Origin of the sequence: Vibrio sp. 10N.261.52.C2 (assembly GCF_041471425.1) — a bacterium.
Taxonomy (GTDB): Bacteria; Pseudomonadota; Gammaproteobacteria; order Enterobacterales; family Vibrionaceae; genus Vibrio; species Vibrio crassostreae_C.
Genome location: NZ_JBFROH010000011.1, coordinates 1 through 57,671, shown reverse-complemented (window position 1 = coordinate 57,671; position 57,671 = coordinate 1). Strand labels below are relative to the sequence as shown.

56 protein-coding genes (1 of these 56 running past the window's edge) are annotated in these 57,671 nt (G+C 44.7%); 22 read left to right on the top strand and 34 right to left on the bottom strand.

Annotated elements, in window-relative coordinates; genetic code table 11:
• The 16 genes from dnaE to rpsB all read right to left on the bottom strand — a co-directional run.
• A protein-coding gene (dnaE, locus tag AB4307_RS03920) for a DNA polymerase III subunit alpha (protein WP_372131165.1) crosses the window boundary here: on the bottom strand, positions 1 to 2,482 show its 5' portion. The gene continues 998 nt to the left of window position 1, outside the view; the window shows 2,482 of its 3,480 coding nt (coding positions 1-2,482); its start codon is at positions 2,480 to 2,482; its stop codon lies beyond the left edge, outside the window.
• 113 nt (positions 2,483 to 2,595) lie between these two features.
• Positions 2,596 to 3,216 carry a ribonuclease HII gene (gene rnhB / locus AB4307_RS03915; RefSeq protein ID WP_017069379.1) on the bottom strand — a complete coding sequence of 207 codons (621 nt, stop codon included), beginning with the start codon at positions 3,214 to 3,216 and terminating at the stop codon, positions 2,596 to 2,598.
• A gap of 33 nt (positions 3,217 to 3,249) precedes the next feature.
• Positions 3,250 to 4,446 (bottom strand): lipid-A-disaccharide synthase, encoded by a 1,197-nt coding sequence (gene lpxB / locus AB4307_RS03910; protein ID WP_017069380.1) that lies wholly within the window; start codon positions 4,444 to 4,446, stop codon positions 3,250 to 3,252.
• 129 nt (positions 4,447 to 4,575) lie between these two features.
• Complete coding sequence (gene lpxA / locus AB4307_RS03905; protein WP_017069381.1) at positions 4,576 to 5,364, bottom strand: acyl-ACP--UDP-N-acetylglucosamine O-acyltransferase; 789 nt, start codon at positions 5,362 to 5,364, stop codon at positions 4,576 to 4,578.
• Position 5,365: 1 nt separating this feature from the next.
• Positions 5,366 to 5,818, bottom strand: a complete 453-nt coding sequence (gene fabZ / locus AB4307_RS03900) for a 3-hydroxyacyl-ACP dehydratase FabZ (protein ID WP_009847408.1) — start codon at positions 5,816 to 5,818, stop codon at positions 5,366 to 5,368.
• A gap of 93 nt (positions 5,819 to 5,911) precedes the next feature.
• A complete protein-coding gene (gene lpxD / locus AB4307_RS03895; protein ID WP_171732507.1) occupies positions 5,912 to 6,943 on the bottom strand; it encodes a UDP-3-O-(3-hydroxymyristoyl)glucosamine N-acyltransferase in 1,032 nt (343 codons plus the stop codon).
• Between the two features lie 5 nt (positions 6,944 to 6,948).
• Positions 6,949 to 7,449, bottom strand: coding sequence for an OmpH family outer membrane protein (locus AB4307_RS03890; RefSeq protein ID WP_017056311.1), 501 nt, complete (start codon positions 7,447 to 7,449; stop codon positions 6,949 to 6,951).
• A gap of 27 nt (positions 7,450 to 7,476) precedes the next feature.
• Positions 7,477 to 9,882, bottom strand: a complete 2,406-nt coding sequence (gene bamA, locus AB4307_RS03885) for an outer membrane protein assembly factor BamA (protein ID WP_017069384.1) — start codon at positions 9,880 to 9,882, stop codon at positions 7,477 to 7,479.
• A 48-nt stretch (positions 9,883 to 9,930) separates the two neighbouring features.
• A complete protein-coding gene (gene rseP, locus AB4307_RS03880) occupies positions 9,931 to 11,289 on the bottom strand; it encodes a sigma E protease regulator RseP (protein WP_017060736.1) in 1,359 nt (452 codons plus the stop codon).
• The gene (ispC, locus tag AB4307_RS03875) at positions 11,286 to 12,494 is read right to left on the bottom strand and encodes a 1-deoxy-D-xylulose-5-phosphate reductoisomerase (RefSeq protein WP_017060737.1); all 1,209 of its coding nucleotides are present in this window, start codon (positions 12,492 to 12,494) and stop codon (positions 11,286 to 11,288) included. The genes rseP and ispC overlap by 4 nt, the downstream gene beginning before the upstream one ends.
• A 51-nt stretch (positions 12,495 to 12,545) precedes the next feature.
• The gene (locus AB4307_RS03870) at positions 12,546 to 13,388 is read right to left on the bottom strand and encodes a phosphatidate cytidylyltransferase (RefSeq protein WP_017063365.1); all 843 of its coding nucleotides are present in this window, start codon (positions 13,386 to 13,388) and stop codon (positions 12,546 to 12,548) included.
• A 15-nt stretch (positions 13,389 to 13,403) separates the two neighbouring features.
• On the bottom strand, positions 13,404 to 14,156 hold the full coding sequence (uppS, locus tag AB4307_RS03865; protein ID WP_017063364.1) for an undecaprenyl pyrophosphate synthase: 753 nt from the start codon (positions 14,154 to 14,156) through the stop codon (positions 13,404 to 13,406).
• 98 nt (positions 14,157 to 14,254) lie between these two features.
• Positions 14,255 to 14,812: a ribosome recycling factor gene (gene frr / locus AB4307_RS03860; RefSeq protein WP_017060741.1), complete on the bottom strand. Its 558-nt coding sequence runs from the start codon at positions 14,810 to 14,812 to the stop codon at positions 14,255 to 14,257.
• Between the two features lie 98 nt (positions 14,813 to 14,910).
• Entirely contained in the window at positions 14,911 to 15,642 is a 732-nt protein-coding gene (gene pyrH / locus AB4307_RS03855; protein ID WP_017060742.1) for a UMP kinase, read from the bottom strand.
• 161 nt (positions 15,643 to 15,803) lie between these two features.
• Complete coding sequence (tsf, locus tag AB4307_RS03850; RefSeq protein WP_372131163.1) at positions 15,804 to 16,649, bottom strand: translation elongation factor Ts; 846 nt, start codon at positions 16,647 to 16,649, stop codon at positions 15,804 to 15,806.
• A gap of 138 nt (positions 16,650 to 16,787) precedes the next feature.
• On the bottom strand, positions 16,788 to 17,519 hold the full coding sequence (rpsB, locus tag AB4307_RS03845) for a 30S ribosomal protein S2 (RefSeq protein ID WP_032547152.1): 732 nt from the start codon (positions 17,517 to 17,519) through the stop codon (positions 16,788 to 16,790).
• A gap of 457 nt (positions 17,520 to 17,976) precedes the next feature.
• On the opposite strand from rpsB, the gene map reads away from it, so the two are divergent.
• From map to AB4307_RS03830, 3 genes are all read left to right on the top strand, one after another.
• Positions 17,977 to 18,855, top strand: coding sequence for a type I methionyl aminopeptidase (map, locus tag AB4307_RS03840; protein WP_017060743.1), 879 nt, complete (start codon positions 17,977 to 17,979; stop codon positions 18,853 to 18,855).
• A gap of 138 nt (positions 18,856 to 18,993) precedes the next feature.
• Positions 18,994 to 21,615, top strand: a complete 2,622-nt coding sequence (glnD, locus tag AB4307_RS03835; protein ID WP_372102560.1) for a bifunctional uridylyltransferase/uridylyl-removing protein GlnD — start codon at positions 18,994 to 18,996, stop codon at positions 21,613 to 21,615.
• 181 nt (positions 21,616 to 21,796) lie between these two features.
• The gene (locus AB4307_RS03830) at positions 21,797 to 22,180 is read left to right on the top strand and encodes a DUF3461 family protein (RefSeq protein WP_004734354.1); all 384 of its coding nucleotides are present in this window, start codon (positions 21,797 to 21,799) and stop codon (positions 22,178 to 22,180) included.
• A gap of 153 nt (positions 22,181 to 22,333) precedes the next feature.
• Here AB4307_RS03830 and truC read toward each other — a convergent pair whose 3' ends face one another.
• Positions 22,334 to 23,083 (bottom strand): tRNA pseudouridine(65) synthase TruC, encoded by a 750-nt coding sequence (truC, locus tag AB4307_RS03825; RefSeq protein WP_017060745.1) that lies wholly within the window; start codon positions 23,081 to 23,083, stop codon positions 22,334 to 22,336.
• Positions 23,083 to 23,397 (bottom strand): YqcC family protein, encoded by a 315-nt coding sequence (locus tag AB4307_RS03820; RefSeq protein WP_372131161.1) that lies wholly within the window; start codon positions 23,395 to 23,397, stop codon positions 23,083 to 23,085. Before AB4307_RS03820 ends, truC begins: the two co-directional genes overlap by 1 nt.
• 87 nt (positions 23,398 to 23,484) lie before the next feature.
• On the opposite strand from AB4307_RS03820, the gene AB4307_RS03815 reads away from it, so the two are divergent.
• Complete coding sequence (locus AB4307_RS03815; protein WP_017060747.1) at positions 23,485 to 24,525, top strand: DUF3549 family protein; 1,041 nt, start codon at positions 23,485 to 23,487, stop codon at positions 24,523 to 24,525.
• Between the two features lie 84 nt (positions 24,526 to 24,609).
• Positions 24,610 to 24,918, top strand: coding sequence for a DUF3301 domain-containing protein (locus AB4307_RS03810; RefSeq protein WP_004734358.1), 309 nt, complete (start codon positions 24,610 to 24,612; stop codon positions 24,916 to 24,918).
• Here the strand turns inward: AB4307_RS03810 and AB4307_RS03805 are convergent.
• Positions 24,884 to 25,402, bottom strand: coding sequence for a GNAT family N-acetyltransferase (locus AB4307_RS03805; RefSeq protein ID WP_054547594.1), 519 nt, complete (start codon positions 25,400 to 25,402; stop codon positions 24,884 to 24,886). The two genes, AB4307_RS03810 and AB4307_RS03805, sit on opposite strands and share 35 nt — an antisense overlap.
• A gap of 768 nt (positions 25,403 to 26,170) precedes the next feature.
• Between AB4307_RS03805 and AB4307_RS03800 the strand changes: the two genes are divergently transcribed.
• Both AB4307_RS03800 and AB4307_RS03795 read left to right on the top strand, forming a co-directional pair.
• Positions 26,171 to 26,455, top strand: a complete 285-nt coding sequence (locus tag AB4307_RS03800; protein WP_004734360.1) for a hypothetical protein — start codon at positions 26,171 to 26,173, stop codon at positions 26,453 to 26,455.
• A gap of 105 nt (positions 26,456 to 26,560) precedes the next feature.
• Positions 26,561 to 27,004, top strand: a complete 444-nt coding sequence (locus AB4307_RS03795; RefSeq protein WP_017063355.1) for a YaiI/YqxD family protein — start codon at positions 26,561 to 26,563, stop codon at positions 27,002 to 27,004.
• A gap of 112 nt (positions 27,005 to 27,116) precedes the next feature.
• Here AB4307_RS03795 and AB4307_RS03790 read toward each other — a convergent pair whose 3' ends face one another.
• From AB4307_RS03790 to AB4307_RS03780, 3 genes are all read right to left on the bottom strand, one after another.
• Positions 27,117 to 28,703, bottom strand: a complete 1,587-nt coding sequence (locus AB4307_RS03790) for an AbgT family transporter (protein ID WP_010436458.1) — start codon at positions 28,701 to 28,703, stop codon at positions 27,117 to 27,119.
• Positions 28,704 to 29,091: 388 nt separating this feature from the next.
• The gene (ykgO, locus tag AB4307_RS03785; protein ID WP_010436457.1) at positions 29,092 to 29,217 is read right to left on the bottom strand and encodes a type B 50S ribosomal protein L36; all 126 of its coding nucleotides are present in this window, start codon (positions 29,215 to 29,217) and stop codon (positions 29,092 to 29,094) included.
• Entirely contained in the window at positions 29,217 to 29,477 is a 261-nt protein-coding gene (locus AB4307_RS03780) for a type B 50S ribosomal protein L31 (protein WP_136982694.1), read from the bottom strand. The genes ykgO and AB4307_RS03780 overlap by 1 nt, the downstream gene beginning before the upstream one ends.
• A 124-nt stretch (positions 29,478 to 29,601) precedes the next feature.
• Between AB4307_RS03780 and tsaA the strand changes: the two genes are divergently transcribed.
• From tsaA to AB4307_RS03750, 6 genes are all read left to right on the top strand, one after another.
• The gene (gene tsaA, locus AB4307_RS03775) at positions 29,602 to 30,297 is read left to right on the top strand and encodes a tRNA (N6-threonylcarbamoyladenosine(37)-N6)-methyltransferase TrmO (RefSeq protein ID WP_017063354.1); all 696 of its coding nucleotides are present in this window, start codon (positions 29,602 to 29,604) and stop codon (positions 30,295 to 30,297) included.
• A gap of 101 nt (positions 30,298 to 30,398) precedes the next feature.
• Positions 30,399 to 32,114, top strand: coding sequence for a proline--tRNA ligase (locus AB4307_RS03770; RefSeq protein WP_102428248.1), 1,716 nt, complete (start codon positions 30,399 to 30,401; stop codon positions 32,112 to 32,114).
• Between the two features lie 190 nt (positions 32,115 to 32,304).
• Positions 32,305 to 32,994 (top strand): tellurite resistance TerB family protein, encoded by a 690-nt coding sequence (locus tag AB4307_RS03765; protein WP_372102556.1) that lies wholly within the window; start codon positions 32,305 to 32,307, stop codon positions 32,992 to 32,994.
• Positions 32,995 to 33,158: 164 nt separating this feature from the next.
• Positions 33,159 to 33,362 (top strand): YaeP family protein, encoded by a 204-nt coding sequence (locus tag AB4307_RS03760; protein ID WP_372131158.1) that lies wholly within the window; start codon positions 33,159 to 33,161, stop codon positions 33,360 to 33,362.
• Position 33,363: 1 nt separating this feature from the next.
• Positions 33,364 to 33,555 carry a DUF4250 domain-containing protein gene (locus AB4307_RS03755; RefSeq protein ID WP_102306475.1) on the top strand — a complete coding sequence of 64 codons (192 nt, stop codon included), beginning with the start codon at positions 33,364 to 33,366 and terminating at the stop codon, positions 33,553 to 33,555.
• 241 nt (positions 33,556 to 33,796) lie between these two features.
• Positions 33,797 to 34,123 (top strand): hypothetical protein, encoded by a 327-nt coding sequence (locus tag AB4307_RS03750; protein WP_017072003.1) that lies wholly within the window; start codon positions 33,797 to 33,799, stop codon positions 34,121 to 34,123.
• A 498-nt stretch (positions 34,124 to 34,621) separates the two neighbouring features.
• On the opposite strand, the gene glyA is transcribed toward AB4307_RS03750, so the two are convergent.
• Entirely contained in the window at positions 34,622 to 35,872 is a 1,251-nt protein-coding gene (glyA, locus tag AB4307_RS03745) for a serine hydroxymethyltransferase (protein ID WP_017066387.1), read from the bottom strand.
• Between the two features lie 347 nt (positions 35,873 to 36,219).
• Here glyA and AB4307_RS03740 point away from each other — a divergent pair, with 347 nt between their 5' ends.
• Positions 36,220 to 36,822: a YitT family protein gene (locus AB4307_RS03740; protein WP_017060757.1), complete on the top strand. Its 603-nt coding sequence runs from the start codon at positions 36,220 to 36,222 to the stop codon at positions 36,820 to 36,822.
• A 181-nt stretch (positions 36,823 to 37,003) separates the two neighbouring features.
• On the opposite strand, the gene treC is transcribed toward AB4307_RS03740, so the two are convergent.
• From treC to gmhB, 5 genes are all read right to left on the bottom strand, one after another.
• Positions 37,004 to 38,689 (bottom strand): alpha,alpha-phosphotrehalase, encoded by a 1,686-nt coding sequence (gene treC, locus AB4307_RS03735; protein WP_372102554.1) that lies wholly within the window; start codon positions 38,687 to 38,689, stop codon positions 37,004 to 37,006.
• Positions 38,690 to 38,830: 141 nt separating this feature from the next.
• Positions 38,831 to 40,255 carry a PTS trehalose transporter subunit IIBC gene (gene treB, locus AB4307_RS03730; protein WP_017063347.1) on the bottom strand — a complete coding sequence of 475 codons (1,425 nt, stop codon included), beginning with the start codon at positions 40,253 to 40,255 and terminating at the stop codon, positions 38,831 to 38,833.
• Between the two features lie 204 nt (positions 40,256 to 40,459).
• Entirely contained in the window at positions 40,460 to 41,404 is a 945-nt protein-coding gene (treR, locus tag AB4307_RS03725) for a trehalose operon repressor TreR (RefSeq protein WP_017071999.1), read from the bottom strand.
• Positions 41,405 to 41,495: 91 nt separating this feature from the next.
• The gene (locus tag AB4307_RS03720) at positions 41,496 to 41,837 is read right to left on the bottom strand and encodes an MliC family protein (RefSeq protein WP_017060761.1); all 342 of its coding nucleotides are present in this window, start codon (positions 41,835 to 41,837) and stop codon (positions 41,496 to 41,498) included.
• 112 nt (positions 41,838 to 41,949) lie between these two features.
• Positions 41,950 to 42,534: a D-glycero-beta-D-manno-heptose 1,7-bisphosphate 7-phosphatase gene (gmhB, locus tag AB4307_RS03715; protein ID WP_017060762.1), complete on the bottom strand. Its 585-nt coding sequence runs from the start codon at positions 42,532 to 42,534 to the stop codon at positions 41,950 to 41,952.
• 207 nt (positions 42,535 to 42,741) lie between these two features.
• Here gmhB and metN point away from each other — a divergent pair, with 207 nt between their 5' ends.
• The 3 genes from metN to metQ all read left to right on the top strand — a co-directional run bounded on the left by metN (position 42,742) and on the right by metQ (position 45,325).
• Positions 42,742 to 43,776 carry a methionine ABC transporter ATP-binding protein MetN gene (gene metN / locus AB4307_RS03710; protein WP_017060763.1) on the top strand — a complete coding sequence of 345 codons (1,035 nt, stop codon included), beginning with the start codon at positions 42,742 to 42,744 and terminating at the stop codon, positions 43,774 to 43,776.
• Entirely contained in the window at positions 43,766 to 44,449 is a 684-nt protein-coding gene (locus AB4307_RS03705; protein WP_017060764.1) for a methionine ABC transporter permease, read from the top strand. The genes metN and AB4307_RS03705 overlap by 11 nt, the downstream gene beginning before the upstream one ends.
• Positions 44,450 to 44,515: 66 nt before the next feature.
• Complete coding sequence (gene metQ / locus AB4307_RS03700; RefSeq protein ID WP_017060765.1) at positions 44,516 to 45,325, top strand: MetQ/NlpA family lipoprotein; 810 nt, start codon at positions 44,516 to 44,518, stop codon at positions 45,323 to 45,325.
• 120 nt (positions 45,326 to 45,445) lie between these two features.
• Here metQ and AB4307_RS03695 read toward each other — a convergent pair whose 3' ends face one another.
• Both AB4307_RS03695 and syd read right to left on the bottom strand, forming a co-directional pair.
• Positions 45,446 to 46,222, bottom strand: a complete 777-nt coding sequence (locus tag AB4307_RS03695; RefSeq protein WP_017060766.1) for a Zn-ribbon-containing protein — start codon at positions 46,220 to 46,222, stop codon at positions 45,446 to 45,448.
• A gap of 4 nt (positions 46,223 to 46,226) precedes the next feature.
• Entirely contained in the window at positions 46,227 to 46,772 is a 546-nt protein-coding gene (gene syd, locus AB4307_RS03690; RefSeq protein WP_050633962.1) for a SecY-interacting protein, read from the bottom strand.
• Positions 46,773 to 46,903: 131 nt separating this feature from the next.
• Here syd and queF point away from each other — a divergent pair, with 131 nt between their 5' ends.
• From queF to xni, 5 genes are all read left to right on the top strand, one after another.
• Entirely contained in the window at positions 46,904 to 47,749 is an 846-nt protein-coding gene (gene queF / locus AB4307_RS03685; RefSeq protein WP_017060768.1) for an NADPH-dependent 7-cyano-7-deazaguanine reductase QueF, read from the top strand.
• 58 nt (positions 47,750 to 47,807) lie between these two features.
• Positions 47,808 to 50,066 (top strand): tetratricopeptide repeat protein, encoded by a 2,259-nt coding sequence (locus AB4307_RS03680; RefSeq protein ID WP_372131156.1) that lies wholly within the window; start codon positions 47,808 to 47,810, stop codon positions 50,064 to 50,066.
• 118 nt (positions 50,067 to 50,184) lie between these two features.
• Positions 50,185 to 51,750 (top strand): sensor domain-containing diguanylate cyclase, encoded by a 1,566-nt coding sequence (locus AB4307_RS03675; protein ID WP_081229491.1) that lies wholly within the window; start codon positions 50,185 to 50,187, stop codon positions 51,748 to 51,750.
• A 243-nt stretch (positions 51,751 to 51,993) separates the two neighbouring features.
• Positions 51,994 to 53,358: a nucleotide 5'-monophosphate nucleosidase PpnN gene (gene ppnN / locus AB4307_RS03670; protein WP_372083585.1), complete on the top strand. Its 1,365-nt coding sequence runs from the start codon at positions 51,994 to 51,996 to the stop codon at positions 53,356 to 53,358.
• A 94-nt stretch (positions 53,359 to 53,452) separates the two neighbouring features.
• A complete protein-coding gene (gene xni / locus AB4307_RS03665; protein WP_017069498.1) occupies positions 53,453 to 54,226 on the top strand; it encodes a flap endonuclease Xni in 774 nt (257 codons plus the stop codon).
• A gap of 80 nt (positions 54,227 to 54,306) precedes the next feature.
• Here the strand turns inward: xni and rlmM are convergent, their stop codons facing one another.
• Genes rlmM through gcvA form a run of 4 tightly spaced genes read right to left on the bottom strand, consistent with a single transcriptional unit; the run spans position 54,307 to position 57,307 of the window.
• A complete protein-coding gene (gene rlmM, locus AB4307_RS03660; RefSeq protein ID WP_017070491.1) occupies positions 54,307 to 55,398 on the bottom strand; it encodes a 23S rRNA (cytidine(2498)-2'-O)-methyltransferase RlmM in 1,092 nt (363 codons plus the stop codon).
• Entirely contained in the window at positions 55,395 to 55,793 is a 399-nt protein-coding gene (locus AB4307_RS03655; RefSeq protein ID WP_102319950.1) for a DUF423 domain-containing protein, read from the bottom strand. The genes rlmM and AB4307_RS03655 overlap by 4 nt, the downstream gene beginning before the upstream one ends.
• The gene (locus AB4307_RS03650; RefSeq protein ID WP_102319949.1) at positions 55,783 to 56,406 is read right to left on the bottom strand and encodes an alpha/beta fold hydrolase; all 624 of its coding nucleotides are present in this window, start codon (positions 56,404 to 56,406) and stop codon (positions 55,783 to 55,785) included. The genes AB4307_RS03655 and AB4307_RS03650 overlap by 11 nt, the downstream gene beginning before the upstream one ends.
• Positions 56,399 to 57,307: a transcriptional regulator GcvA gene (gene gcvA, locus AB4307_RS03645; protein ID WP_012604639.1), complete on the bottom strand. Its 909-nt coding sequence runs from the start codon at positions 57,305 to 57,307 to the stop codon at positions 56,399 to 56,401. Before gcvA ends, AB4307_RS03650 begins: the two co-directional genes overlap by 8 nt.
• Between the last annotated feature and the right edge of the window lie 364 nt (positions 57,308 to 57,671).

Genomic DNA, 57,671 nt, shown 5'->3' with positions numbered 1-57,671 from the left:
CTTCATCCACGTTAAAGCGGTACAGACCCGAGTTGATATCTGGTGGTAAAAGCTTGAGCTTCATACGGAAACATTCATCAACAAGGCCAATAACCTTCTCGGTGTTATCCATATCTGCCGTCATTACCGCAGCCATAAATTCCGCTGGGTAGTGCGTTTTCAGCCATAGCGTTTGATAAGAAACCAGTGCATATGCTGCGGAGTGAGATTTGTTAAAGCCGTAGCCCGCAAATTTCTCTACCAAGTCAAAGATCTTCATGGCCAGCTCGCCATCAACACCATTGGCTTCAGCACCCTCTTTAAAGGTACCACGCTGCTTTGCCATCTCTTCTGGCTTTTTCTTACCCATCGCACGACGCAACATATCCGCTCCACCAAGCGTATAGCCAGCAAGGATCTGTGCGATTTGCATTACCTGCTCTTGATACAGGATGATGCCGTACGTAGGTTCTAGCGTCTCTTTCAGCGATTCGTGTTGCCACGTTTCATCAGGGTAAGAAACCGCTTCACGGCCGTGTTTACGGTCGATAAAGTTATCTACCATGCCTGATTGCAGAGGACCCGGACGGAACAGGGCTACCAATGCGATAATATCTTCAAAACAGTCGGGCTGTAGACGTTTGATAAGGTCTTTCATACCACGCGATTCCAGCTGGAATACCGCGGTGGTTTCAGAATTTTGTAATAGGTTAAATGACGCTTGGTCATCAAGAGGAATCGACTCGATACGAACCGGTTCTTTCCCCTCTTTCTTCAAACGTGGATTCACTAGGCCTAACGCCCAGTCGATGATGGTCAGGGTACGCAGCCCCAAGAAGTCGAACTTAACCAAGCCAGCCGTTTCAACGTCATTCTTATCGAACTGCGTTACTGGGAAGTTACCTTCTGCGTCGGCATAGATTGGCGCAAAATCGGTGATCGTGGTGGGTGAGATAACAACACCACCTGCGTGCTTACCGGCATTTCGCGTACAACCTTCAAGGATGCGACACTTATCGATCAGCTCACGAACTTCTTCATCGCCATCGTAAAGCTCTGGCAATGCAGGTTCAGCAAGGAATGCTTTCTCTAGCGTCATACCCGGGTCTGGCGGTACAAGCTTTGAAATTCGATCGACGAAACCAAACGGGTGGCCCAATACACGGCCTACATCGCGGATGACCGCTTTTGCCGCCATGGTACCAAAGGTGATGATCTGAGAAACGGCATCACGACCGTACATTTCAGCCACGTGATCAATAACTTGGTCACGCTTATCCATACAGAAGTCGATATCGAAATCGGGCATGGATACACGTTCTGGGTTCAAGAAACGTTCGAAAAGTAGATCGTATTCAAGTGGATCGAGATCGGTGATATCCAAGGCGTAAGCGACTAGAGAGCCGGCACCAGAACCACGGCCAGGACCTACTGGCACATCGTTGTCTTTTGACCACTGGATGAACTCCATTACGATCAAGAAGTAACCCGGGAACCCCATATTGTTGACAACTTCAAGTTCAATCTTAAGTCGCTCATCGTATTCAGGTCTGCGTTCAGCTCGAATTTTCTCATCAGGGAATAGAAACGCTAAACGACGCTCAAGGCCTTCTTCTGATTTTTTAATCAAGAAGTCTTCAATCGCCAAACCTTCCGTTGGGAAGTTAGGTAAGAAGTATTCGCCCAGTCGAACTGTTACGTTACAACGCTTAGCAATTTCGACACTGTTTTCCAGTGCTTCAGGGATGTCTGAGAACAACTCACACATCTCTTCTTCACTACGCAAGTATTGTTGTGAGCTATAGTTTTTCGGTCGACGTGGATCAACCATTGTAAAACCGTCGTGAATCGCCACACGAATTTCATGGGCATCAAACAAGTCTTCAGAAATGAAAACCACTTCGTTGGTCGCGACAACAGGCAGGTCTTCTTGTTCAGCAAGCTCTAGCGCAAAGTGCAGATAAGACTCTTCATCCGGGCGCCCAGTACGAATCAGCTCAAGGTAAAAACGGTCTGCGAAATGTGTTTTGTAAAACTCAACGCTGCTTGCAACCAACTCTCGATTGCCTTTCAGCAGCGCCTTACCGATCTCACCCTCCTTCGCACCCGATAGAATGATCAGGCCTTCGGCATGTTCAATCAGCCACTCTTTATCAATAACAGGCTGATGTTGAACATGACCACGAAGGTAAGCTTTTGAAATCAATAATGTTAGGTTGTTATAACCTTTATTATTCGTTGCAATAACAGTGAGCTTGGTTAATTCATCGCCAAAATCCGGAGACTGCATCAAGAAGTCAGCACCAATAATAGGTTTAACCCCACACCCATGGGCAGTACCGTAAAACTTCACCAAACCACACAGGTTGGTAAAGTCGGTCAATGCTAGAGCAGGCATACCCATTTCAGCGACTTTTTTAACTAATGGTGGCACCTTGGATAGGCCATCCACCATCGAAAAGTCACTGTGTACGCGTAGGTGAACAAATTTTGGATCTGACATTATTTTTCCTGAGTTCTAGGTTTGAGCCTAGGATTACAACTGTGTGTATTCTATTTTTTTCTAATACAAGTTAGCAACTTTATTCGATGCTAAGCTCTAGTTAACGTAAAGCTCTAGTCTATGCCAAGAATACGTTTTACTGGCTTAAAGCTCTTTCGGTAATGCTCGGTTACACCATGTTTTTCAATCGCTTCGAAATGCGCTTTGGTCGGGTAACCTTTATGCTTAGCAAAACCAAACTCTGGATGCAGTTTGTCGAGTTCTTCCATCTCTTGGTCGCGAACCACTTTAGCGATAATAGACGCCGCACTGATCTCTGCTACTCGTAAATCGCCCTTTACAATAGCCAGACCGTCCATTGGAAGTTGAGGAACACGGTTACCATCGATCAGTGCCATGTCAGGCTGAACGCTCAACCCAGCGATAGCGCGCTGCATGGCGACCATGGTTGCCTGCAGGATGTTCAACTCATCAATTTCTTGTGGTGAACAACGACCAACCGACCACGCCAATGCTTTCTCTTTAATTTCAGGAAGCAGAGCAAGGCGCTTTTTCTCAGACAGTTTTTTTGAATCGTTTAAGCCTTCGATTGGGTTGTTTGGATCGAGGATAACCGCAGCAGTCACCACGTCGCCAACCAAAGGGCCACGTCCTACTTCATCCACGCCAGCAAACAGCTGGTAGCCTTGCGGGTATTCAAATGGAGGAAGCTCTTTTTTCTCTTTTACTGCCATAACTAATCTCTTAATATTCTGTAAGTAAGCGCTTTATGCTTCAACAAAAGGTCGGTCAATCAATTTCAATACTGCGTTAGCGGCTTGTTTGTCTGCGTCTTTACGGATCCAGTGATGCATCTCGGTAAAGCGTTCGATCAAGGCACTGTTATCGGCTGATAGCATTTTATCGACAGACGGGAACAAAAAGTCTGGGTGACACTCTTCAAGAATATGCTCTTTCACGATCTCTTCACCGGCCAAAATATTCGGCAGTGACACAAACTCAGTGATCGCCAACTTCTTAACAATGTAACCCGTCAGCTTATTTACTTTGTAACCAACCACCATAGGGCGTTTAAGCAACATACATTCGAGAGCCACGGTACCTGAAGCCAAAAGCACAGAATCAGCAGCGGTAATCACGTTGGTTGCCGTATCTTCGACTAACGTGAATTCAAGCTCAGGTGCGGTCGATTGCCAGATTTCAGTAAACTGCTTTTTACGTTGCTCGTTAACGAGCGCAACAACAAAGTTGATATCCGGATACTTCTGCTTAATACGCTGGCAAGTTTCGATAAATGGCTGAGCAATCAAACCCATCTCACCGCCACGACTGCCCGGCAGTACGGCTAACCACTGCTTGTCTTGATCAAGACCTAACAGCTCTCGAGCATCTTGTTTACTTGGCTCTAAAGGAATCGCGTCTGCCAACGTGTGACCAACAAACTCACAGGCAACGTTGTATTTATCATAAAACGCTTTCTCAAATGGCAGGAAGGCCAAAACCAAGTCGGTTGCTTTGTCGATTTTAAAGATACGTTTAGGACGCCAAGCCCACACGGAAGGGCTCACGTAATGAACTGTTTTAATGCCGGCGTTCTTAAGATCGAGTTCAAGTCTTAGGTTGAAGTCAGGCGCATCGATACCCACAAACACATCTGGCGGGTTTTGAGTGAAATACTTTACCAGCTCTGCTTTCACTTTTAATAAGCGAGGTAAACGGCCAAGTACTTCAACTAAGCCCATGACAGCCAGCTCTTCCATCTCGAAAAGAGACTCACAACCAAGCGCCTTCATTTTTGGTCCGCCAATACCCACGAATTCAGCGTTCGGGTACTGCGATTTGATTGCTTTGATAAAACCTTCGCCAAGCGTGTCACCAGAGAGTTCTCCGACAACGATACCTACGCGCAGTGGTTCATTCGAAACAAAGTCCGTGCTGTTGGTTGCTGTTTCTTGCTGTGCCATAGTTTTCCAATTCCCTTCTTGCCTAAAACAAAAAAGATCGCCTAATGATTAGCGATCTTTTTGCTATACCAATCTGATTAAGTAATTATTGTCATACTTACGCGGATTGGTACATAACCACATCGAGTATTAACGAATAATACCGCGCTCAGAGTTCTCTAGCATTTCAAGCATAGGAACTACCGAAGTAAACTCTTTTGCCATTTCCACTAAAGCCGCTTTCGCTTCTTCAAGTGTTTTACCTGAACGGTATAGCTCTTTGTACGCTTTCTGTAGTGCACGAATTTCAGGTTTCTCAAATCCGTTACGCTTCAAGCCTACTAGGTTAAGGCCGAATGGAGCCGCGTGGTTACCCTGTGCAAGCACGTACGGCAGTACATCTTGAACAACTGCAGAACAGCCACCAATGTATGCGTAAGCACCAATTGAGCAGAATGGGTGAATCGCAGAAAGTGCCATAACACCAGCGTAGTCGCCAACCGTTACATGACCGCCAAGAATAGCGTTGTTACCAATGTGAGTGTGGTTACCAACAATAACATCGTGCGCTACGTGAGCATTAACACAAAGTAAGTTGTCATCACCAATCACTGTGGTTGCTTTGTCTTGAACCGTACCACGATGGATTTGAACCGCTTCACGAATTACGTTGCGATCACCGATCACAACTGTTGTGTCTTCGCCGCCGTATTTCTTATCTTGGTTTTCTTCACCGATAACAGCGTGTGGGAAGATACGGTTTTCTTTACCAATGGTTGTGTGACCTTTGATCACAACGTGCGACATCACTTCAGTGTCGTCTCCAATGGTCACGTTACCAGCAATGTAAGTGAAAGGCCCAACCGTCACGTTAGCACCGATAGTTACATCACCTTCGATTACTGCTGCCGGGTGAATTTTCGCTGTTTCATGAATCATATTAAAACTCTCTACGAGCACATTTAAGTTCAGCTGAACATACAACTACGCCGTCAACCTTAGCAACACCATTAAACGATGCGATGCCACGACGTTCTTTTAAGAATTCAACTTCGATAACCAGTTGGTCACCAGGTACTACTGGCTTACGGAATTTTGCTTTATCAACACTTGCAAAGTAGTAAAGCTCGTTGCCAGAAGGCGCACCAAAAGATTTAAATGCTAGAAGGCCTGTTGCTTGTGCCATTGCTTCTAAGATCAACACGCCTGGGAATACAGGAAGTTGTGGGAAGTGGCCTGTGAACTGAGGTTCGTTAACAGAGACATTCTTAATCGCAGTCAGTGTTTTTTCTTTTTCAAAGCTAGTCACACGATCAACCATTAAGAATGGGTAGCGATGAGGTAATAGTTCCTGAATTTCAGTAATGTTCATCGTTGTCTGTTCAGTAGTCAAAGTCGTATTCCTATATATATTCTTTATTTAATTAGAAGGATTATAAACGAAAAAGACTCGCTGTACGCGAGCCTTTTATTAGAAATGCTGGAATTATGATTCCGCGCTCTTCTCGATAAGTTTTTCAACGGTTTTCAAACGCTTGTTCATTTCATCAATTCGATGAACACGCGTTGCTGTTTTACGCCAATCTTTATTTGGCTGTAAAGGAATACCTGAAGAGTACATGCCTTTCTCAGTGATGCTGCGCATTACCATCCCCATACCGGTGATTGTAACGCCATCAACGATTTCAATGTGACCATTAATCACACTGCCGCCACCAATAATACAGTACTTACCTATCGTCGTGCTGCCTGCGATGATAGTACCACCCGCAAGAGCAGAACCATATCCGATGTGAACATTGTGAGCAATTTGAAGTTGGTTATCTAAGATAACGTTATCTTCAATGATTGTGTCATCTAATGCACCACGGTCAATGGTAGTACACGCGCCGATTTCTACGCGGTTACCAATGCGAACAGAACCCACTTGCGGGATCTTAACCCACTCACCTTTCTCGTTCGCATAGCCAAAGCCATCAGAGCCAATAACAGTACTTGATTGGATCAGACATCCTTCACCAATCACAACTTCATGGTAAACACTTACGTTAGCCCACAGCTTAGTGCCTGCGCCAATTTTTGCATTTTTACCAATAAAGCAACCAGCACCGATGATCACATCATCACTAAGTACTACACCAGACTCAATCACAGCGTTCGCGCCAATAGACACATTTTGTCCAATGGTTGCTTCGCTAGAGATTGAAGCAGAATCAGCAATAGCCGCTGCGGGAGCAGGAGTAGTATCAAGCGCTTGAGCAACTTTAGCAAAAGCAACATAAGGGTCATTAACCACAATCACGTTAGTCTTGCACAGTTCACGCTCACTCTCTTTAACCATAATAGCGGACGCTTTACAGTCACCTAGGTGCTTGCTGTACTTCACGTTAGAAAGGAACGTAATGTTACCTTCTTGCGCTTTATCCATCGGAGCGACTGCTGAAACGGTAATTGTACCATCTCCGTGTAGCTCTCCCCCGGTAATCGTTGCCAATTCGGCTAAAGTCAGATTCTTCATAAAACTTATTTCAGTGCTTTAATTACTTTCTCAGAGATGTTGTATTCTGGCTTGCCGTATTGCAGAGCTTGAATATCAACGATCATGTCGTAGCCTTCTTTCTCTGCAACTTTCGTTACAGCATCTTGAATCACTTTGAATAGCTTCTGCTTCTCTTGTGCTTCACGACGTTGGCTTGCTTTTTCTAGTGCTTGAGCTTTGATTTTGTACTTGCTGTCTAGTTGGCCTACTTCGATACGTAGCTTCTCAACTTCGTCAGGACCTAGTAGCTCGCCATCACGCTTAAGCTTTTCAATCTTCGTTTTAGCTTCAGCTTGAATGCTCTGTAGCTCAGCTGCTTTGTCTTTGAACTCTTCCTGCATTTTTTGAAGAACAACTTCACGCTGAGGTAGAGCCTGGAATACTTGTGCAGTGTTTACATAACCCACTTTTTGCGCAGCTTCAGCAGCTGTTGCAAAGAAAGAAGAGCTAAGAACTACAAGGCCTAAACCTGCTGCTTTAATCATATTTTTCAAAATATTGTCCTTTAAATATTAGAAAGTTCTACCAATGGTGAATGTGAAGAATTCCTCATCATCACCTTCGTAAACTTTAATTGGTTTCGCTAGAGAGAAAACCAGTGGGCCCATCGGTGACATCCATTGAAGGGCTGCACCATAAGATGAACGGTAATTTGTTGGATCAGAGTAATCGTAGTAGTACTGGCCGCCACTGTTAGGTGCGCCACGGTCTACGAACTCGGTATCCCATACACTTGCCATATCGAAGAAGACACTGGTACGAATTTGGCTGCGCGCTTCATCAGAAGCAAACGGCGTTGGTACAATTAACTCTAAGCTTGCTAAGGCAACCGCGTTACCACCCACTGAATCATCAGTAGCGGTATCATAGGTTGGGTTATTACCTGTGCTGCTGCCGTAAACGGCTTTCGGGCCAGCTGAGTTAGAGCCAAAACCACGTAGGGTTGTAAAACCACCTGCGTAGTAGTTCTCGTAGAATGGGAACAAGTTATCGTTACCATCTGTTTGACCATAACCATTACCATAGCCTAATCGGCCGCGCATCAATAGTGTGAACTCATGCTTTTTGGTCAGCGGGATGTAATGTTTTACATCGTACTGCATTTTGAAGTACTGAGCATCAGAGCCTGGTACCGTCATTTTAGCGAAAGCACGTTGGTGGTTACCCTCAGTTGGGAAGAAACCACGGTTCAAATTGTTACGCGTCCATGAAATATTGATATCGAAGTCATCGGTTAAGATGTGCTCGTCACCGTATTGGTCGATACTTCTCGCGAACTGTTCAACTTGGATATAAGTCGGTACGTTACCGATCTTGTTGTGCGTATAGCCCACACCAAACTCGATACGGTTCAGCTCATCCATAGGGAAACCCCATGTTAGGCTGGTACCGTAACTTTGGTTGGTATAGTCGACGATGCCCGCTTCAGAGGCTTCAAATTCGTTGTAGAAGATCTTACCGCCTAAGCTCACACCATCAAGGTTCCAGTATGGGTCACGGTAGTCTAAGCTCACGTTCTTTTGGTAATCATTCATCATGGCACTTACGCCAACACGGTTACCTGAACCTGCAAAGTTATCTTGTTGCAAACCAACTTGGAAACTAACACCTGATTCAGTACCGTAGCCAACACCAAAGTTGATACTGCCTGAGTTCGCTTCCTTAACGTTGTAAACCAAATCAACTTGGTCTTCACTGCCAGGAACACGCACTGTTTGTACATCAACCGTTTCAAAGAAACCTAAACGGTTAAGACGGCTCTTACCGGTATCAATAGACTTAGAGTTAAGCCAGCTGCCTTCCATTTGACGCATTTCACGACGCAGTACTTCGTCTTTCGTTGAGTTGTTACCCGTGAATCGAATATCACGAACATAGATACGGCTGCCCGCTTCTACATTGATAACCAACGACACTTCTTTGGTCTCATCGTCAAATTCAGGAATCGTGCGAACTTGTGGGTACGCGTAGCCAGATTCACCAAGAATTCGTTTTACGTTCTCTTCCAAAGACGTTACCGAAGAACCGTTGTACGTATCGCCGTCTTCGAATGGCACTAACGCTTCGAAGTCAGCCTCACGACCGATTAATTCACCACGGAAAGAGACATCTTTAACGGTGTAGGCTTCGCCTTCATCGAGGCCAAGCGTGATGTAAACACCTTTTTTGTCTGGAGAGATCGCCACCTGCGTAGAGTCAACCTTAAACTTAAGGTAACCACGGTCAAGGTAGTAAGATTTCAGCGCTTCGATATCACCGGCTAATACTTGCTTTTGGTATTTTTCATCCGCAAGGAAATTCCACCATGCAACATCAACATTCAGATTGAAACGACTAAGCAGTTCAGAGTCAGAGAAGACTTCATTACCGATAAAGTTAATTTGCTGAATCTTAGCGGATACGCCCTCAGTAAACACAAACTTAAGGTCAGAACGGTTACGTGGCAGAGGTGTCACAACCGCTTTTACTGTCGCGTTGTACTTACCAACACTGTAGTAAAAATCTTCAAGGCCTTTTTCAATGTTACTCAGCGTAGTACGGTCAAGGGCTTCACCTTCACGAACACCAGACGCATCTAGGTTCTGCTGAAGTTGCTCTTCTTTGATCGCTTTGTTACCCGAGAATGAGATGCTTGCGATGGTCGGTCGTTCTTGAACTTGAACAATCAATACACCTTCATCACGCAGTACTTTAACGTCCTCAAAGTTGCCCGAAGCATACAGTGCACGAATGATCTCAGACACATCGCTTTCATCTACTTCATCGCCAATACGTACTGGCATTTTCAGTAGAGCAGCACCAAGTGCAACACGCTGTAAACCTTCGATCTTGATATCTTGAACTACAAAGTTTTGTGCTCCGTTCGCAGCCACACTAGTGGCCAATAGACTTGCGAACAGAATTTGCTTAATCGCCATACTTATTCTAATTATTCCTTGCTACTACCAATGCCTGTGAGAAACCATTCACAGACGAGTAAAATCGTTAAATATTGCCAGAGCCATCAATGAGAAGAGGATTGCCCCTCCCACTCTGTATCCCATTTCCTGAACTTTCTCAGGTACCGGTTTACGAGTAACGGCCTCAATAGCGAAAAACAGCAAATGTCCGCCATCAAGCATAGGCAGCGGAACCAAATTAATAATCCCTAAGTTAACACTAATCAGAGCCAAAAAGCCCAAGAAGTAAACCAGACCATAATCGGCGGTTGTACCTGCACCTTTAGCGATTGAAATAGGGCCACTCAAGTTGTTTAAGCCAACATCACCAACGATGAGCTTCTTAAGCATTGTCAGTGTCAATCCAATGATTTGACCTGTTTTATCAAATGCTTTTCCTACAGACTCAATTACACCAAATTGTAACTCAAAGCGATAATCTTCTGGCCATTCTGCGACTTCCGGAGCAATACCTGCATAGCCGATTGTCGAACCATCAGAAAGCTCTCGACTTTTTGGTGTCATAACCAATGACTGCTCGGCACCATTTCGCAATACGACCAAGTCCAATGATGTCATTGGATTAGCACGAATTAACTCAACAACCGACTGCCACTGTTCAATAGGTTGCCCGTTAATCTCAACAATTTTATCGCCAGCTTCAAGACCTGCATCGTATGCAGCGCCATCATCAATGATTTGAGCCAGTACGGTCGATATCTCTGGAGAATACGGTCTAAAGCCCAGCGTTGTCATTGCAGATTCAGTTTCTGGGTTGAACGACCAGTCTGAAATATCCAATGTCATTTGTTGCTCAAAGCCGATGTCGTCTTGAGAAGCAACCGTCACTGTCATGGATTGATCACCAATGTGCGATATCAACCCCATATTGACTGATTCCCAATCTGCGGTTTTGATTCCTGAAATAGATTTAAGTTCCATTCCAGTTTCAATTCCGGCTTGTGCAGCAATAGATTGTGGAGTGACTTCACCAATCACGGGCTTAACCGCGGGTACGCCAATCAAAAATACTAACCAATACGCGAACACCGCAAAGATAAAGTTGAATGCAGGGCCTGCACCCACAATCGCCGTTCGTTTCCAAAGCGGCTTCTTGTCGAAAGCGTATTGCTGTTGATCTTCAGAAAGATCGTCAACACGACCATCGAGCATCTTAACGTAGCCGCCCAGTGGAATCACTGACAAGCTGTATTCAGTACCATCACGGCCCACTTTACTCCAGATTGATTTACCAAAACCAATCGAGAATTTTTCAACTTTCACACCACAACGACGAGCGACCCAGAAGTGTCCAAACTCATGAACAGCAACCAGAATGCCAAGCGCTACGATAAAAGATGCGAAGTTCCACAGAATTCCACTCATGCTAGCTGCTCTTTAATAAATTGAATGGCTATTTGACGAGACATATTATCGAGCTCGAGAAGGCTTTCCAAGCTATCTAAACCCTCAGAGTTATGTTGTTCACATACTTTGCTCATAACGTGTTCGTTAATGACAGCAATATCGGTAAACTTCACCTGATTGTTCAAGAAAGCATCGACCGCGATCTCGTTTGCTGCATTAATGGCTGTTGTCGCATGCTGACCTAAGTAGCACGCTTCAATCGCTAACCTCAAACACGGGTAACGACTGAAATCTGGTTCTAAGAAGGTAAGCTCACCCACTTTAGTAAAGTCTAAAGGCTTAACACCCGCCTCGGTACGATTAGGGTAAGACATCGTCAAAGCGATTGGCGTTGCCATATCTGGTTCGCCCATTTGAGCAAGCACAGAGCCATCCTTGTACTGAACCATCGAGTGAATCACAGACTGCGGGTGAATGATGACCTTTAACTGCTCCTGAGAAGCATTAAATAGCCATTTCGCTTCAATGTACTCTAGCCCTTTATTCATCATAGTCGCAGAATCGACAGAGATCTTAGGCCCCATAGACCAGTTAGGGTGTGCAATTGCGCGTTCAGGAGTCACTGATTCGAGTTCAGCCACATCGGTATAACGGAAAGGACCACCAGAACCAGTCAGAAGAATATGGTTAATGCCGTTTTCTTCAAGGTTACAGCGGCCTAGGTTAGTTTGTACGTTCTGCGGAAGGCATTGGAAAATAGCATTATGCTCGCTATCGACAGGAAGCAGCTCTGCACCGTATTTTTCCACGGCGTCGATAAACAACTGCCCAGACATCACCAAAGCTTCTTTGTTTGCAAGCAAGATACGCTTGCCCGCTTTAACCGCAGACATAGTAGGAAGTAAACCAGCGGCACCAACAATCGCGGCCATTACCGTGTCCACTTCCTCTAGAGAAGCAACCTGACACATGCCTTCAGTGCCTGAAAGTACTTTTACGTTAGGGTAACTCACGGACAACACTTCAGTCAGTTGAGACGCTGCATCAGAGCAAGCCATAGCAACATAGCTTGGTTGCCACTTTTCAACTAACGCCAGCATCTTTTCAACATTCGAGCCTGCAGCCAGTGCAACCACTGAATAGAGATCTGGGTTTTGCTCAACGACTTTTAGTGTACTTGCACCAATTGAGCCGGTAGCGCCAAGGATAGTTAGATTTCGCATCACATATGACCGTAGAAATGTAATAAAGGGCAGAATCACTGCCCTTTTTTATTAGAATGCTAAATAAAGCAGAGCAAAGACAGGGAATGCAGCCGTTAAGCTATCTATTCTATCTAGTATACCACCATGACCAGGAATCAGATTACTGCTGTCTTTCACCCCAGAAACACGCTTAAACATGCTCTCAACAAGGTCACCTAGAACAGAAATAACAACGGTCACAAGGGTAATAACAATCATGTGAAGTGGGCTTGTGAATTGGATGTCAAACAAGTCAGCAAAGATCCAAGCCACGATCACCGCAGTAATAATGCCACCGATAAGACCTTCAATCGTCTTATTAGGGCTTACCGCTGGTGCCATTTTACGCTTACCAAAACTCTTTCCTGAAAAGTATGCGCCGCTATCTGCAGCCCAAACAAGCAAGCAAACAAACATCACCAGTTTAGCACCGTGGTAAGGATCAGCATCGATACCGTTAGCACGCAGGATAACCACACTCCAGAAGAATGGCAGCAGAGTCAGCACACCAAAGGCGTGACGAAGAAGAGAAGAGTCTTTCCATGCAGGCATAGACTTAGGATAAGTCACCGCCATGCCACTCGCGATTACCCACCAAATCGAGCCAATCGTTAGAATGGCGTAGTGAGCAGTAGACAAGTTATTAAGGCTAAATGCATCAAAAGGGATAAAAGCAAAACTTGCAGCACTTACCACAACCGTTGGAATCAACGCTACATAACGTGATTTGCTTTCAACAAACTGAGTCCACTCCCAAAAACCCAATAGCGAGATTACCGCTAGTGAAAGAATAAATGTAGGAAGTGATAACTCGAAAATACCTAGAATAACTAGGGGAGCTAAAATCAACGCCGTAATAATTCGTTGTTTCAAACCAAAAAATCCTTATTAACTGTCCATCAGAGCTTTAATTTGCTCACCGGTGCATCCAAAACGACGCTCACGGTTAACAAACCAAGTCACAGCTTCTACTAAGCTGTCTTCATTAAAGTCTGGCCAGAATTGTTCAGTGAAATACATTTCGGCGTAAGCCAACTGCCAAAGCATAAAATTACTAATGCGGCATTCGCCACTGGTACGGATAAGTAGATCGACTTCAGGAATATCTGCCATTGTCAGGTGCTGTGTAATCATAGCTTCATCAATGTCATCTACATTAATATCACCAGACTTTACCTGTTGAGCAATAGAGGTCATTGCTTGCTGAATATCCCACTTACCGCCGTAGTTAGCTGCAATATTAATAACCATACCCGTATTGGTGCTAGTCAAAGCTTCCGCTTCTTCTATCTTCTTTTGTAGTCGATCATTGAAACGACTTTTATCACCAATAACACGAAGTTGTAGATTATTTTTATGAAGCTTTTTAACTTCACTCGACAGCACTGAAATAAACAGTTCCATCAAGATACCGACTTCTTCTTCAGGACGACGCCAGTTTTCGCTACTAAATGCAAAAAGAGTAACGGCTTTAATGCCAAGTCTGGCTGCAGAAGAGATAGTTTTACGAACGGCTTGAACACCGTTTTTATGGCCAAAGACGCGAGGCTTGCCCTGAGCTTTTGCCCAGCGACCATTACCATCCATAATGATAGCAATGTGTTTAGGAAGAGAGTCTGTGAACGCTTGAGAATTATGCATAAAAGAGTGAATCAAATTCTAATAGTCGAACAGAGTAGCATAAAAAAACGCTGCACCGTGAGTACAGCGTTTTTCCGGAAAGAAAAGAATATGGAAAATTAAACTTCCATCAACTCTTTTTCTTTAACAGCTAGAACTTCGTCTACGTTCTTAACCGCAGCGTCAGTTAGCTTTTGAATTTCGTCTTGTGCTTTACGATCTTCATCTTCAGAGATTTCTTTATCTTTAAGAAGTGCTTTTAGATCGCCATTCGCGTCACGACGGATGTTACGGATAGCAACACGGCCACCTTCAGCTTCGCCACGAACGATTTTAACTAGGTCTTTACGACGCTCTTCCGTTAGCGGTGGAAGTGGAACACGGATAACCGTACCAGCAGACATAGGGTTTAGGCCTAGGTCAGATGTCAGGATTGCTTTTTCAACTAGAGGAGTCAGTGTTTTATCAAACACTGTAATAGCTAGTGTACGTGCATCTTCAGCGATAACGTTAGCTACTTGAGTCAAAGGCGTTGGAGCACCGTAGTACTCAACAGTAAGACCAGAAAGTAGGCTCGGGTGCGCACGGCCTGTACGAATCTTTTGCAGGCTGTTTTTTAGTGCATCAACACTTTTTACCATGCGCTCTTGAGCGTCTTTTTTGATTTCGTTAATCACAATTTCACCTTGATTATGTTCTTTCTTCAAGAAAGCTTTTTATTTGGAGTGATAAGGATAAGCTTACCAAGGTACAACACCTCAGTAAGCCCGAAAAATTAGTCAGCGTCGCTGATTAATGTACCTTCAGTTTCACCCATAACCACGCGACGTAGTGCGCCTGGTTTATTCATGTTAAATACACGGATTGGCATTTTGTGATCACGTGCTAGCGTAAATGCAGCCAAGTCCATTACTTTAAGTTCTTTATCAAGAACCGTGTTGTAAGACAACGTATCATACAACTCTGCGTCTGGGTTTGCTACAGGGTCAGAAGTAAATACACCATCTACTTTTGTCGCTTTTAGAACTACGTCAGCTTCGATTTCGATACCACGTAGACATGCAGCAGAATCCGTAGTGAAGAATGGGTTACCCGTACCAGCAGAGAAGATCACAACGCGACCTTGACGTAGTTGGCTGATTGCATCTGCCCAGTTGTAGTCGTCACACACACCTTTAAGAGGGATTGCAGACATTACACGTGCGTTTACGTAAGCACGGTGAAGAGCGTCACGCATTGCAAGGCCGTTCATTACCGTTGCAAGCATACCCATGTGGTCACCAACAACGCGGTTCATGCCAGCTTCAGCAAGACCAGCACCACGGAACAAGTTACCGCCACCGATAACAACACCAACTTGAACGCCTAGTTCAACCAATTCTTTTACTTCTTGAGCCATACGATCAAGGATCGTTGGGTCAATACCAAAACCTTCTTCGCCTTGTAGCGCTTCACCGCTAAGTTTTAACAGAATACGTTGATACACTGGTTTAGGGTTCGTAGTCATGGAGTTTACCTTCCAAAGAGTTGATGATTAACAGTCATGGATAAAAACTGAGTAAGTCAGTTTGCATTCATAACTACTAACGTTGCCTTCAAAAATAGTTCACTATTCATAAAAAGACCGCAGCATTTGCCACGGTCTTTTTTCAAACAATACGCTAAGGATTAACCTTTTTGTACCGCTGCAACTTCGTCAGCGAAGCTCATTTCAGCAGCTTTCTCGATACCTTCACCAACTTCTAGACGTACGAAGTTAGATACTGCAGCGCCTTTTTCTTTAAGGATTTCGCCAACAGTTTTCTTAGGTTCCATGATGAAAGCTTGACCAGTTAGAGAGATTTCGCCCGTGAATTTCTTCATACGGCCAACAACCATTTTCTCTGCGATTTCAGCTGGTTTGCCTTCGTTCATAGCGATTTCAACTTGAACTGCTTTTTCTTTCTCAACTACGTCTGCAGGTACGTCTTCTGGGTTTAGGAACTCAGGACGTGATGCAGCAACGTGCATTGCAACGTGCTTAAGCGTTTCAGCTTCGCCTTCACCAGCAACAACAACACCGATTTTCTCGCCGTGACGGTAAGAAGCTAGTGCAACACCTTCAACGAATTGTACGCGACGGATGTTGATGTTTTCACCGATCTTAGTTACTAGTGCAATACGCGCTTCTTCAAATTTAGCTTGAAGAGCAGCGATTTCTAGACGTTCTGCTAGAGCAACTTCAGCAACTTCGTTAGCGAATGCAAGGAAACCTGCATCTTTAGCTACGAAATCAGTTTGGCAGTTAACTTCAAGAAGAGCAGCTGCGCCGTTTGCTTCTTTGATGATGATTGCGCCTTCAGCAGCAACGTTACCAGCTTTTTTAGCTGCTTTCGCTGCGCCAGATTTACGCATATTTTCAATTGCTAGCTCGATGTCGCCTTCAGCAGCAACAAGTGCTTTTTTACATTCCATCATGCCCGCAGCTGTGCGTTCACGAAGTTCTTTAACTAGAGCTGCAGTTACAGTTGCCATTCTCTATTCCTCAGTAAATTCTAAAAAAGATAAAAAACAGGGGCCTAATTAATTGGCCCCTGATATTGACTGTATTCAGTCCGTTAAGCCACCGATTATGACCGCTTAATATGAACTAAATATGGCTCAGAGCCGCTATTATTCAGCTTCTACAAAACCGTCTTTTTCAGCAGCTACAGCAGCAACATCTTTGTTACGACCTTCTTTAACCGCGTCTGCAGCAGCGTTTAGGTAAAGCTGTACTGCACGGATTGCATCATCGTTACCTGGGATAACGAAGTCAACGCCGTCTGGGTTAGAGTTAGTATCAACTACAGCGTAAACTGGGATACCTAGGTTGTTTGCTTCTTTAACTGCGATGTGTTCGTGATCAGCATCGATTACGAATAGAGCGTCTGGAAGGCCGCCCATGTTCTTAATACCACCAAGAGACTTCTCTAGCTTCTCCATTTCACGAGTGCGCATTAGAGCTTCTTTCTTAGTTAGCTTGTCGAAAGTACCGTCTTGAGCTTGCGCTTCAAGTTCTTTCAGACGCTTGATAGACTGACGAACAGTTTTGTAGTTCGTTAGCATACCGCCTAACCAGCGGTTGTTAACGTAGAACTGGTTGCTGTTGATAGCAGCTTCTTTAACAGCTTCAGATGCAGCGCGCTTAGTACCAACAAAAAGAACTTTACCTTTCTTCTCACCAACTTTAGCGATTTCTGCTAGAGCTTCGTTGAACATTGGTACAGTTTTTTCTAGGTTGATGATATGTACTTTGTTACGAGCACCAAAGATGAATGGCTTCATTTTTGGGTTCCAGTAACGAGTTTGGTGACCGAAGTGAACACCAGCTTTAAGCATATCGCGCATTGATACAGTTGCCATTTTAAAATCCTCTATGGGGTTAGGCCTCCACATCCCCCATGAATCCGACCCCTAACAACTAACCACTTTTCAGCCGTTATCTGTGTTGTTGAGGCACCCCGGAACATGTGTCGGAATGTGTGTGATTTAAAGAAATAAGTTAGTGGACATAAAGCTTGTTTCGCCAATTGGAGAAAACAGTCCTGATGTCCGGCGCGCTTTATACCATATTTTGTCTATCTATGGCTAGAAAAAATTCTAAAAATGGCGACTGCTATACTGATCTCTAAAGGTAAATTTTCTCTATAAAATAGTGTCTATATCAAGCAGGTTCTGCATCTGTTAACCGAACATTATTTAATCACGTTAACAGTATCCTCCAGTATTGTACGGACATGGTAATGTTGCGCTAAATTGCTGCACTGATAGAATAGCCCCAATATGCACACTTAGGTGCTACCAAATTAAGAGATATGCAATGGCTGTAAAAATTAAAACTGCTGAAGAAATTGAAAAAATGCGCGTCGCCGGCAAGCTGGCCGCTGACATTATTGAGATGATCGAACCTCACATCCAAGTGGGTACCACGACGGAAGAGCTCAATACGCTTTGTCATGAGTACGCTCTAGAAAGAGGTGCATACTCTGCGCCACTCGATTACCACGGTTTCCCTAAGTCTATCTGTACGTCTATCAATCATATTGTGTGTCACGGCATTCCCGCGTCACAAGACGAGACGGGTAGCACAGGTCAATTCAAACCTGCGGTACTCAAAGATGGCGACATTCTGAACGTTGATATCACAGTTATCATCCCTGATGACGCAAATGCCGATCTTAGTACTCGCCCTCAAGGCTACCACGGTGACACCTCTAAGATGTTCCTAGTGGGTGAGGTTTCACCTGCAAACAAGCGTCTGTGCATGGTTGCTCAAGAAGCACTTTACGAAGGCATGCGCCAAGTTAAGCCAGGTGTTCAACTTGGTCAAATCGGTACTGCTATCGAGAAGTACATCAAAACAAACAACAAGAACAACCCACGCGCTAAGTTCTCTATTGTTAAAGATTACTGTGGTCACGGCATTGGTTCTGAATTCCACGAAGATCCACAAGTAGTTCACTACAAGAACAGCGATCGCACCGTGCTAAAAGCAGGCATGTGCTTCACTATCGAGCCAATGATCAACGCGGGTAAGTTTGGCTGTCGTCTTGATGACGAAGATAGCTGGACAGTATACACAGCAGACAGCAAGAACTCGGCTCAATGGGAGCACACTCTGGTTGTAACTGATACTGGTTGTGAAGTACTAACACTGCGCAGCGATGATACAATCCCACGTATCATGAAGAACGCTTAGTTCACCGAACTGAGCGCATCAGCCTTTTAAAAATATCCTCGCATTGTCGAGGATATTTTTTATCCACTCAATTTCGATTTTCCATCAGCTTCTGTTAAATTGTTTACTATTCTCATTTGCTTGCACGGATAGCAGACTATGCCTTATCAATGCCCTCTTACGTTCAATGACGAACAAATTGAAATCTGCGAATTAAAAAATCAGCTCGAGATCTTCACGCAGTATCAAAAAAATGAATTTCTGAACCACCATCCCGTCACCGATTTGGTTCTACTCCGCTCCGAATACATGGATTTACTTCTCAATCGTTTGTGGGAAAATTTCGGATTCAACAAACTGCCTCATATTTCACTTGTCGCAGTGGGTGGTTATGGTCGTGGCGAACTGCATCCTTTGTCTGACATTGATATTCTCATTGTCTCGCAAAAAACACTACCACCAGCTCTTGGTGAAAAGGTCAGTCAATTCATTACTCTACTTTGGGATTTAAAGCTCGAAGTTGGCCATGCTGTGCGAACTATTACTGAGTGTCTCGATATCGGCACCGATGATTTAACCGTCGCGACCAACCTACAAGAGTCGCGATTGTTATGTGGTAGTGAAGACACTTTCCAAGAACTAAAACTGAAGATTCATTCCGATTCATTTTGGCCAAGTGAGACGTTTTACAAAGCCAAGATTCAAGAACAGAGAGAGCGTCATGCTCGCTACCACGACACCACCTATAATTTAGAACCGGACATCAAATCGACTCCGGGAGGGCTCAGAGACATCCATACCCTGAGCTGGGTTGCGCGTCGCCACTTCGGCGCGACCTCTTTGTTAGAGATGAGCAAATACGGCTTTCTGACCGATGCTGAATATCGTGAGCTCGTTGAGTGCCAAGATTTTTTATGGCGTGTTCGCTTTGCATTGCATATTGAACTGCGCCGTTACGACAACCGTTTAACGTTCGCGCATCAAGCTCAAGTCGCTGAACATCTGGGTTATACGGGTGAAGGAAACCGTGGTGTTGAGATGATGATGAAAGAGTTCTACCGAACTCTTCGTCGTGTTGCTGAACTGAATAAGATGCTGCTTAAGCTGTTCGATCAAGCGATCATCAATGGCGGTCAAACCCAAGATGCTGAAATTCTCGATAGTGATTTCCAACGTCGAGGTTCGTTGATCGAAGCGCGCAAGCCTGCCCTATTCCAAGCAAGACCAGAAACCATTCTCGATATGTTCATCCATATCGCCAATGACTCGACTATCGAAGGGGTAAGTCCACCAACATTGCGACAACTGCGTACGGCACGCCGTCGATTGAACCGATTCCTGCATACCATTCCTGAAGCTCGTGACAAGTTCATGGATCTAGTTCGCCACCCTAATGCCCTGCACAAAGCCTTTAGCTTAATGCACAAATTGGGCGTGCTCTCTGCGTACTTACCGCAGTGGAGCCAGATCGTTGGTCAGATGCAGTTTGACCTATTCCATGTTTACACCGTGGATGAGCACAGTATCCGCCTGCTCAAGCACATCAACCGCTTTGGTCAAGTCGAAAACCACGATAAGCACCCTATCTGCTGTGAAGTCTATCCTCGAGTACAGAAGAAAGAGTTGCTTATCCTTGCCGCTATCTTCCATGACATCGGCAAAGGCCGCGGCGGAGACCACTCTGAGATAGGTGCGGTTGAGGCTTACTCTTTCTGTATTGAACACGGGCTATCGAAGCCTGAAGCCAAACAAGTCGCGTGGTTGGTACAAAATCACCTATTGATGTCAGTAACGGCTCAACGTCGTGATATCTACGACCCAGATGTGATCACCGAATTCGCCAAAAAAGTGCGTGATGAAGAATCACTCGAGCTACTGGTTTGTTTAACCGTTGCCGATATCTGTGCGACTAACCCTGAGCTATGGAACAGTTGGAAACGAACCCTGTTAGCTGAGCTGTTCCACTCAACGCAGCGAGCACTGCGCCGCGGCTTGGAAAACCCTGTCGATGTCAGAGACCGTATTCGTCACAACCAACAAATGGCATCAGCACTGCTGCGTAAAGAAGGCTTCACCGCTCGTGAGATTGAAGTGTTGTGGCAACGCTTTAAGGCCGATTATTTCTTGCGTCACACACATAAACAAATCGCTTGGCACTGTGAGCACTTACTTCGCCTAGAAGACCCAAGCCAACCGTTAGTGCTGATCAGTAAGAAAGCGACGCGCGGTGGCACAGAAGTGTTCGTTTATTGTAAAGACCAAGCAGCACTGTTTGCGACCGTGGTTGCCGAACTCGACAGACGTAACTTTAACGTTCATGACGCGCAGGTCATGGTTAGCAAAGATGGTCATGTTTTGGATACCTTTATCGTACTAGACCAGCACGGCGAAGCGATTGATGAAGCAAGACACAAAGCCGTTGCTAAACATCTGACTCATGTATTGACTGATGGCCGCCCGACTAAGATTAAGACGCGTCGCACGCCACGTAACTTGCAACACTTTAAGGTCAAAACCTTAGTTGAGTTCCTACCAACCAAGAGCAAGAAACGTACCTTGATGGAGTTAAGAGCTCTTGATACGCCGGGGTTATTGGCTCAAGTCGGTGCAACCTTTGCGGAGCTAGACATCAACTTGCACGGTGCGAAAATCACCACGATAGGTGAGAGAGCTGAAGATTTGTTTATTCTGACCAGTGATGCGGGAGGCAGACTGTCTGAAGAACAGGAACAAGCGCTAAGAGAAAGGTTAACTGAGCATGTTTCAGAACTCGCACCTTAGAAAGCGAATTCAGTCTAAAAACAGGTTTAATAACCAAATAAGTGTGGGCAAAGATAGAGAGCGATCTTGCCCACAACTTACAATCAATTCACAGATATCAACTATCTAGCTCGTCGTTAGGCTGCTACATTGATCAAGTCAATTACATAAAAGTATTACATTCATAACCTAGAGGTCGCTTATGTATCCAAACCTCACTGGCTTAGGTATCCACGAACCTAAACAGATTGAACGTTACTCCCTTCGCCAAGAAGCGCACAAAGATATCCTGAAGATTTACTTTCGTAAGCAGAAAGGGGAACTGTTCGCGAAAAGCGTTAAATTTAAGTACCCACGACAAGTAAAAAGTGTGCTTGTTAGCGGTGGCAATAATCAATACAAAGAAGTGACAGAGATTAACCGCAACCTCACTCTTGTGATTGATGAACTCAACAAAATCACCAAACCGACGCCAACGGCTGAGGTGGATGTGAAGCAGAAGATCCTTACCGACTTACGCCATCTAGAGAAAGTGGTATCAAGCAAGATCGCTGAGATCGAAGCTGATCTAGAAAAGCTAAAATGATCCCGCGACTAACTATTACTGTTAACTAACCAACATTAGTTATGCCGTTAAGGTTATACAGATACAAAAAGGGCTGATATCACTATCAGCCCTTTGTTTTTTATTCTATTTTCTCTATTCACTTAGACTGGAGATTGCCTAAACACGCGAGACTTACTTAGACAAGCAAGTTTGAGCATCGATTAAGTTAGTATCCCACTCAAAGGTTTCAAACAACCTTAGCCAAGTTTCATCAAGGTTGGCCTTCATCACCAACTCTTCTTTTGTGAAAGGATGGATAAAGCGAAGCTCAGAAGCGTGCAACAACAAACGATGCGAATCTAAATCATCACGGAACAGTCGATTGTGCTTACCATCACCATGTGAAGTATCACCGACAATCGGATGTCTTAGATGAGCCATGTGACGACGCAGCTGATGTTTGCGACCTGTCTTTGGCATCATCTCAACCAAGCAGTAGCGGCTCGTAGGAAAGCGTCCTGTTGAATATGGCACTTCTACTTTTGCTAGCGGTTCATAGACTGTCACTGCCTCTTGCGCTTCTTTGTCTTCTTTCGCGAACTTATCTGCGATCTTATCCAGCTCAACCTTAAGTGCATAATCGAGCGTATCGCCCTCTTCTATCCAACCACGGACAATCGCATGATAGGTTTTTTGCATCTCATGATTAGCGAACATTGGCATCACCTGTGAAGCAACCTCACTCGACAACGCAAACACCAACACACCCGATGTCGGTCTGTCTAAGCGGTGTAATGGAAATACATGCTGACCAATTTGATCGCGCAATGTCTGCATAACAAATTGCGTTTCGTGTTTATCCAACCATGAACGATGCACTAGCATGCCAGCGGGCTTATTCACCGCGACAAAGTACTCATCTTGATAAATGATCTCTAACATTACGCACATACCTCATCAATGCTCTGAATTGTCACTAGCAGTTCGACTTTGTCTGCCTCATTTTTCCACACTTCACCAAAATAAGGATGGATAGCAAAGCCTTTCGGTAGGCTCATTTGGGCATCCATCATTGCGTTGATCTTAACGATAAAGATCCACTGCAACCACTCTTCCGGTTGTAACGAATCAATCCCGAAAGGTTCAACGCTCGCCAGAGCTTCATCCGAAGGCGGAAGCGTGCTCCATAGCGAACATTGGCGCATTTGTTGTTCTAATTGTTGAAGTAAAAGAGGTAACTTTGTGGCTGCTGTCATTTTTCACCAAGTTATTTATCTAGTGACCTTGAAATTGGGGCATAGAGTACCATCTATTTAGGAAAGAAAGTTAGGAGCTTTATTACTATGGAAACGATTCACACGCTCACTCAGTTACTAAAGAATAGCGGTTGCCAGTACGATATCTACGACCTAGGTCGCCGTATTCAGAAGATCGACAACACCTTATTCTCTGATGTTGAGCAAGGGAAACAGCCGTACCCATTTCCACTTCAGAAACAAGCTCACTTAGCGATTAGTTACTGGAACGAACACAAGCAACCTTGGATCTGGTTCCTAAAATTCAAACTGGACGAAAGAGGCCTATTACATCAAGGTGATGTCGGCAATTTCCTTAAGTTTGTTATCGAAGCGATGGGCACACGTTTGAACGGTGAGATCAGCGAAGAGCAACAACAAAAGCTGTCAAACAACCCATATACCTTCAAGCCTTCAGAAGACAAAATGGCCGTGTTCCATAGCCAAGTAAGAGCAGGTTTAGACCTTGCAACGAGCCAATACTACGAACACGCTCAACACTACTTCACAGGCGATCTAGGCTGGGACAACTGGAAAACCGTTGGCCTACAAGGCATCACTGATATGTGTGCTCGTTTAGGCAGCCAACAAAATGGTGTCGCGATTCGCAAAGCATTGAATAAGCTGCCTTCAGAACCTCTATACGCGACTCTCGGGGCGCTTGAGCATACGCAAATCAATGACAAGCTCGCTCAACGCTTACAAGAAATGGCAGAGAATGAGATTAACAGTCAAGAGCCAGATCTGTTCTTACTGTCAGCACTGGTACGTGCCCTTTCTGGCGCAGAGCAAAGCACAACCAACGCCGTAATTAACCAAGTTCTGGCTAGCCCGCGCTTAAGCCACCAAGAAGTATTGATTGGTTTGGCTGGTCGCAGCTGGCACGCACTGCAAGATCCTGCGATTGCTGAGCAGTTCTTGCTGCGTCTCGCACAAACGGGCAACCAAAACTTGTTCAATCAGTTATTTGCAGATTTAGTGATGATTCCGACACTGAGAATGGTATTTTTACCATTATTGAACTCGAACCCATCACCAGAACTCGCCAATGCACTTGTAGAATTACAACAAGCGGCTAAGTCGCAATAGATACCAGACAGAACAGCTCAGTAGCTCATAACAAAAAGCTCAAATCACGAACGGAATAGAGAGATAAAAGGAAGTATGGATTAAATGATAGATAACTTATTGGCTATTTTGATGCTGTGCTTCTTTTGCTTTTTCTTTTGGCAGCAGCGCAGGCAATCAGAGCTTGCGAAAACTGCCATTGCGAGAAAATGTAAAGAGCTCGACTTGCAGCTACTAAGCGTTGCCTTCAGTGGTCATAAATTTAAGATGCGCCATGAGCTAACCACCATTTGGCGCTGGCACACTGTGTACCAATTTGAGTTTTCAGCATTGGGTGATGATCTGTACCAAGGAAAACTGACTATGGTCGGCTTCCGCTCTATGCGGTTTGAGCTACAGCCTCATAGAATGTAACGTCGCAAAACTCGGTATAACGATATTCATGATAAGGGCCAAACTGATCTTGTTTGGTCTCTTTAAATGCAAAGCCTAACTTTTCGAGTAACTTAATCGATGGGTTATGACCGACATTAACGGTCGCAACCACATTCGTTAGGTGCTCTTCAAAACACACCAAACTGAAGAAAGGTTTTAGCACTTCGCTAGCAAGACCTTGATTCCAAAATTCTTTATCCAAAATAAAGCCAAGCTCATGCTGACCCTCTTCTGATGAAACAAAGACATGTCCAAGATATTCACGGGTTTGGTTATGGATAATCGCGCGGCAGAAGCCGGCGTTGTCTTGCAGTATCTCTTGAAATAAGAGCTTCGCAGAGGCAATAGAGTGCGGCCCATTCATTTCAGCACGATTAATGGGGCAGCAATTCAACTTGATAAAGTCGTGTTGTAGCTGTTCGGTATAAGGTACCAACAGCGTTCTTGAGGTTGCTATCGTCATAAAACACTCCTTGTGTTGACTATTAGCAGAAAAGCAGATGTCGCGCTCTTAGATAAAAGCTCCTGAATTAAAGAGAGCCCCTAGGTAGAGAAAAGCCTCAGATAAAGAAAAGCCCCGACACCGAAGTGTCAGGGCTAGGGTCTTACTCGCAGCAGTCCGGCTACTAATAAATGCTCCATGCATCATCCATAATAGTGGCTGTAATCCTTCAGCTCTTTCCTTTACTTCGCCGTCCTAGCGGTGTCCAATCATCCTGAAAGCTAACAATCCTAGTTAGCGCACATCACTTGTTCCGTGAGCGGTGTCCTTTACATCGTCCTGATGCTAATCCAACCCTTTAAATCCTAAAGGTGTCCATTGTCATTCCGTTGCAGCTAACTTCCTGTTAACTGGCTGTATCCCTACAATGTCCTTACGCTCCATGCTTGACTACTCAATCCTAAGTAACCAAATCTTCATCCTGAAGATAACCAAATCCTTGGTGCTTTCCTGTTCCGTGTCAGAATCCTTCCGACAAGGTTTAATTTACGCGATTTAGGATTTTGGACAATAGATTTGCATCACACTTTCAATTCAATAAAGTTGTTAATTATATAAAACAATTAAAATTCAAAAGCTTAACCATATGCACTTAAATCTCTCTAGTGATGTATTCGTGTTATCTCACAGCCTTTGTAAGAGATCTCTCACAAGCTATGGACGGTTTTATGATTCGCTATCATTCACCGGAGCGAGTAAAATGACCAAAGACTAAAAATGGAGGTCAACATGCTGACAAAAGATGTGTCTGAAGAGTTGAAATCAGTGCTTGAAGGACTGCAAGCACAAGGGAAAGAGCCGACAGTTGCTTTAGTTAAAGCTCGTATGAGCACATCCGTTCCGATGCCAGCTTTAATCATGACTATCAAAAGCTGGAAAAGCGCCAATCGCGTCCCTAAAGTGGAAGTCGCGACACAAGAAGAGCCGGCACTTGATCGTGTTAGCCAACTGGAAAAGCAAATCCTTGAACTTACCGCTCGCGTTGCCACGCTTGAAGCCAAATTAACTGAGTAATAAGTTAACTGAACAATAAGTTAACTGAACAATAAGTTAACTGGCCAATAAGGCAACTGAGCAATAAGTTGACCGATAAATAAGCTAACAGAGAAATAGAACACTATGAAGATATGGGTTGATGCGGACGCTTGTCCAAAGGTTATCCGAGAAACAATCGTACGCGCAGCTGAGCGCACAGGGGTTGAATGTACCTTTGTGGCAAACCATCTGGTTCCCGTTCCTAAACGCAATAACATTCACTCAATTCAAGTGCCAAGCGGGTTTGATATTGCTGATGATGAAATCGTAAAGCGCACTGAACCCGGCGATCTTGTGATTACATCCGATATCCCTCTGGCTGACGAAGTGATCACTAAAGGTGGGCAAGCACTCAGCTCTCGTGGTGAGCTTTACACCAAAGAGACCATTAAAGCGCGTCTGAACATTCGTGACTTTATGGATACCATGCGCTCAAGTGGCATCCAAACGGGTGGACCAAGTGCCCTTTCTCAAACCGACCGTCGTGAGTTTGCCAACCACTTAGATAGAATTCTAGCCAAACGCTAGCTGGCTCATCCGAGCTTAACCTAGTTCTATCTCTCCATAAAAAATCAAAAAACCTGCAAACAATGCAGGTTTTTTTAATATCAATTAGAAGAAGGTTTCCCCTACTCTACAACTAAGGCGTGTAGTACGTTGCAGCGCCTGGACCTACTGGTAGACCGAATACGAATACCCATAGGTAGAACAAGATGCTCCAACCAAACATGAATACCATTGAGTAAGGCAACATTGTCGCGATCAGTGTACCGATACCTAGGTTCTTCATGTAGCGAGTTGCTACGGCAAGGATAAGACCGAAGTAGCTCATCATTGGTGTAATGATGTTGGTTGTTGAATCACCGATACGGTAAGCCGCTTGAATCGTTTCAGGTGCGTAGCCTACTAGCATTAGCATTGGAACGAAGATTGGCGCTGTTACTGCCCACTGTGCAGAAGCTGAACCGATCATCAGGTTAATGAAACCACACATTAGGATGAATGCGAAGAACAACATTGGACCCGTTAGGCCGATATCCTGAAGGAATGTTGCGCCGCCTACAGCAACCACTTGACCAAAGTTCGTCCACTTAAAGAAAGCAACAAACTGTGCAGCAAAGAATACAAGAACGATGTACATGCCCATTGAAGACATCGACGTTGCCATTGCATTAATCACATCACGGTCATTCTTCATTGAACCGGTAATTTTGCCGTAAACAAAACCAGGAATAGCAAAGAATACAAAGATAAACGCGACGATACTTTTCAGGAATGGAGAGCCTGAAATCGTGCCCGCCTCTGAACGTAGAACACCGTCAGCAGGAACAACAGTCCAAGCTAAAAGCGCACTCACGATTAATACAGCGACACCCGCCAATCTAAGGCCTTTCTTCTCAATAGCAGTAAGCTTACCCATTGAGTCATTTGAAAGATCTTCAGACGCGTCTTCGACATTGTATTTACCCAGTTTAGGTTCAACAATCTTCTCTGTTACCAATGCGCCGGCAATCGAGATAAAGAAGGTCGAAATAAACATGAAGTACCAGTTTGATTCAGGGCCAACAGAGTAAGATGGATCAAGCATTTGTGCTGCTGTTTCTGTGATACCAGAAAGCAGTGGATCAACCGTACCGATAAGTAGATTTGCAGAATAACCACCAGATACACCAGCAAATGCTGCCGCTAGACCTGCTAATGGGTGACGACCCAATGAGTGGAAAAGCATTGCTGCAAGAGGGATAAGTACTACGTAACCCAGCTCTGAAGCCGTGTTAGAGATAATACCGGCAAATACCACGGTTACAGTAACCATGCGCTGAGATGCGCCCATTACCATGCCGCGCATTGCCGCAGATAATAGACCTGAGTGCTCAGCAATCGCAACACCTAGCATTGCAACAAGTACAGTACCAAGTGGCGCAAAGCCAACAAAGTTCGAAACTAGATTCGTTACGATGAGTTGTAAGCCTTCAGCATTAAGTAAGCTTACAACGTGGATCATACCATCAGCAGCACGACCACTAGCACCTTCAGGGCGAGGGTCCATGACAGACACTTCAAAGTAACCAGCAATACCTGAAGAAACTAGGATTGCGACACAGAAGATAGCAAAAAGAGTGATTGGGTGGGGTAAAAGGTTCCCCAAATATTCAACGCTGTCTAAAAAGCGTGTGAAAATAGGTTTTTTTGGTGCGTTGTTTTTTATTGAAGCAGATGAACTCATCTGTTCCCTCCTTGTGTAGTTATTCCTGTGCAATTGTGACAAAGATGTTCAAATTGCCAGCGAAGGGTACGCGACAAAAATATCAATTAGAAATTCAAAATGTTACAAAGTGTGTAACAAACGACGACTTTTAACTCTATTTGAACAATTAATTAGCAAATAAATCTATATTAAACACAAAAACTAGATTTATAATTTACAACAACGCATTCACTAGAAATATAACTCACAATATAACCCATTGATTCACTTGAAAATAAAACACATCGTACGTTAAATACACACTCGATATCCGGTTAAGTTCCTCTCGAAGGAAAAGAAAAACAGACAAATGAATGAAGTTTGACTTTCCCCTCGTTTTTACACACATGTCACATCATATTGACGGTTATTTTTGAACCGCTTTAAATCTTGGATTGGATTTACAGATCACATAGTGACGCCCTCTACGCTTAACTATCTGGCAATCAGGGTGACGGCTTTTCGCACTTTTAAGTGATTTAACAACTTTCATTATTTAGCTCCCTTACCTAATTGACCAAAACGACGAGTGAAGTTCGCAACGCGTCCCTCTTTATGTAGCACTCGTTGTTTGCCCGTATAGAAAGGATGCGACTTTGGCGACACCTCAATCGTGAAGTAAGGGCAAGTATTGCCGACTTCCCATTCGATAGTACGGTCTGTTTTTAGCGTTGAGCCGATTAAGAAGTACTCATCGACACTGGTGTCATGAAAAACCACGGGACGGTAATCTGGATGGATATTCGGTTTCATTGTATTCCCCTTAAATAACCAACTTGATATGTTATAACACTACAAGTGACAATTGTTATCAAAAGAAAAACAAGCGATTTTATGATATTTTTCCGTCTTAATCGTAATCAGAGAACACCCAACTATGTACACAATTGAACCTGTTGGCTTTATTGAGTCTCCTTATAAAGAGAAGTTCGCTGTGCCAAGGCAGCCCAGGTTGGTACCCACATCCACCTCAAGAGTCAGATTGGTTGATGCAGCAAACTGCCTTGAGTCTGTTCGTGATATAGAGCAATTTAGCCATGTTTGGTTACTATTTCTGTTCGACAAGAACCTTGAAGCAGGCTGGAAACCAACTGTGAGGCCACCTCGCCTTGGCGGGAATGAACGTATTGGTGTATTCGCGTCACGTGCCACATTCAGACCAAATGGAATTGGCATGTCTGCGGTTGAACTAAAAGGTGTGTCTCAAGAGAAAGGACAGACTTGGTTGGATCTCGGCAGCGTCGACTTAGTAGACGGTACACCGATCATCGACATCAAGCCTTATATCCCCTATTCAGATTCGATTCCGGATGCATTGGGAGGGTTTGCCGCCGATGAACCAGAAGTGCTCGACGTTAACTTTTCGCAGCAAGCTCAAAGTAAGCTCGCAAGCCATCCACAAGCGCGCCATATCATTCAGGTGATCAAAGAAGTATTAGGCCAAGATCCGCGACCTGCCTATAAAAAAGGCAAGCCTGACAACAAGGAATATGCGGTAAATTTGTTCAATCTTAACGTGAAATTCGTGGTTGAAACGCTTTTCATCAATGTAACTGACATTGAACGCTTTTGAGATACCAAATAGGCTGATATTATATGCGGCTATATCAGATTTGCTGTGGTTACGAACGACAGCAAGTTTTCTTTTATCAATGATGAAACGGATACCATAGAATGCGTACCAGTAACTACCTTCTTTCTACTCTGAAAGAGACTCCAAACGACGCAGAAGTTATCAGCCACCAGCTGATGCTACGTGCAGGTATGATCCGTAAGCTAGCTTCAGGTTTATATACTTGGCTACCTACTGGTCTACGTGTACTGCGTAAAGTCGAAAATATCGTTCGCCAAGAGATCGATAATGCAGGTGCCGTTGAAATCTTGATGCCCGTAGTTCAACCGTTTGAGCTTTGGGAAGAGACTGGCCGTTCTGAAAAGATGGGGCCTGAGCTACTTCGTTTCACAGACCGTCACTCTCGTCCATTTGTTCTTAGCCCAACAGCTGAAGAAGTGGTAACGAGTCTAGTACGTAACGAGATCAGCTCTTACAAACAGCTACCTCTAAATCTGTACCAAATCCAGACTAAATTCCGTGATGAGCGCCGCCCTCGTTTTGGCGTAATGCGTGCACGTGAATTCTCTATGATGGATGCGTACAGCTTTGATATCGACAAAGAAGGCTTAGAAAAGTCTTACCAAGCGATGCACGATGCTTACTGTAAAGCATTCGACCGTATGGGCCTTGAATACCGTCCAGTATTGGCAGACTCTGGCGCAATCGGCGGCAGCGGCTCTCAAGAGTTCCACGTTCTTGCTGAAAGCGGCGAAGACCTAATCGCATTCTCAACTGAGTCAGATTACGCAGCAAACATCGAAAAAGCAGAAGCACTTGCTCCTACTGAAGATGCAGCAGCACCAACTCAAGAGATGGAACTGGTTGATACACCAAATGCGAAAACTATCGCAGAATTGGTAGAGCAACACGGTCTAGCAATCGAGAAGACTGTTAAGACTCTATTCGTTAAAGCTTCTGATGAAGTAGACGCTGATATCATCGCGCTAATCATCCGTGGTGACCACGAACTGAACGAAGTGAAAGCAGAGAACCTTCCACAGGTTGCTTCTCCGCTAGAGATGGCTTCTGAAGAAGAAATCCGCGCACTTGTTGGTGCAGGTCCTGGTTCACTTGGACCTGTTGGCCTAGAGCTACCATTCATCGTTGACCGCTCTGTTGCTGTAATGAGCGACTTTGGCGCTGGTGCAAACGTAGATGGTAAGCACTACTTCGGCATCAACTGGGGTCGTGACGTTGAGCTTGCTCAAGTTGAAGACCTACGTAACGTAGTTGAAGGTGACCTTAGCCCATGTGGTAAAGGTACTATCCAGCTTAAGCGTGGTATCGAAGTGGGTCACATCTTCCAACTGGGTAATACTTACTCTAAAGCAATGAACTGTAACGTGCTTGGTCCTGATGGTAAGAGCGTAATCCTAGAGATGGGTTGTTACGGTATCGGTGTTTCACGTGTTGTTGCATCTGCTATCGAGCAAAACCACGATAAATTCGGTATCACTTGGCCAGACGCACTAGCGCCGTTCCAAGTTGCTATCGTACCAATGAACATGCACAAATCTGAGCGCGTTAAAGAAGCAGCTGAGAAGCTATACGCTGAATTAACAGCTATGGGTATCGAAGTTTTATTCGATGACCGTAAAGAGCGCCCTGGTGTTATGTTTAAAGATATCGAGCTTGTGGGTATCCCTCACACTATCGTTATCGGCGATCGCAGCATGGACGAAGGTAACTTCGAATACAAAAACCGTCGTACTGGTGATAAAGAAGCTATCGCAATGGACACGGTTATCGAGCACCTTAAGGCTCAACTAGCTTAGTAATCCGATTACTGACTAGATAAACATTGAAAGGCTGCCGTTAGGTGGCCTTTTTTGTGCCTGTCATTTCGCTTCAAACTCCCTTCTATTTATCAGTAGAGTAAATAACGTAAGTTAATCCCCTGTTCATCTTTAAATCCGTATATTGGTGTCATCAACTTTTTGGACATGCTCACCATTGGAGGTATCGATGGATATCAAAAGCTTACTGAACCAAGCACTTAAATCAGATCTCGTAAAACAAGGTACTCAGAAACTTTCACAAGGGTCTTCAAGTTTAAGTGGCCTTTCTCAAGGCAGCAATAGCAAGAGTAGCAGTAAAAGTACACTCGGAGCCTTCGGTGCAGGCGCAGTTGGCGGAGGACTGTTAGGTGCGTTAATGGGCTCTAAGAAGACTAAGAAAATGGGTAAGAAAGCGGCTGGGATTGGCGGCGCAGCAGCACTGGGCGCTTTGGCTTATAAAGTCTACAACGACTACCAGTCCAAACAAGGCCAGACACCTAACGTCGAACAGGCTCAGTTTGATGAAAATGATGCAAACCACAGCGTGCTGATTCTACGATCGATGATTGCCGCGTCTAAAGCTGATGGCCATGTTGATGAAGAAGAGATGGCTAAGATAGAGGAAGCCGTCGAGAATATGGGCGCTGATTATCAACTGACTAAATTGGTCTCTGAAGAACTGCATAAGCCACTCGACCCAAGCGAAATCGCTCAACTGGCAACGTCACCTCAACAGGCGAGTGAGATCTACTTAGCCTCTTTGATTGTGGCCGACGAACAGAATTTCATGGAAAAGGCGTACCTGAAAGAGCTCGCGAAACAGCTCAATCTTGCTGATGAAGTCACCTATCAACTTGAACAACAAGTCTCTGGCTAATCGGCAAGTACCAAACGAAGCCGTAAAGAACGGCCTAAGCAGCGAGCTAACCAAGTGAGATATTGAGCAAGGACAAACTAACTCTGAACTTAATCAGATCCACTTTGTTTTTGCTTATCTCTATGTGTATATTGAGATCAGTTATCATTTGGTTAGGTATAAAAATGAAAGTATACGATTGTTGTGATTTGGTGCGTGAACTGTATTCTCAAATTGGCAGTGGCGACCAAGGCTATATCCCTAAAGCGATCACCTGCGCGGTAAAAACATTGAATGACCTTGCTGCAGATGAATCTCTTCCTATAGAAGCGCGTGAGCGTGCAGCATTTGCCGCTGCAAACCTGCTGATCTCAGATTTCGAGGACTAATATGAACCTCGCTAATTTTGAAAAAATGGATCCTGTGATGTTGATGAGTATCGTCAACATGAAGCTTCGTGACGACTTCGGCGGTGATTTAGATCGAGTGGTCAACTTCTACGAAATCGACAAAGCAGCATTGATCGCAAAGCTCGCATCTGCTGGTTTTGAGTATCTTCTAGAAGCTAAACAGTTTCGATAGTCGTTAAAAAAATCTTCCTATTTAAAGGCCAACCTCTGTGTTGGTCTTTTTTTTGGTGATACGTAACAAGCAAACATGCAGCAAACATGCAGCAAACACGTTATAAATTATCTGTCTGCACCTATACTTTTATATCTTAGAGTCAACGAACGCGCCTTGAACCAAAGCGTATTGTTGTATAGGCTACCCAAACTAGCATATAAAACTCATCACCCAACTTGATGATAGTGAAGGATTAACAATGAAAAGACTCGGACTTTTAGCCGTTATCGCAGCCGCACTCACCGCAGGTTGCGCTTCAAATACTCAGCAAGACAACTTTCGCGAAGCCTCTTTTGAGCTGTGTAATACTGAAGTCGATATTTACTCTGTAAGCCATGATGAACGAGTTCGTATTGTCTGTTCTGATGGCTCTAAATTCGCTTTGAACAGCGAAGACACATTAGAAGTGATGCGTGACATCAACATCGACTACTGTGATGGCGAAGGCCTAGGTAAGTTCAGTGAAAGCCGCCACTACTACTCTTTCAAGTGTAAGTCAGGCACCCTACTTAGCATCAAAAAGTAGAATCGACACTACCAAATACCAAAGGGTTGATGTGAAAGCATTAACCCTTTTTAATACCCGCTTTTCTTTACTCTTAATCCCAAATCCACCAGCCACCAGATACAAAAAATAGCTCCTTTAAAGAAGCCTCTAGTATCATTGCTTTTCAAAGTAGTTGTTTGAAATTCTAAGAGAGCACGCAGAGATTACGGGTGTAAGTGAGCATGCTCGACAACAATTTTAAAACTTCCAAGTACAAAAAAGCCCCTATTAAGGAGCCTCTAGTATCAATATTTTTCAAAGTAGTTGTTTGAAATTCTAGGAGAGCACGCGGAGCTTACGAATGTAAGTGAGCATGCTCGACAACGTAATACCCAAAAAAACAAAAAAAGCTCCCAACAGGAGCCTTTCAAATCGTATTTTTCAATCAAATAGCTTTAGTTCAAGGAAAAGGCGCGGAGTTTACGAATGTAAATGAGCACCTTTGACACAGAAATTAAGCTATTTGAGCCAGAAAAATTAAGCGTAAACAGGTAGACGCTTACAGATCTCTAATACTTTTGCTTTCGTTGCTTCGATAACAGACTCATCGCCCATGTTATCTAGGATGTCACAGATCCAACCTGCTAGCTCTTTCGCGTCTGCTTCTGAGAAACCGCGACGAGTGATAGAAGGAGAACCGATACGGATACCTGAAGTAACGAATGGGCTACGTGGGTCGTTTGGTACTGAGTTCTTGTTTACAGTGATGTTTGCTGCACCTAGTGCTGCATCTGCTTCTTTACCTGTGATGTCTTTGTTGATTAGGTCAACTAGGAACAGGTGGTTCTCTGTAGAACCTGAAACGATGTTGTAACCACGAGCTAGGAATTCAGCAACCATTGCTTTTGCGTTAGCAACAACGCGTGCTTGGTATTCTTTGAACTCTGGCTCTAGAGCTTCTTTGAACGCTACTGCTTTACCAGCGATAACGTGCATTAGAGGACCACCTTGGCCGCCTGGGAATACTGCTGAGTTCAGCTTCTTGTAAAGATCTTCGCCTTCGTTAGAAAGGATTAGACCACCACGAGGACCCGCAAGCGTTTTGTGCGTCGTTGTAGTTACTACGTGAGCGTGTGGCACTGGGTTCGGGTAAACGCCTGCAGCGATTAGACCTGCTACGTGAGCCATATCTACGAACAGGTAAGCACCTACTTTGTCAGCGATTTCACGCATGCGCTTCCAATCACAGATTTGAGAGTAAGCAGAGAAACCACCGATGATCATCTTAGGCTTGTTCTCGATAGCCAGCTTTTCCATCTCTTCGTAATCGATTTGACCCGCTTCATCGATACCGTAAGGGATGATGTTGTAAAGCTTACCAGAGAAGTTTACTGGAGAACCGTGAGTTAGGTGACCACCGTGTGCTAGGCTCATACCTAGAACCGTATCGCCTGCATTTAGTAGTGCCATGTATACAGCGTTATTTGCTTGAGAACCTGAGTGAGGCTGTACGTTTGCGTACTCTGCACCAAATAGTTCACATGCACGTTCAATTGCTAGAGTTTCAACTTTGTCTACGTACTCACAACCACCGTAGTAACGCTTGCCTGGGTAGCCTTCAGCGTATTTGTTTGTTAGCTGAGAACCTTGAGCTTCCATTACACGTGGGCTTGTGTAGTTTTCTGAAGCGATAAGTTCGATATGCTCTTCCTGACGAAGAGTTTCTTCTTGGATAGCTGCGAATAGATCCGCATCGTAATCAGCAATGTTCATGTCACGCTTAAGCATCTGTATCTCCTGACTCAGATTGTACTGAAAGTTTCAAAAAAACCACACAACGACCGAAAGCAAACGTTTCCGTCACCGTTTTGATGTGACGCATTCTACATAATTTGATCTAGGTCATAAAGAGCTAATTGCAATTTTATCATGCAGTTTTTTCATAATCACAAATAAGATTCATCATGGTTATTTGGCTTATCCAACCAAAGATGGCGCTTACTGTCAATTTTACGCTTTACACCCTGTAAAACGCAGATTACATAGGTTTACCTTAATTTTGCCCCTCAAGCTACCGAAAGCTAAGGTTTTTCTCTACTATGCACGCCTTTATTGGTTAGGTAATTATAAAAACGATGGAAAAACACTCACGTAAAGAAGATTGGGTAGCGATTCTCACTGGCACGTTTTTAGTGGCGTTAGGCGTCTTCTTTTTACAGTCAGCGAACCTGCTTACCGGGGGCACTACTGGCTTGGCTCTGCTTTTGAGTCAATTCTTGCCTGTAACCTTTGGTATTTTGTACTTTGTTGCCAATTGTCCATTCTATTTATTAGCATGGAAACGATTCGGCCGTAGCTTTGCTATTAGCAGTGCGATTTCTGGTGCTTTAGTGTCTGTGTTTGCCGATCATTTATACTTAGTTATCTCGCTAGAAGTTCATAACGAGATCTATTGTGCTGTTGCCGGCGGCTTATTAATGGGCTTAGGTATGCTAATCCTATTCCGTCACCGCTCAAGTCTGGGTGGCTTCAACGTACTGTGCTTGTTTATCCAAGACCGCTACGGTATCTCGGTAGGCAAAACACAAATGGGTATTGATGCGTGTATTCTGTTTGCATCGTTCTTCTTCGTGTCACCTTGGGTGATTGCCGTATCTGTATTAGGCACCGCAGTATTGAACATCGTATTGGCAATGAACCACAAACCAACTCGCTACTCGGTGAATTACGCGTCTTAAAGTTCATTACCTGCTCTGTCGTTGCTGGCACTCGATGCTCAAACTTCTAGCAAGTAGACTCGAGGCACGATATTCCAGCCATCACTAAAACAAAAAAGGCTTTGGGAAGCACTCCAAAGCCTTTGTAGAAGCCTAATCTTTTAAGGGGAATCAAAATTAGGCTCATTGAAATGAAACAAAGTTACCCTTCAATCAAGAGAATACGAGTCTCGTAAGGACGTAACACTTGATGATGTAATGCAACTGAAGTGTTCGCTTGTTGATAGTTAGACAACAGACTCTTCGCCTTAGTCATATCAAAACGTTCCGGTAAAACGCACTCCGCCTCTTCACCATAATAGTTGTTAATACACAGCAAGGTTTGCCCTTCGTTCTCACGTGCATATGCAAAAATGGATGAGTGATCAGGCAATAGATCTTGATAGCTGCCATCTGTAATCACTGGCACTTGTTTACGTAACTCAATCAAACTCTTATAGAAATAGAAAACAGAGTCTTTGTCTTCCAGTGCTTGCTCAGCGTTAATCCCAGGGTAATTATTCGCTACATCAAGCCATGGCTGAGCTTGTGAGAACCCTGCGTAAGGCTCACTGTTCCATTGCATTGGTGTACGAGAGTTATCACGAGACTTCTGCGCCAAAATCGCCATCATATCTTCATGAGCCACACCATCACGATTCACCATGATGTCGTACATATTGGTACTCTCTACATCACGATACTGGCTGATCTCGGTGTAACCTGGGTTGGTCATACCAATCTCTTCACCTTGATAGATATACGGCGTGCCTTGCATCATGTGAACAGAAGCGGCAAGCATCTTGGCTGATTCAACGCGATATTGCTGATCGTTACCTAAGCGGCTCACCACTCTTGGTTGGTCGTGGTTACACCAGAATAGTGCGCCCCACCCTTTGCCATTCAATCCCGTTTGCCAGTGGTTAAAGATCGATTTGAGCTGTAAGAAATCAAACGGCGCATTGGTCCACTTCTCACCATTGGTGTAATCGACCTTAAGGTGGTGGAAGTTAAACACCATCGATAGCTCACTGTTATCAACGTTTGAGTATTGCTGGCAGTGTTCCAACGTGGTTGAAGACATCTCGCCTACGGTCACGCTGCCGTACTTCTGGAATACCGCTTCGCTGATCTCTTTCAGGTATTCGTGTACACGTGGACCATCGGTATAGAAACGACGGCCATCACCGATATCATCATTAGGAAAGTCTTGCTGCTTCGAAATCAGGTTGATCACATCCAAGCGGAAACCATCAACGCCCTTTTCTGCCCAAAAGCTGATAACGTCTTTCACTTCTTCACGTACAACCGGGTTCTCCCAGTTGAGGTCAGCCTGTTCTTTGGCGAATAAGTGTAGGAAGTATTGCCCAGTCGCCTCATCTAGTTCCCACGCATTACCACCGAACTTAGACTGCCAGTTAGTTGGTGCTTGACCATCTACGGGATCTTTCCATATGTAGTAGTCGCGGTATGGGCTGTTTTTATCACCCAATGCTGACTGAAACCACGCATGTTCTGTTGAGGTGTGGTTTACCACGATATCCATCACGATACGAATACCACGTTGGTGCGCTTCAGCCAGCAATAGGTCGAAATCTTCCATGGTGCCGAATTGAGGATTAATCGCGTAGTAGTCTGAGATATCGTAACCATTATCGATCATAGGAGATGCGTAAACCGGGGTTAGCCAAATCGCATCGACACTCAAATGTTTGAGGTAATCCAGTTTCGAAATGATCCCTTTGATGTCGCCAGTACCTTTACTGCCACTGTCACAAAAGCTCTTTGGGTAGATTTGATAGATGGTTGCGGTTTTCCACCAGCTTTCATCATGTTCAGTCATCGCCATCTCTAACACTCACTTACCAGAAAATATAAAATAAAAATCACCATGTGAATCATGGTCGAATAGCCGTTATAACTAAAAGAAAAAGCTATAACTAAGAGAAAAAGCGATAACTCATTTTGGAGTCATCGCTTATTCAATGCATTACGCGTTCGCGGTTTCTAACTCACCCTTGGATTGGGCTCGCTTGTAGAAAAACAGGGTTAGCGTGATAGGCAGTACTATCGCCACCAGCATCGCGACTAGGTAAATCGACCAATATTGAGGTTGAATCGATAGGATGCCCGGCAAGCCGCCGACACCGATACCATTCGCCATCACACCCGCGCTACCACAGATTGCGGCTGCAACAGCACTACCAATCATTGCGCTCAGCATTGGGAATTTGTATTTAAGGTTAATACCGTACATCGCAGGCTCTGTTACACCTAAGTAGGCTGAGATTGCCGCAGGAACCGAGATATCTCGTTCACCTTCACGCTTACTCAAGATAATGATGCCGACTACTGCCGATGCTTGTGCAATGTTTGATAGTGCAATCAAAGGCCAAATTGGTGTCCCGCCTAAGTCTTGCATCAGTTGCAGATCCACCGCGTTGGTGGTGTGGTGAATACCCGTGATAACCAAAGGTGCGTATAGGAAACCAAAAACCACTGAACCAAGAATCGCAAAATCACCTGTCATTGCCGCTTTAGCTGCGAATGCCACACCATCGCCTAACATACGACCGAATGGGCCAATGAAAGCGTGCGCTAGAATCACAGACAAAATAATCGATACAAATGGCACCACAACTAGGTACAAGTAAGCAGGGACGATGCGCTTAAGATTGGTTTCAATGAACGCCAAAGCCACACCCGCTAACATTGCTGGGATCACCTGAGCCTGATAACCGACCTTCTCAATCACAAACAGTCCAAAATCCCATACCTCAGGTACCGATTTACCTATCATGTATGCGTTCATGAGTTGTGGTGAAACTAAGGTCACACCGAGCGTGATACCCAAAATTGGGGTTCCGCCAAGCTTCTTAACCGTAGCCCAACACACACCAACCGGTAGGAAGAAGAAAATAGCTTCGCCGATCAACCATAAGAAAGAGTGAACGGTTGCCCAGAATTGACTGATTTCAACTAAGGTTTTGCCGTCGAACATGCGAATGTCGCCAATCACATTACGGAAACCAAGAATCAAACCACCTGTAATGATGGCAGGCAGCAGTGGTACGAAAATTTCGGCTAAATGGGAGATACCACGCTCAAGGAAGTTCATATTTTGACGAGCAGCCAGCTTCGCCTCATCTTTTGATGATGCCTCTTTACCTGTCTGTTCAATCAGAAGTGCGTACACTTCATCAACTTCAGTGCCAATCACAACTTGGAATTGGCCTGCGTTAGTAAAACAGCCTTTTACTAGCTTCAGTTTTTCGAGTTCAGCTTTGTTGGCCTGCTCTGTATCGTTCAATACAAAACGCAGTCGAGTCAGACAGTGGCTGACACTCGCAATGTTTTCTTTACCACCGACTAACTCGATAAGACGCGCAACGTCTTGCTTCGCTATCTTACTCATACTACCCCACCCTGGTTTCATTCAATTACTCTTCTAAACCATGCAGCTATAACCACTTCGATTTAGATTGATGGGAACATTCCCAATCACGGTTATTATAATGCCCACATGAATGATAAATTAAAATGGGAACAGTCCCATTAATTGAAAGAGATCACACTCTAATTTTAATCTAAGCGGTTCAATTTCGCTTAATTGAGTGGATTATAGAATCGGAGATTGAGTGTGATGAGAGATCTCTGAATTGCCTAAAAGCTGAGAGATCAATAGATTAGCGGCCAATTTACCTGCAGATTGATACCCAGGATCAATGCTAAATACTCGAGGGAACAAGAAAGAGAGAAGATCATTACCACCAACGCCGGTGACGACCACATCTTCACGTTGTCGCTCTTGCAGACGTTTGATCACACCGAGAGCCAATGTGTCACTAGCACAGACTATAGCTTGGGTGTTAGGTGTTAGTACCTCATCCACCAGCTGATAAGCACTTTCGTGATGAAGTTGACCAGTACGATAGTTTGCCACCGAACCTGTGTTTTCACACCAATCGAGATAAGCCTTAAGACGCAGTTCACCGGTTGATTTATCACTAGGATCAACCCCGATAAAGCCAATGTCAGAGATCCCTTGATCCGATAAATGCACCAACGCACTATTGATCACCTGTTGGTTATCATAGTTAATCGACGTCACGTTCTCGGTATCCAGAGCAATCACCACCGCTTTGTGTTCCCAAGCTTCGATTGCCGGAATATCGCAGTCAGTAAAACCAAATACAATAATGCCATCAACGTTACGACGCTTTAGAACTTGCAGGTGCTCATTGGCTTTATCTCTATCAAGTTGGCTTTCCATGATCACGACATCGTAATCCGCTCGATACAACTCGGCCAGCATCGTGCTAACGGCTTTGTTTTCAGAGGGAGAGTCCAAACGAGAGATAATCACGCCGATGACTTTTTGGCTGCCACCGCGCATCGATTGCGCAGATTTTGAAGGCGTGTACCCAGATTCTTGAATTACTCTTTCCACCCTTTCACGGGTTTCAGGTTTCACTTTTGGATCATTGGTCAGAACGCGTGATACGGTTGACTTACCAACACCGGACAGCTTTGCAATATCAAGAATAGTGAGTTTTTTGCTCATAAAAAGTCTAACGTTAAAGGGAAGAGAAGAAAAAGTGAGGGTAGATTCCCTCACTTAACTGTTTGTAAATACTAGCAGTTCTTACTATGACTTACTTTTGGCAATTTCGATAGACTACGCGACCAAGTTCTAGACGCGCATTGTCACCTTTCGTGCGCAAAGTGATGCTGTTAATCATCTCTGAAGTGCCATCATCTAAGATGTATTTGGTTCCTGAGCCCGCTGGAACTTGAGTCAGGCGGTATTCATTATCAGGCAAGCGTAGTACCGCTTTTTCATTATCAAGGTAAGACACATCAAACGAGACGTCAGACTCACATTGATAAGTCGCGAATTGATCATTCGATGTTGCGCTATCAGTCTCAGGGGCTGCTGATTTAGAGCACCCAACCAATGCTACTGTACATAGAGATGCTACCAACATAGCTTTCATACTTCGTTCCTCATCTTTATATAGTCAACGACACTTAGCCTATTCACAGGTTCGAACAAACCTAATGTAAGTGCCTAATGATAGGTCCATACCTTAGTGATAAATAAAACGTTTAGCCTTTTAAGAAAGCGGGTACGTCTTTAATGCTATCAAGTACCACGCTAGCCAACGCTTCACCTTTTTCAGTGATGGGTTTACCCGTTCTTACCAAGACTTTAGTACCAACACCTGCTGCTTCTGCAGCCATCATGTCTTCCGCTTTATCGCCGATCATGACCGAGTTAGCCATATCAATCTTCAGAAAGTCACGAGCAGAAATGAACATGCCTGGCTTTGGCTTACGACATTCACAATCTTGCTTGTAGTCACCAATACCGTGCTCAGCGTGGTGAGGACAGTAATAAATGCCATCGAGCTCGACACCATTATCAACAAAGTTCCAATCCATCCACTGCGTTAAAGAAAGAAAACGGTCTTCACTAAACATGCCGCGAGCAATACCAGATTGGTTGGTCACTAGCACCAATAAATAACCCATATCTTTAAACGCTTTCGCCGCTTCAAACACACCATCGATGTATTCAAAGTCATGCTCATCATGTACGTAGCCGTGATCAACGTTAATCACTCCATCACGATCTAAAAAAACAGCAGGTTTAGACAAAATTTTGTTCTCTATCAACTCTCTATTAATCATTAATTATTACACGCTTTATTTGCTTCATCACTATCTATTTAGTTTTGCGTTCGTTAACGATTTGTTTCTAGCTTAGCCATACAATCGACGTTTAGCCGTCTAGACGTAAAAATATCTATTGACTTAGATCATAGAACACCATAGCATCGTCTGTAAATCGAGCGAGCTATCGACATATTATTCTGTTCTACCTGCACGGGTTTCTCTATGATTAAAGTGAATCAAGTCAACAAGGTTTTTTATCAAGGCACTAAAGAAATCAATGCCTTAATTGATATCAACCTCCACATTCCTCAAGGTCAAATCTTTGGAGTCATCGGCTCTTCTGGTGCAGGCAAAAGTACCCTGATCCGTTGTGTAAATATGTTGGAAGCTCCGACCTCTGGTGAAGTGATTGTTGACGGTATCGACCTAACAAAACTCAGCAAATCAGAACTTAGCGAAGCGCGCCGTAACATCGGCATGATATTCCAACACTTCAACCTGCTGTCTTCTCGTACTGTATTTAACAATGTAGCACTGCCTCTAGAACTTGCTGGTAAAGATAAAGCGATTATTGAAGCGAAAGTCAGCGAGTTACTTGAACTGGTTGGCCTTGCTGATAAGCGTGACACCTACCCGGCAAACCTAAGTGGTGGTCAAAAGCAGCGTGTGGCGATTGCTCGCGCACTGGCCTCTGACCCGAAAGTACTGCTATGTGATGAAGCCACCAGCGCATTGGATCCAGCAACAACTCAATCTATCCTTGAGCTGCTGCGTGAAATCAACCGCAAGCTGAACATCACTATCCTGCTTATTACACACGAGATGGATGTGGTTAAAAGCATTTGTCACGAGGTTGCGATCATTGGCGGCGGTGAATTGGTAGAGAAAGGTACAGTCGGTGACATCTTTGCTCATCCGAAGACAGAGCTAGCGCATCAGTTTATTCGCTCAACGTTGGATCTGACGATCCCTGAAGATTACCAAGCACGTTTGCAAGAGACTCGCGTAAACAGCAGCTACCCGCTGGTGCGTCTTGAGTTTACGGGTGCAACGGTTGATGCTCCGCTAATGACGCAAATCGCACGTAAATTCAATATCGATGTCAGCATCTTAAGTTCTGACCTTGATTACGCCGGTGGCGTGAAGTTCGGCATGATGGTCGCTGAACTGTTCGGTAATGAAGCAGATGATAATGCTGCTATCCAATTCCTACGCGACAACAATGTAAAAGTAGAGGTGCTTGGTTATGTCCTTTAGTTTCAACGAGATTGCTGACTGGATCAGCCTTAACGGTAACCTTCTATTAGGCGCAACAGGCGAAACGCTTTACATGGTTGCTGTTGCAGGCATTGTTGGCTTCGCGGTCGGTATTCCACTAGGCGTGATTCTGCATACGACTAAAAAAGGTGGCCTGTTAGAGAACACCAAAGTAAACAAGATTCTAGGTGCGATTGTGAACGTGGGTCGTTCAGTACCTTTCTTAGTTTTGATGGTTGCGATTATTCCACTGACTAAGATGCTGATTGGTACCTTCATCGGTACAACAGCAGCGATTGTTCCACTGACGATTGGCGCTATCCCATTCGTGGCTCGACTTATCGAAAGTGCACTACTTGAAGTACCAACAGGTCTAGTGGAAGCGGCCCAATCAATGGGCGCAACACCAACACAAATCATCAATAAGGTTCTGCTTCCAGAAGCACTACCGACTATCATCAACTCAGTAACGATTACGCTAGTGACTCTGGTGAGCTACTCAGCAATGGCCGGTACTGTAGGCGGTGGTGGCCTAGGTGATGTCGCGATTCGTTACGGATTCCACCGCTACGATGTGACCATCATGGCTGTGACAGTAGTGATGTTGATTGTGCTGGTACAAATTATTCAATCAATCGGTGATTCATTAGTTCGCCGCGTTGACCACAGATAAAGACTCACACATAAAGATTAGAGTCGTCTGAACCTAATTAAATAGATTTATTAAAAGGAGATTATTATGAAATTTAACCTTAAAGGTTTACTAACTATCGCAGCAGCAGCTTCAGCGCTAGTTCTAGCAGGTTGTGGTGATAAAGAAGTGGATACTTCTAAAGTAAAAGTTGGCGTAATGGCAGGTGCAGAAGCGCAAGTTGCTGAAGTGGCAGCTAAAGTAGCGAAAGAGAAATACGGCCTAGACGTTGAACTGGTTACTTTCACGGATTACGTAACACCAAACGCAGCTCTAGATGATGGTTCTATCGACATCAACGCATTCCAACACGCACCGTACCTAGATCAGCAAGTGGCTGACCGTGGCTACAAGCTAACTATCGCTGGTAACACGTTTGTTTACCCAATTGCGGGTTACTCTAAAGAAGTGAAATCGGTAGACGAAATCCAAGACGGTGCTCGTATTGCTGTACCAAACGACCCTACAAACCTAGGTCGCTCTCTACTTCTTCTTGAGCAACAAGGTCTTCTTGAACTTCGTGAAGGCGCAGGTCTTCTAGCTACAGTTCGCGACATCGTGGGTAACCCTAAGAACCTAACGATTGTTGAACTAGACGCAGCTCAACTGCCACGTTCTCTTGATGATGTTGCTCTATCTATCATCAACACAACTTACGCGAGCTCTATCAACCTGACTCCACAAAAAGATGGCGTATTCGTTGAAGACAAAGATTCTCCTTACGTAAACCTAATCGTTTCTCGTGAAGACAACCTAAACGCTGAAAACGTACAAAACTTCGTTAAAGCTTACCAAACTGAAGAAGTGTACAACGCAGCTTCTGACATCTTCCAAGGTGGCGTCGTTAAAGGTTGGTAATCAACTAAACGACAGCACTGTATAGATATCCGAAGGGGCTGACATAACGTCAGCCCCTTTTTTAATGATAAAGATTTGCTAGAAAGTAAAGCATCTCAGATTTAAGCGAAACAAAGTCGATTACTTCAGGTGATCCCAAGAGATGTTTGACACCAATCGGCAGTCATCACACTTGAAATAGAAAATATCGTGGATAGGCGCATCTAGCAGCCATTCACCACCACATTGCGGGCATTTGCGCTCTTTTTCATCTTTCAGGCTGATCCCACCGACACGGTATAAGTAGTAGTAGGTTGGAACCTTAGTCAGATACTCAATGCGCCCTCTTAGACCCCAACCGCGTTTAAACAGCACACTCTTCGTGTCACTGATCTCGGTTAGCGTTGCATGTTCCGCGCGACAACCACCACCCATTTGTACTTCATCACAGGCTTGCCATTCGGTCTGCCATTTCAACACGGCTTTATGGTCGCCATTGAAGGTAGGTGGATTGCGATACAAAGGGATTGGTAGCAAGCTATCGCCACTACGCAGCGGTGAACAGGTGTGCACGAATGTCGTGTATAACACCTGCCAGCTTGGTGTTTCATCTTCTGCCACTTCTTCTGAGTTCAGATCTCGACCGAGCAAACGCATTTTAGGCGCTAGTAGGCTCGCGTTAGACAAGCGATCAAAACACACTTTCACAAAGTCTGAGTGATTCCGCGGGTGCAAGCTATCTTGCTCCGGGCACACAACGCGAACATAGAATTCCCCATCGCCCATCACGATTGGGAACTCACGACCTAACACTTGTCCGTTATAACGAAGTGCATCCATTAAGCCATTAACCGCCTTGTCGACAGCGCTTACCGTTGTGTTATCAAAACACTCAAATTGAAGTTCTAGTACGTACATCTATTTATACCGCTGGTTGTAGCTTTTCTAAAAATTCTGCCAATGTCTCGGCGAGCACATCACGATTTTTGGTACCTAAGCGCTCCAAAATCACGTTACCCGTTAGGTTACAGATAGAGATAACATCCAGCTCAGCATCGGTCGCGGCAATGAAAACCGTTGGTTTTAGCTTCAAGCGACGCTGAGTTACTAGGTGACCCAAAATGTTTTCTTGTAGGCATTCGAAGTCTTCATCACTCCAAATCTGTAACAGAGTCAATTCGTTACCATCGAAAGTTGCGTTCATATCTGCGCTGAATTGTGCGCCGTAGAAAGTTTTGATGTCTTCATGCAGAGTCAACTCAATACCGGTTTCAACGTTGGTGAAATCCGCGAATTGCTCACGTGGATAGTGCTTCCACAACACGGCATCGCCACTCTTTTCTTCTACGCATGGCGATACGATGTCCACCAACTCCTCATTACGAGGTAAGCTTTGGTGTTTCTGCTGCCACGCGTCAACGTATCGCTGACTAAAAGAAAGTAGTGCGTCTTGAGCACGTTGAGTCATGAAAATCTCCTAAACACAAAATAATAAATAGAATCCGAGCCCTTTCCGCGCCGATTAAGCGATGACTTAATGACAGGGTAAGGGGGATTCAGTAAAATCGACCCCATTCTAATCGAATTTGAAACGAAAGTATGAGCAAATATTCTGACGCAAAAGAGCTAGCGGGTTTAACCCTTGGCCAAAAAACTGAGTACTCTAACCAATACGATGCAAGTTTATTGCAACCAGTGCCTCGTAGCCTTAATCGCGATGATCTTGCGCTAAACGGCGAGCTGCCTTTTGTTGGTCATGATATTTGGACGATGTACGAGCTTTCGTGGCTAAACACCAATGGTCTACCACAAGTGGCTGTCGGTGAAGTTTTCATCCCAGCAACCAGCCCAAATTTAATTGAATCAAAATCTTTCAAGCTGTACCTGAACAGCTACAACCAGACTCAATTTGAAAACTGGGATCAAGTAACCGAGCGCCTGACCCAAGATTTGTCGGCATGTGCAGGCGAAACGGTGATTGTGAATGTAAACTCAGTAACCGACTACACTAACCAACCTATCGTGACGATGGAAGGTGACTGTATCGACAACCAAGACATCCAAATCACTAGCTACGACTTTGAAGCGTCGCTGCTTGAAGGCGCTGCTGGCGAACAAGACGTTGAAGAAACACTGCACAGCCACCTATTGAAGTCGAACTGTTTGATCACCAATCAACCGGATTGGGGCAGCGTTGAGATCGCATATTCTGGTAAGCAAATTGACCGTGAAGCTCTGCTACGCTATTTAGTTTCTTTCCGTGAGCACAATGAATTCCACGAACAATGTGTTGAGCGTATCTTCACTGACATCATGAAATACTGTGCACCTTCGAAGCTAACTGTGTTCGCACGTTACACACGTCGTGGTGGTCTGGATATCAACCCATACCGTTCAACAGAGCAAGATAGACCAAGCCACAATAAGCGTATGGCTCGCCAATAATCAGGCGAGAACCACCCACACTTATTTGAACCTACCAAATCTTTAAAGGGACATTGAAATGCGTTGGTTATACGTTGTTAGTCTATTTATTTTAAGCTTAAGCACATCGGTCAATGCGTCGGTTTATTCGTCGGCGCTACTCAATGAAGCCAATAATTTGGTTGAGATCGAGCCGAGCCAAGCAAAACAAATGGCCAACAGCTACCTAACGCTGCGTGTCCTTTCTGATCAACGCGAGAAAAGCCCTTCAGCTATTTCTCGCGAAGAGACAGACTCCTCGATTCGAACACCAAACAGCAGTATCGATGCGTATAAGATCTTAGCCAAAGCGGAATACAACCTTGGCAATATGCGTATTGCGATTCAGCACATCGACAAAGCCTCCGAGCTAGCGCAAACCTATAAGCTTGATTACCTAAAAATAGATCTTCAGATCCTAAAAGTTCGCTTACTTTGGCTGAGTGATAGAAAATCAGCCAAAGCAAAATCAGAGCTCACTAACATTGAAACAAATCTAGAGTCGGTGAATAAAACCTTACGCTTAACGGAAGGCATTACCTATCGCTTGATCATGTTGAAAGCCGACATCGCCTCTTACGACAACAAGATCGATGAAGCCGAAAAGTTCTATCAAGAAGCCAAAACCTATCTCGATCAACGTTACTCTGAAAAAGTCACCATCGACTACCATATCTCCGTCGGCGAGTTTTATCTGACTCACAAAGAGTACAACCACGCGTTATCCGAGTTGTTGTATGGCTACTGGAAATCAGTAGAGGGCAATCTAAGTTCACGTTTGGCCAAGGTCAACCGCCTACTTGCGCAGCTTTTCTTTGAGCGCCAAGTGTTGGATAAAGCGTTAGAACACCTATCTCAAGCCGCTGATTTCTATGACAACTTTGAAAACTCGCCTGTCTTAGCACAAGTGCTTAAGAAAATGGGGGATGTGTACTTCTATCAAGGGAAATATAACCTTGCCTTGGTACACTTCTTCAACGTTCTTGATCACGAAAGCACTGACCGAGATATCCACCAAGTCATTGATATCCGACTAAGTCTATCGGCGACCTACTTACGCCTTTATAACTACCCTCTAGCAGAACAGTACCTAACCCGTGCCCTTGAGCTGCTGGAATATACCGACATTCCAAAGCTGGAAGGCCGTGCTGCACTGTTATCTGCAGGGTTAGCGTATCACCTACAAGAAAGCGAAGACGTGATAAAGCATGCGACACGTGCACTTGAGATCTCACGCCAGATAGAGAACATGCGCCTTTCACAACGCTCGTACTACTTACTTTCTTTGGGTTATGAACAGGCAGGTCGTCCACAGCAAGCATTGGCAAACCTCAAGCAATACAACAGCCTTGTCTCTCTAGAGCAGCAAAAACTCAACCGTGTTGGCGAAGACGCGTTCCGTCAACAGAAAGAATTTGCCGAACAAACCCTGCACTACGCAGGCCAAGCGCAAGAGCTAGAAAAGTACAAACTAGAGCATCGCAAGTTCCAGAAAATATCGTTCGCCCTATTCCTGTTCAGCATTGTCTTGTTCTTCTTTGTTCTGCGCCGTGGCTATCTCATTCAAACCTTAGCCAAAGAAGTGGACTCACTGCGCACCGACCTATTTACGCACTCACGTTCAAAGCTTCCGAACTTAAGAATGCTCAATGCGAAGCTCTCTAACTCGCTGGAACAAACCAGCCAGACCTTCGAACAGTGGCAACTTGGCGAATTGATTCATGAGCCACTCAACGACCGCTTACGCTTCGTGATGATTGATTTACCGTTCTTACGCAATATGTACACGCAGAACGGTTACAAAGCCGGTCTAGAACTGGAAGACGCTTTCGGTGAATTCCTAAAATCTAAGCTTGAAGGCCCAGCTCGTGTCTACCACTTCTCGGATGCGAACCTGCTTTATATCGAGCCAAACGCGGACCGTGATTTGTCGCCTGAGGACATGTTCAGAAAGATTCAGTCTTGGGTGAATGACTTCGAAACAGAGCGAAACATCAACCGAACGGTCCGTATGGGCATCGCTGACTACCCATTCTTGCCACGCGCTTACACCGCAATTAACGATCAAGAGCTGCTCGACGTATTGTTGATGTCGACCAATCTCGCCCGTGAGATCAGTCTCAAAGAGCGCAGTAGCCAATGGGTCTATCTAAAAGCTATCGATAATGCACCAGCAGCGAGCCTTGCAACTGGTAACATAAGAGAAGCGTGTAAACATGCGATTAATCAAGGGTTAATAAAAATACAATCCTCGTACCAGAATGAGGACAACATCAAAAAAATGCTAAAAGATGACTGATTTGCGAGCGGTTAAGAGCAGCAAGTCGTGACCTTATTTTTAGTTTTGTTATTATCGATGTAACGGAATTTCATCAAAATGATCGAGATCGGTCTACGCGGCGCTAATAAATACATCTATGGGCATTCTTGAAAAAGACATTCAGGCGCAACTCCACCAGCTGAAATCTCAGTTGGAGCAGGTCCGTTTGACGCAAAGAGACACCTCGTTCAAGTTTATTAGAGAACAGAAAGTTCTAAAGCGTATCGTCACGTCTTTAAGTGATGCATGTGTTGGTAGTAACAGCCATTTAGATGAAAACCTCATTGCCCTTAGGGAAGAGCTAGAAAAGCAAAAAGACATTAGCTCAATGATCCCAAAACTGGCAGTATTAGAAAGGATGCTTAAGCAGAAAACGTTGGCTATGGATAAACAGAACGGGTATCTGGACGATAGCATTAAGCACAGTGGGGAAACGCTGCAGCGCATAACTGGCCTTCCAGCACAGCTCAAACGCGACCTACGAAACTTACTTAGCTTCTCCGAATGCAATGGCAGTCAGAAAGTCGACCACGCCATGAAACTTCTCGGTATTTATGAGCGTGCCATAAAGATTATGGCGAATAACTCACGCACCCATTTTGCTGACGCTGCGCACTCTCCGGAACAAGAGCTCCTTTCCGACCTATCAAACGAACTACAACATCTGATCACTGAACTCGACTTCGAGGGTGAATCGGGTGATCTGCTTACCGATATTCGAGCGAAGCTGCTGCTTGGTGTTTCCACACAAAACCTACTTGAGCTAACACTTCAGATCCTCAAACTGGTTATTGAAGGCACCAACCTAGAACGTAAGAAGTCTGAACAATTCATCGATCAGCTTAATTCTTCTTTAGCGTCCAGCATCAAAACGGCAGACCAAAATGCCGACCAGAGCCAGAGCTACTTTGAGCACCGACAAGGTCTAAACTCTGAGTTAAATGAACTAGTCACTAGAAGCCAAAGCTCGGTAGATAAAGCGAAAGATATTGATAGTTTAAAGCTGTCGATTAATCCGCTACTCAGTGAAATCGCCTCTCTTTCGGAAAGGCTGAACCACGCAGAGCAAAAAGAACAAGCTCTGATAGAGAGAATGAGTTACGGAAAGACTCAGTTAGATTCACTCTATGAAGTGACGCAAGATTACCGTAAGCGCTTGGAAGATCAGGCTCAGCGTATGCTGCTTGATCCTCTAACCAAGGTTTACAATCGCACTGCCTTTACTGATCGCTTAGAGCTTGAGTATCGCCGCTGGATCCGCGCACAACACTCACTGCGCGTAGTACTTCTGGACATCGACAACTTCAAAGCCATTAACGATAGCTTTGGTTATACCGCCGGCGATAAAGCGCTTAAGATCATCGCAAGAACCATCACCAAAGAAGCAGGCACGACCGATACTGTGGCGCGTTTTTCAGGTGAAGAATTTGTCTTACTATTGCCAGAGCAAACCGATGAATATTGTCACCAAGTGATTCAAAACATTCAAACTCAAGTAAGCCGCTTACCCTTTAAGTTCCGTGACCAACAAATCACGATTACTTTATGCGCGGCAAGTACTCAGTTTAAAGAGTCAGATACACCTGAAGAAGTGTTAGAGCGACTCAATACAACACTAAATAAAGCAAAACAACGCGGTAATAACCAACTTGTTTGGCACTAGGCCAGCCCTAGATTTAATTTATTTCATTTTTTCAAATACTTATCACATACCATTTCCCTCAATGTTTGCTAAGCTAATGATTAACATTCGCTTAACAAGCATTCTTGGCAAGCAACGCTGTCGTATCCGTTTCGTCTGGTTAACTCTCCCCCACCTTTAACCAAACACTTTCAACGTTTGCTTCTCACTCTCGAGCCAGAGGGTCACTTCAACGTCCTCTGCTCTTTTCAACAAGGAGGCACTATGATCACTCATATCAGCCCTGCCGGTAGCATGGATTTACTCTCTCAACTTGAGGTTGAGCGTCTTAAGAAAACCGCGTCTAGTGATCTATACCAACTGTATCGTAACTGTACGTTAGCGGTACTCAACTCAGGTAGCCACACCGACAACTCCAAAGAGCTACTCGACAAGTATCAATCGTTTGATGTTGAGGTAGTGCGACGTGAGCGTGGTATCAAACTCGAGCTGAGCAACCCACCAGAGCATGCCTTTGTCGATGGTGAGATCATCAAGGGTATTCAAGAGCACCTATTTTCAGTGCTGCGTGACATTGTTTACGTCAACATGCACTTAGCCGATAACCAAAGGCTCAACCTGACTAATGCCACTCACATTACTAACCTTGTGTTTGGTATCTTGAGAAATGCAGGTGCGTTGACGCCAGGCATCGAGCCTAACCTGATCGTGTGTTGGGGTGGTCACTCAATTAATGCCACTGAATACCAGTACACTCGCGAAGTGGGTAATGAACTGGGCCTACGTGAGCTGAACATCTGTACCGGTTGTGGACCGGGTGCGATGGAAGGGCCAATGAAAGGCGCGGCTATTGGTCACGCTAAGCAACGTTATACTGATCATCGTTACTTAGGGCTGACAGAGCCTTCAATCATTGCCGCTGAGCCACCAAACCCGATAGTAAACGAACTGGTGATCATGCCAGATATCGAGAAGCGTCTTGAGGCATTCGTTCGTATGGCGCATGGCATCATCATTTTCCCAGGCGGCCCAGGCACGGCCGAAGAGCTGCTGTACATCTTAGGGATCATGATGCACCCGAATAACGCCGAGCAGCCAATGCCGATTGTCCTAACTGGCTCGAAAGAGAGTGAAGCGTATTTCCGCTCGATCGATAAGTTCATTGGTGAAACTCTAGGGCCTGATGCACAGAAACATTATGAAATCGTGATTGATGACCCAGCACGCGCTGCGAAAATCATGAAACAAGCGATGCCAGATGTGCGCTCTCACCGTAAAGAGACTGGCGATGCCTACAGCTACAACTGGTCACTGCATATTGAGCCTGAGTTCCAACTGCCATTCGACCCAACACACGAATCTATGGCGGCGCTTGATCTTCATATGGACCAAAAAACAGAAAGCCTAGCCGCTAATTTACGTAAAGCGTTCTCAGGCATTGTGGCTGGTAACGTCAAAGCAGAGGGTATTCTGGAGATCGAGAAGCACGGCCCATTCCTAATTGATGGCGACAAAGAGCTAATGACCAAGATGGACCAACTGCTGAATGACTTTGTTGAGCAACATCGAATGAAGTTACCGGGAGGGACCGACTACGTGCCTTGCTATAAAATCGCCTCACGTGATTAAGGCGTTTACGTTACCAACGTTTCAACTCACCAAGTGATACGTTACTATAAGGGGCTAGCAGCCCCTTTTTTTATTGCCTATTTAGTGGAAACTTATGTCTATCCATCTTGTTATTATCGATGCCTTAAACCTCATCCGACGCGTGCACTCTGTTCAGCCGGATCCAACCGATATAGCAAGAACCATTACCACCACAATTCGCACTCTCAATAAGATTCTGAATGAATCAAAGCCCACCCACATCATCGCGGTATTTGATCACCATTTACAAGACCGTGGCTGGCGCGCAGATGTGCTTCCTGCTTATAAGCAGAATCGTAAACCGATGCCAGAACCATTGATGAAAGGCCTTGATGCTATTCAACAAGCTTGGTGGGAGTTAGGCATTGATTCACTGCTGTCTGATGGCGATGAAGCGGATGATCTCGTCGCAACACTGGCAAAGAAAGTGGCTGACCACGGAGAAACCGTCACCATCGTCTCGACGGATAAGGGCTACTGCCAACTGTTGTCACCAACGCTTCAGATCCGAGATTACTTCCAGCACCGCTGGTTAGATAAACCCTTTATCGAAGCTGAGTTTGGCGTTAAACCTGAACAACTGGCGGATTACTGGGGATTAACGGGCGTAAGCTCAAGCCAAGTACCGGGCATCCCAGGTATCGGGCCAAAAGCAGCCAAAGAGATATTGACCACTTACCCAGATATCGAAGCGGCCTATCAAGCAGAAGATCTGCCGAAAAAATATCGTAAGAAGTTCGACGAACACATCGAATCCGCTCGTGTATGTAAGCAAGTATCGGCACTCAAAACCGATATTGATTTAGGGTTCAACCTGCAAGATATTCGTTACGAAGCAAACGCTTAAGTCGCTGTGACTCGATAATATTGATACAAAAAATGCCCCTTAAAGGAGCATTTTTTATCACTGACACACTAACGTAAATATTAGTGCGGTGAGATGTTTGAAAGCGCCTGAATGTGGACCGTGATCTCTTCGCGATCGTGGTAAAGGTGCTTAGCCTGCATCTTGAACTTCACTTTGTTCTCAATCAGGAACACTTTTAGGTTCTCGATATCTTGCAGTACTTCATCGTAACGGCCTTTCATAGGCAGTTTAAGGTTGAACAGTGCTTCTTTCGCCCAGCCTTTGATGATCCACTCACCCATAAGGTGAGCAACACGAGCTGGCTTCTCAACCATGTCACAGATAATCCAAGTTACGTTCTTACGGTCTGGTTCAAACTTAAAGCCATCCACCATGTGGTGCTTAATTTGACCTGTTTCCATTAGGCTGTCTGCCATCATGCCGTTATCAACACAGTGAACGAACATCGAGCGCTTAACCAATTGGTAAGTCCAACCACCTGGGCACGCTCCTAAATCAACACCCCACATACCTGGAGCCAAACGCTCGTCCCACTCATCACGAGGGATGAATACGTGGAATGCTTCTTCTAGCTTCAATGTAGAACGGCTTGGCGCATCTGATGGGAACTTCAGACGAGGGATACCCATAAAGAACTGGGAGTTGTTCGTTGGGTAAGAGTAACCAACAAAACAGTGGCCCGGAGCGATGAAGCATAAATGAAGCACAGGCTTCTTAGCGTTATCTTTCGCTGTCATCAGGCCTTTACCACGCATCGCTTGACGCATCGGCACGGTAAATTTACGGCAGAACTTCAAAAGCTCTTTTGCTTCGTTAGTATCTGGCGTTTCAATACGGATATCACCACAACGAGGGAAACCTTCTTTCTCAGAAAGCGCCTCAAGAATTGGAGAAATACGGTCATCGGTTGGCAGGTCTTTAATTTCAACAGCCACTGCCAACATTTGACGAGCAAAGATCAGTGATTGGAAATCGATCTCTTTGATCAACTTGTCCGCTTCACCTGCTTGGTAACATTCAAACAATACAAAACCTGTATTGTTCTTTAGGCGAGGAAAACCAAACACTTCCAGTTGTGTTGCCTTGTCTTGAATTTCGCCAGCACATTCTTTTTCAAAACCAGAGCGACAATAAAGTAGTACGTGTTTCACTGAGTTACCTCTTTTATATTCAAAGCAGCGAAGGAGAAGACTCCCCAACCAATGATAAATAGTAGACCACCAAACGGAGTGATAGGGCCAAACCATTTTATTCCTGTCAGTGCCAAGCCATAAAGGCTGCCACTAAAACAAAGGATGCCGATGATAAAGCAAATTGCCGCAATGAAAAAATATTTTTGTGATTTAGCGCCAAGTTTCATCTGCAGCAGAGCGCCACACGCCAATATCGCTAGAGTATGGATAAATTGGTACTGAACACCCGTCTCAAACACGCCTAGCAGATATTCAGACAAGATAGCTTTCAAACCGTGAGCTGCAAAGGCGCCAAGCATCACAGCAACCGCACCAGAGATGCCAGCAAACGTGAGTAAATACTTACTTCTCATTGAGTACCTCTTTGATAAACGCTGATAACTTCTCAACGGTTAACGCAATATTCTGCTGCTCGGTGTAACCAGAACTCTTACGAGGTTTAAAGCTGTGGTCGCCATCGGGAATAAATTCAACACGAATAGAATCAGACAGATCAAAATCAGCAAACTCTTCACGCTTACCAAAGGTATCGCGCTCACCTTGTAAAATGAGGCATGGCTTTGCTAACTCAGCCAGATGCTCACCTTTGTATTTCTCGGGTTTACCTGGTGGGTGGAAAGGAAAGCCTAAACACGCCATTGCGGCCACCTTATCAAGTTCAGACAAATGGCTCGCCATACGCCCTCCCATCGACTTACCACCAATCACAAGCTTATCGGCATCAACCTGCTCAATAATCTCTTGATAGGCTTCAAGTAGCTTAGGCGCTCTGTCAGGTGGACGACGCTTACCATCTTCAGCACGTTTAATCATGTAAGGGAAGTTGAAACGAATCACTCGTATCCCTTTAAAGGCTAACCCTTTGGCTACCGACTGCATGAACTCATGCTCCATGCCTGCGCCAGCACCATGGGCAAAGATAAAGGTGATGGGATTGTCTTCACCATCAATGATGACGTTATTCATCGAGTAAGTCCTCTTGTTCACTTTGCGCTTTCGCTAGCATCCAGTCGCGGAAGGTAGCAATACGACCCATGTCGGCTTGTTTCTCATGACAAACCACATAGAAGGCGTTCTTACTCACCAACACTTCATCAAAAGGCGCAATCAAACGACCCGCTTCGATTTCAGGCTGCGCCAACACGTTGTTACCCAGAGCAATGCCCTGGCCGTGAGCCGCTGCCTGCAGCACCATGGTTGAGTGACTGAAGATAGGGCCGTGATTAACGTTTACCCCATCGATGCCATTTTGCTTAGCGAACTGTTTCCAATCCTTTCGAGAAGTATCATGCAATAGCGTATGACATGCTAAATCACTGAGAGATTCTAATGGTTTTACTCCTAGCAGCACGGAAGGTGAGCAAAGAGGGATCAAGTATTCTTGGTAAAGCTTATCGGCTCTAAGCCCCGACCAATTACCTCGGCCATAATAGATAGCGACGTCTACATCATCGGTTAGCGAGCCTTCATCCATATCAACGGCTTTGATTCTTACATCAATGTCAGGTTCTTGCTGATTAAAGTCGGCAAGCCTTGGTACCAACCATTGAATGGCAAAACTCGGCGGTAAACTGATGGTCAATGCGCCCTTTTCACTTCGCTCAAGCACTTTGTCCGTCGCTTCTGCCAGTGATGTGAAAATATCTTTGATATCCAAGAAGTAGCTTTGGCCTTCTTCAGTCAGCAGCAAAGAGCGGTTTCTTCGGCGAAACAGCTTCAAAGATAAGAATTCTTCAAGCGCTTTGATCTGATGACTGACCGCCGCTTGAGTAACAAACAACTCTTCTGCGGCACGCGTAAAACTCAAGTGTCGAGCAGCAGCTTCAAACACTCTTAGCGAGTTTAATGGGGGTAATCGACGAGACATAGTTACTCTCTAAATAAGCATTAGTTTTTTTTATCTGAAACATTATAATTTGTCCATTGCCTAGCGGCCAGAGAAATTCTATATTTCATCCCGCAGCAGCTAGCCTGAACGGCTTGATTCTCTCTAGAATCAATTGGCTTAGCTCCTGCGATGTTGTGTTTGCAAACTCGTTCTTTTCGAGTTGGGTAGAGTTCTACCAAATGTTTTGTTGCAGTTCTATACTGAAACGAGGCATGTACTTCCTGTATTTATTTTGACCTGTCTGTCAAATTTGTTTACACCGCCTTATTGGCGGTGTTTTTTTATGTGCAAAGAAATGTAACAACAAGTTTATCAATAGCTGTGCGGCTCTTCTCCGCTTAGA

Bases quoted from the DNA above. Each gene is read 5' to 3' on its own strand.
- rnhB (WP_017069379.1), bottom strand. From the start codon at position 3,216: ATGGCAGTAAAAGAGAAAAAAGAGCTTCCTCCATTTGAATACCCGCAA.
- lpxB (WP_017069380.1), bottom strand. From the start codon at position 4,446: ATGGCACAGCAAGAAACAGCAACCAACAGCACGGACTTTGTTTCGAAT.
- lpxA (WP_017069381.1), bottom strand. From the start codon at position 5,364: ATGATTCATGAAACAGCGAAAATTCACCCGGCAGCAGTAATCGAAGGT.
- lpxD (WP_171732507.1), bottom strand. From the start codon at position 6,943: ATGAAGAATCTGACTTTAGCCGAATTGGCAACGATTACCGGGGGAGAG.
- AB4307_RS03890 (WP_017056311.1), bottom strand. From the start codon at position 7,449: ATGATTAAAGCAGCAGGTTTAGGCCTTGTAGTTCTTAGCTCTTCTTTC.
- bamA (WP_017069384.1), bottom strand. From the start codon at position 9,882: ATGGCGATTAAGCAAATTCTGTTCGCAAGTCTATTGGCCACTAGTGTG.
- rseP (WP_017060736.1), bottom strand. From the start codon at position 11,289: ATGAGTGGAATTCTGTGGAACTTCGCATCTTTTATCGTAGCGCTTGGC.
- ispC (WP_017060737.1), bottom strand. From the start codon at position 12,494: ATGCGAAATCTAACTATCCTTGGCGCTACCGGCTCAATTGGTGCAAGT.
- uppS (WP_017063364.1), bottom strand. From the start codon at position 14,156: ATGCATAATTCTCAAGCGTTCACAGACTCTCTTCCTAAACACATTGCT.
- pyrH (WP_017060742.1), bottom strand. From the start codon at position 15,642: ATGACTACGAACCCTAAACCAGTGTATCAACGTATTCTGTTAAAACTT.
- tsf (WP_372131163.1), bottom strand. From the start codon at position 16,649: ATGGCAACTGTAACTGCAGCTCTAGTTAAAGAACTTCGTGAACGCACA.
- rpsB (WP_032547152.1), bottom strand. From the start codon at position 17,519: ATGGCAACTGTATCAATGCGCGATATGCTTAAAGCTGGTGTTCACTTC.
- map (WP_017060743.1), top strand. From the start codon at position 17,977: ATGGCTGTAAAAATTAAAACTGCTGAAGAAATTGAAAAAATGCGCGTC.
- glnD (WP_372102560.1), top strand. From the start codon at position 18,994: ATGCCTTATCAATGCCCTCTTACGTTCAATGACGAACAAATTGAAATC.
- AB4307_RS03830 (WP_004734354.1), top strand. From the start codon at position 21,797: ATGTATCCAAACCTCACTGGCTTAGGTATCCACGAACCTAAACAGATT.
- truC (WP_017060745.1), bottom strand. From the start codon at position 23,083: ATGTTAGAGATCATTTATCAAGATGAGTACTTTGTCGCGGTGAATAAG.
- AB4307_RS03820 (WP_372131161.1), bottom strand. From the start codon at position 23,397: ATGACAGCAGCCACAAAGTTACCTCTTTTACTTCAACAATTAGAACAA.
- AB4307_RS03815 (WP_017060747.1), top strand. From the start codon at position 23,485: ATGGAAACGATTCACACGCTCACTCAGTTACTAAAGAATAGCGGTTGC.
- AB4307_RS03810 (WP_004734358.1), top strand. From the start codon at position 24,610: ATGATAGATAACTTATTGGCTATTTTGATGCTGTGCTTCTTTTGCTTT.
- AB4307_RS03805 (WP_054547594.1), bottom strand. From the start codon at position 25,402: ATGACGATAGCAACCTCAAGAACGCTGTTGGTACCTTATACCGAACAG.
- AB4307_RS03800 (WP_004734360.1), top strand. From the start codon at position 26,171: ATGCTGACAAAAGATGTGTCTGAAGAGTTGAAATCAGTGCTTGAAGGA.
- AB4307_RS03795 (WP_017063355.1), top strand. From the start codon at position 26,561: ATGAAGATATGGGTTGATGCGGACGCTTGTCCAAAGGTTATCCGAGAA.
- AB4307_RS03790 (WP_010436458.1), bottom strand. From the start codon at position 28,703: ATGAGTTCATCTGCTTCAATAAAAAACAACGCACCAAAAAAACCTATT.
- ykgO (WP_010436457.1), bottom strand. From the start codon at position 29,217: ATGAAAGTTGTTAAATCACTTAAAAGTGCGAAAAGCCGTCACCCTGAT.
- AB4307_RS03780 (WP_136982694.1), bottom strand. From the start codon at position 29,477: ATGAAACCGAATATCCATCCAGATTACCGTCCCGTGGTTTTTCATGAC.
- tsaA (WP_017063354.1), top strand. From the start codon at position 29,602: ATGTACACAATTGAACCTGTTGGCTTTATTGAGTCTCCTTATAAAGAG.
- AB4307_RS03770 (WP_102428248.1), top strand. From the start codon at position 30,399: ATGCGTACCAGTAACTACCTTCTTTCTACTCTGAAAGAGACTCCAAAC.
- AB4307_RS03765 (WP_372102556.1), top strand. From the start codon at position 32,305: ATGGATATCAAAAGCTTACTGAACCAAGCACTTAAATCAGATCTCGTA.
- AB4307_RS03760 (WP_372131158.1), top strand. From the start codon at position 33,159: ATGAAAGTATACGATTGTTGTGATTTGGTGCGTGAACTGTATTCTCAA.
- AB4307_RS03755 (WP_102306475.1), top strand. From the start codon at position 33,364: ATGAACCTCGCTAATTTTGAAAAAATGGATCCTGTGATGTTGATGAGT.
- AB4307_RS03750 (WP_017072003.1), top strand. From the start codon at position 33,797: ATGAAAAGACTCGGACTTTTAGCCGTTATCGCAGCCGCACTCACCGCA.
- glyA (WP_017066387.1), bottom strand. From the start codon at position 35,872: ATGCTTAAGCGTGACATGAACATTGCTGATTACGATGCGGATCTATTC.
- AB4307_RS03740 (WP_017060757.1), top strand. From the start codon at position 36,220: ATGGAAAAACACTCACGTAAAGAAGATTGGGTAGCGATTCTCACTGGC.
- treC (WP_372102554.1), bottom strand. From the start codon at position 38,689: ATGGCGATGACTGAACATGATGAAAGCTGGTGGAAAACCGCAACCATC.
- treB (WP_017063347.1), bottom strand. From the start codon at position 40,255: ATGAGTAAGATAGCGAAGCAAGACGTTGCGCGTCTTATCGAGTTAGTC.
- treR (WP_017071999.1), bottom strand. From the start codon at position 41,404: ATGAGCAAAAAACTCACTATTCTTGATATTGCAAAGCTGTCCGGTGTT.
- AB4307_RS03720 (WP_017060761.1), bottom strand. From the start codon at position 41,837: ATGAAAGCTATGTTGGTAGCATCTCTATGTACAGTAGCATTGGTTGGG.
- gmhB (WP_017060762.1), bottom strand. From the start codon at position 42,534: ATGATTAATAGAGAGTTGATAGAGAACAAAATTTTGTCTAAACCTGCT.
- metN (WP_017060763.1), top strand. From the start codon at position 42,742: ATGATTAAAGTGAATCAAGTCAACAAGGTTTTTTATCAAGGCACTAAA.
- AB4307_RS03705 (WP_017060764.1), top strand. From the start codon at position 43,766: ATGTCCTTTAGTTTCAACGAGATTGCTGACTGGATCAGCCTTAACGGT.
- metQ (WP_017060765.1), top strand. From the start codon at position 44,516: ATGAAATTTAACCTTAAAGGTTTACTAACTATCGCAGCAGCAGCTTCA.
- AB4307_RS03695 (WP_017060766.1), bottom strand. From the start codon at position 46,222: ATGTACGTACTAGAACTTCAATTTGAGTGTTTTGATAACACAACGGTA.
- syd (WP_050633962.1), bottom strand. From the start codon at position 46,772: ATGACTCAACGTGCTCAAGACGCACTACTTTCTTTTAGTCAGCGATAC.
- queF (WP_017060768.1), top strand. From the start codon at position 46,904: ATGAGCAAATATTCTGACGCAAAAGAGCTAGCGGGTTTAACCCTTGGC.
- AB4307_RS03680 (WP_372131156.1), top strand. From the start codon at position 47,808: ATGCGTTGGTTATACGTTGTTAGTCTATTTATTTTAAGCTTAAGCACA.
- AB4307_RS03675 (WP_081229491.1), top strand. From the start codon at position 50,185: ATGGGCATTCTTGAAAAAGACATTCAGGCGCAACTCCACCAGCTGAAA.
- ppnN (WP_372083585.1), top strand. From the start codon at position 51,994: ATGATCACTCATATCAGCCCTGCCGGTAGCATGGATTTACTCTCTCAA.
- xni (WP_017069498.1), top strand. From the start codon at position 53,453: ATGTCTATCCATCTTGTTATTATCGATGCCTTAAACCTCATCCGACGC.
- AB4307_RS03655 (WP_102319950.1), bottom strand. From the start codon at position 55,793: ATGAGAAGTAAGTATTTACTCACGTTTGCTGGCATCTCTGGTGCGGTT.
- AB4307_RS03650 (WP_102319949.1), bottom strand. From the start codon at position 56,406: ATGAATAACGTCATCATTGATGGTGAAGACAATCCCATCACCTTTATC.
- gcvA (WP_012604639.1), bottom strand. From the start codon at position 57,307: ATGTCTCGTCGATTACCCCCATTAAACTCGCTAAGAGTGTTTGAAGCT.